Origin of the sequence: Ralstonia sp. AU12-08 (assembly GCF_000442475.1) — a bacterium.
In the GTDB taxonomy this organism is placed as follows: domain Bacteria; phylum Pseudomonadota; class Gammaproteobacteria; order Burkholderiales; family Burkholderiaceae; genus Ralstonia; species Ralstonia insidiosa.
This window is the reverse complement of the sequence record NZ_ASZV01000056.1, coordinates 1-55,529: the sequence shown is the minus strand read 5'-3', so window position 1 is coordinate 55,529 and position 55,529 is coordinate 1. Positions and strand designations below refer to the sequence as shown.

Annotated in this window: 59 protein-coding genes and 2 pseudogenes; 29 read left to right on the top strand and 32 right to left on the bottom strand. The window is 63.7% G+C overall.

Annotated elements, in window-relative coordinates; translation table 11 throughout:
* The first annotated feature begins 12 nt into the window (after positions 1-12).
* From C404_RS57320 to C404_RS59720, 7 genes are all read left to right on the top strand, one after another.
* Positions 13-1,089 carry a Rieske 2Fe-2S domain-containing protein gene (locus tag C404_RS57320; RefSeq protein WP_021197678.1) on the top strand — a complete coding sequence of 359 codons (1,077 nt, stop codon included), beginning with the start codon at positions 13-15 and terminating at the stop codon, positions 1,087-1,089.
* 30 nt (positions 1,090-1,119) lie between these two features.
* Positions 1,120-1,986, top strand: coding sequence for an SDR family NAD(P)-dependent oxidoreductase (locus tag C404_RS57315; RefSeq protein ID WP_021197677.1), 867 nt, complete (start codon positions 1,120-1,122; stop codon positions 1,984-1,986).
* 30 nt (positions 1,987-2,016) lie between these two features.
* Positions 2,017-3,498 carry an FAD-dependent oxidoreductase gene (locus C404_RS57310; protein WP_021197676.1) on the top strand — a complete coding sequence of 494 codons (1,482 nt, stop codon included), beginning with the start codon at positions 2,017-2,019 and terminating at the stop codon, positions 3,496-3,498.
* A gap of 61 nt (positions 3,499-3,559) precedes the next feature.
* Entirely contained in the window at positions 3,560-4,318 is a 759-nt protein-coding gene (locus C404_RS57305; protein WP_021197675.1) for an SDR family NAD(P)-dependent oxidoreductase, read from the top strand.
* Positions 4,319-4,512: 194 nt separating this feature from the next.
* Positions 4,513-5,268: an SDR family NAD(P)-dependent oxidoreductase gene (locus C404_RS57300; protein ID WP_031330250.1), complete on the top strand. Its 756-nt coding sequence runs from the start codon at positions 4,513-4,515 to the stop codon at positions 5,266-5,268.
* 72 nt (positions 5,269-5,340) lie between these two features.
* The gene (locus C404_RS57295) at positions 5,341-6,117 is read left to right on the top strand and encodes a glucose 1-dehydrogenase (protein WP_021197673.1); all 777 of its coding nucleotides are present in this window, start codon (positions 5,341-5,343) and stop codon (positions 6,115-6,117) included.
* 37 nt (positions 6,118-6,154) lie between these two features.
* On the top strand, positions 6,155-6,382 hold the full coding sequence (locus C404_RS59720) for a hypothetical protein (protein WP_064807154.1): 228 nt from the start codon (positions 6,155-6,157) through the stop codon (positions 6,380-6,382).
* Between the two features lie 100 nt (positions 6,383-6,482).
* On the opposite strand, the gene C404_RS57290 is transcribed toward C404_RS59720, so the two are convergent.
* The 9 genes from C404_RS57290 to C404_RS57250 all read right to left on the bottom strand — a co-directional run bounded on the left by C404_RS57290 (position 6,483) and on the right by C404_RS57250 (position 18,082).
* Positions 6,483-7,982 carry a flavin-containing monooxygenase gene (locus tag C404_RS57290; protein WP_021197672.1) on the bottom strand — a complete coding sequence of 500 codons (1,500 nt, stop codon included), beginning with the start codon at positions 7,980-7,982 and terminating at the stop codon, positions 6,483-6,485.
* Between the two features lie 366 nt (positions 7,983-8,348).
* A complete protein-coding gene (locus C404_RS57285) occupies positions 8,349-9,980 on the bottom strand; it encodes a DHA2 family efflux MFS transporter permease subunit (protein WP_081659380.1) in 1,632 nt (543 codons plus the stop codon).
* Positions 9,916-11,052: an HlyD family secretion protein gene (locus C404_RS57280; RefSeq protein ID WP_021197670.1), complete on the bottom strand. Its 1,137-nt coding sequence runs from the start codon at positions 11,050-11,052 to the stop codon at positions 9,916-9,918. Before C404_RS57280 ends, C404_RS57285 begins: the two co-directional genes overlap by 65 nt.
* 86 nt (positions 11,053-11,138) lie before the next feature.
* Positions 11,139-12,161, bottom strand: a complete 1,023-nt coding sequence (gene dmpG, locus C404_RS57275; protein WP_021197669.1) for a 4-hydroxy-2-oxovalerate aldolase — start codon at positions 12,159-12,161, stop codon at positions 11,139-11,141.
* Between the two features lie 23 nt (positions 12,162-12,184).
* The gene (locus C404_RS57270; protein ID WP_021197668.1) at positions 12,185-13,099 is read right to left on the bottom strand and encodes an acetaldehyde dehydrogenase (acetylating); all 915 of its coding nucleotides are present in this window, start codon (positions 13,097-13,099) and stop codon (positions 12,185-12,187) included.
* A gap of 64 nt (positions 13,100-13,163) precedes the next feature.
* A complete protein-coding gene (dmpE, locus tag C404_RS57265; RefSeq protein WP_021197667.1) occupies positions 13,164-13,946 on the bottom strand; it encodes a 2-oxopent-4-enoate hydratase in 783 nt (260 codons plus the stop codon).
* 76 nt (positions 13,947-14,022) lie between these two features.
* The gene (locus C404_RS57260; protein WP_031330245.1) at positions 14,023-15,405 is read right to left on the bottom strand and encodes a DUF1329 domain-containing protein; all 1,383 of its coding nucleotides are present in this window, start codon (positions 15,403-15,405) and stop codon (positions 14,023-14,025) included.
* A 70-nt stretch (positions 15,406-15,475) separates the two neighbouring features.
* The gene (locus C404_RS57255) at positions 15,476-17,044 is read right to left on the bottom strand and encodes a DUF1302 domain-containing protein (protein ID WP_021197665.1); all 1,569 of its coding nucleotides are present in this window, start codon (positions 17,042-17,044) and stop codon (positions 15,476-15,478) included.
* Positions 17,045-17,287: 243 nt separating this feature from the next.
* Positions 17,288-18,082 (bottom strand): SDR family oxidoreductase, encoded by a 795-nt coding sequence (locus C404_RS57250; protein ID WP_021197664.1) that lies wholly within the window; start codon positions 18,080-18,082, stop codon positions 17,288-17,290.
* A 168-nt stretch (positions 18,083-18,250) separates the two neighbouring features.
* Here C404_RS57250 and C404_RS57245 point away from each other — a divergent pair, with 168 nt between their 5' ends.
* Positions 18,251-19,099 carry an alpha/beta fold hydrolase gene (locus C404_RS57245; protein ID WP_021197663.1) on the top strand — a complete coding sequence of 283 codons (849 nt, stop codon included), beginning with the start codon at positions 18,251-18,253 and terminating at the stop codon, positions 19,097-19,099.
* A 200-nt stretch (positions 19,100-19,299) separates the two neighbouring features.
* Positions 19,300-19,551: a hypothetical protein gene (locus tag C404_RS57240; protein ID WP_021197662.1), complete on the top strand. Its 252-nt coding sequence runs from the start codon at positions 19,300-19,302 to the stop codon at positions 19,549-19,551.
* A 95-nt stretch (positions 19,552-19,646) separates the two neighbouring features.
* On the opposite strand, the gene C404_RS57235 is transcribed toward C404_RS57240, so the two are convergent.
* The 4 genes from C404_RS57235 to cysD all read right to left on the bottom strand — a co-directional run bounded on the left by C404_RS57235 (position 19,647) and on the right by cysD (position 24,311).
* Positions 19,647-20,144 carry an SRPBCC domain-containing protein gene (locus C404_RS57235; RefSeq protein WP_021197661.1) on the bottom strand — a complete coding sequence of 166 codons (498 nt, stop codon included), beginning with the start codon at positions 20,142-20,144 and terminating at the stop codon, positions 19,647-19,649.
* Between the two features lie 78 nt (positions 20,145-20,222).
* The gene (locus tag C404_RS57230) at positions 20,223-21,365 is read right to left on the bottom strand and encodes a helix-turn-helix transcriptional regulator (RefSeq protein WP_021197660.1); all 1,143 of its coding nucleotides are present in this window, start codon (positions 21,363-21,365) and stop codon (positions 20,223-20,225) included.
* A 103-nt stretch (positions 21,366-21,468) separates the two neighbouring features.
* Entirely contained in the window at positions 21,469-23,415 is a 1,947-nt protein-coding gene (gene cysN / locus C404_RS57225; RefSeq protein WP_021197659.1) for a sulfate adenylyltransferase subunit CysN, read from the bottom strand.
* Positions 23,415-24,311 carry a sulfate adenylyltransferase subunit CysD gene (gene cysD / locus C404_RS57220; RefSeq protein ID WP_021197658.1) on the bottom strand — a complete coding sequence of 299 codons (897 nt, stop codon included), beginning with the start codon at positions 24,309-24,311 and terminating at the stop codon, positions 23,415-23,417. Before cysD ends, cysN begins: the two co-directional genes overlap by 1 nt.
* Before the next feature lie 241 nt (positions 24,312-24,552).
* On the opposite strand from cysD, the gene C404_RS57215 reads away from it, so the two are divergent.
* The 6 genes from C404_RS57215 (at position 24,553) to C404_RS57190 (ending at position 31,400) form a co-directional block, all read left to right on the top strand.
* Entirely contained in the window at positions 24,553-25,686 is a 1,134-nt protein-coding gene (locus tag C404_RS57215; protein ID WP_021197657.1) for a DUF1214 domain-containing protein, read from the top strand.
* Positions 25,683-26,870: a sulfotransferase family protein gene (locus C404_RS57210; protein WP_021197656.1), complete on the top strand. Its 1,188-nt coding sequence runs from the start codon at positions 25,683-25,685 to the stop codon at positions 26,868-26,870. Before C404_RS57215 ends, C404_RS57210 begins: the two co-directional genes overlap by 4 nt.
* Positions 26,871-26,929: 59 nt before the next feature.
* Positions 26,930-27,721 carry an SDR family oxidoreductase gene (locus tag C404_RS57205; RefSeq protein ID WP_021197655.1) on the top strand — a complete coding sequence of 264 codons (792 nt, stop codon included), beginning with the start codon at positions 26,930-26,932 and terminating at the stop codon, positions 27,719-27,721.
* Between the two features lie 22 nt (positions 27,722-27,743).
* Positions 27,744-28,706, top strand: a complete 963-nt coding sequence (locus C404_RS57200; RefSeq protein ID WP_021197654.1) for a hypothetical protein — start codon at positions 27,744-27,746, stop codon at positions 28,704-28,706.
* A 178-nt stretch (positions 28,707-28,884) separates the two neighbouring features.
* The gene (locus C404_RS57195) at positions 28,885-30,186 is read left to right on the top strand and encodes an alkaline phosphatase family protein (protein ID WP_021197653.1); all 1,302 of its coding nucleotides are present in this window, start codon (positions 28,885-28,887) and stop codon (positions 30,184-30,186) included.
* A 59-nt stretch (positions 30,187-30,245) separates the two neighbouring features.
* Positions 30,246-31,400 (top strand): cytochrome c peroxidase, encoded by a 1,155-nt coding sequence (locus tag C404_RS57190; protein WP_235180694.1) that lies wholly within the window; start codon positions 30,246-30,248, stop codon positions 31,398-31,400.
* A 17-nt stretch (positions 31,401-31,417) separates the two neighbouring features.
* On the opposite strand, the gene C404_RS57185 is transcribed toward C404_RS57190, so the two are convergent.
* Positions 31,418-31,870, bottom strand: a complete 453-nt coding sequence (locus tag C404_RS57185; protein ID WP_031330243.1) for a nuclear transport factor 2 family protein — start codon at positions 31,868-31,870, stop codon at positions 31,418-31,420.
* 234 nt (positions 31,871-32,104) lie between these two features.
* Here C404_RS57185 and C404_RS57180 point away from each other — a divergent pair, with 234 nt between their 5' ends.
* A complete protein-coding gene (locus tag C404_RS57180; RefSeq protein WP_021197650.1) occupies positions 32,105-32,860 on the top strand; it encodes a glucose 1-dehydrogenase in 756 nt (251 codons plus the stop codon).
* Between the two features lie 108 nt (positions 32,861-32,968).
* On the opposite strand, the gene C404_RS57175 is transcribed toward C404_RS57180, so the two are convergent.
* The 6 genes from C404_RS57175 to C404_RS57150 all read right to left on the bottom strand — a co-directional run bounded on the left by C404_RS57175 (position 32,969) and on the right by C404_RS57150 (position 37,375).
* On the bottom strand, positions 32,969-33,727 hold the full coding sequence (locus C404_RS57175; protein WP_021197649.1) for an SDR family oxidoreductase: 759 nt from the start codon (positions 33,725-33,727) through the stop codon (positions 32,969-32,971).
* Positions 33,728-33,798: 71 nt separating this feature from the next.
* Positions 33,799-34,656: an SDR family NAD(P)-dependent oxidoreductase gene (locus C404_RS57170; RefSeq protein WP_021197648.1), complete on the bottom strand. Its 858-nt coding sequence runs from the start codon at positions 34,654-34,656 to the stop codon at positions 33,799-33,801.
* Positions 34,657-34,659: 3 nt separating this feature from the next.
* Positions 34,660-35,076, bottom strand: a complete 417-nt coding sequence (locus C404_RS57165) for a nuclear transport factor 2 family protein (protein WP_021197647.1) — start codon at positions 35,074-35,076, stop codon at positions 34,660-34,662.
* 40 nt (positions 35,077-35,116) lie between these two features.
* Positions 35,117-36,037, bottom strand: coding sequence for an NAD-dependent epimerase/dehydratase family protein (locus tag C404_RS57160; RefSeq protein ID WP_021197646.1), 921 nt, complete (start codon positions 36,035-36,037; stop codon positions 35,117-35,119).
* 40 nt (positions 36,038-36,077) lie between these two features.
* Positions 36,078-36,803, bottom strand: a complete 726-nt coding sequence (locus tag C404_RS57155; RefSeq protein WP_021197645.1) for an EthD domain-containing protein — start codon at positions 36,801-36,803, stop codon at positions 36,078-36,080.
* A gap of 92 nt (positions 36,804-36,895) precedes the next feature.
* Positions 36,896-37,375 (bottom strand): nuclear transport factor 2 family protein, encoded by a 480-nt coding sequence (locus C404_RS57150; RefSeq protein ID WP_021197644.1) that lies wholly within the window; start codon positions 37,373-37,375, stop codon positions 36,896-36,898.
* Positions 37,376-37,618: 243 nt separating this feature from the next.
* Here C404_RS57150 and C404_RS57145 point away from each other — a divergent pair, with 243 nt between their 5' ends.
* Positions 37,619-38,116, top strand: a complete 498-nt coding sequence (locus tag C404_RS57145; RefSeq protein ID WP_021197643.1) for a nuclear transport factor 2 family protein — start codon at positions 37,619-37,621, stop codon at positions 38,114-38,116.
* Between the two features lie 62 nt (positions 38,117-38,178).
* Complete coding sequence (locus C404_RS57140) at positions 38,179-38,826, top strand: hypothetical protein (protein ID WP_021197642.1); 648 nt, start codon at positions 38,179-38,181, stop codon at positions 38,824-38,826.
* Positions 38,827-38,876: 50 nt separating this feature from the next.
* On the opposite strand, the gene C404_RS57135 is transcribed toward C404_RS57140, so the two are convergent.
* Together C404_RS57135 and C404_RS57130 are read right to left on the bottom strand one after the other, a co-directional pair.
* A complete protein-coding gene (locus C404_RS57135; protein WP_257784477.1) occupies positions 38,877-39,782 on the bottom strand; it encodes an amino acid aminotransferase in 906 nt (301 codons plus the stop codon).
* 112 nt (positions 39,783-39,894) lie between these two features.
* Positions 39,895-40,152, bottom strand: a complete 258-nt coding sequence (locus C404_RS57130) for a hypothetical protein (RefSeq protein ID WP_021197640.1) — start codon at positions 40,150-40,152, stop codon at positions 39,895-39,897.
* An 88-nt stretch (positions 40,153-40,240) separates the two neighbouring features.
* Here C404_RS57130 and C404_RS57125 point away from each other — a divergent pair, with 88 nt between their 5' ends.
* Positions 40,241-41,944, top strand: a complete 1,704-nt coding sequence (locus C404_RS57125) for a phage integrase family protein (protein WP_021197639.1) — start codon at positions 40,241-40,243, stop codon at positions 41,942-41,944.
* A gap of 93 nt (positions 41,945-42,037) precedes the next feature.
* Positions 42,038-42,547, top strand: coding sequence for a hypothetical protein (locus tag C404_RS0130580; RefSeq protein WP_031330239.1), 510 nt, complete (start codon positions 42,038-42,040; stop codon positions 42,545-42,547).
* A gap of 25 nt (positions 42,548-42,572) precedes the next feature.
* Here C404_RS0130580 and C404_RS60350 read toward each other — a convergent pair whose 3' ends face one another.
* A complete protein-coding gene (locus C404_RS60350) occupies positions 42,573-42,722 on the bottom strand; it encodes a hypothetical protein (protein WP_021197637.1) in 150 nt (49 codons plus the stop codon).
* A gap of 519 nt (positions 42,723-43,241) precedes the next feature.
* Positions 43,242-43,631: a hypothetical protein gene (locus tag C404_RS57120; protein WP_021197636.1), complete on the bottom strand. Its 390-nt coding sequence runs from the start codon at positions 43,629-43,631 to the stop codon at positions 43,242-43,244.
* Between the two features lie 115 nt (positions 43,632-43,746).
* Here C404_RS57120 and C404_RS60505 point away from each other — a divergent pair, with 115 nt between their 5' ends.
* Positions 43,747-43,905, top strand: coding sequence for a hypothetical protein (locus C404_RS60505; protein ID WP_021197635.1), 159 nt, complete (start codon positions 43,747-43,749; stop codon positions 43,903-43,905).
* 55 nt (positions 43,906-43,960) lie between these two features.
* Here C404_RS60505 and C404_RS57115 read toward each other — a convergent pair whose 3' ends face one another.
* Both C404_RS57115 and C404_RS60770 read right to left on the bottom strand, forming a co-directional pair.
* Positions 43,961-44,605: a response regulator transcription factor gene (locus C404_RS57115; protein ID WP_235180692.1), complete on the bottom strand. Its 645-nt coding sequence runs from the start codon at positions 44,603-44,605 to the stop codon at positions 43,961-43,963.
* A gap of 418 nt (positions 44,606-45,023) precedes the next feature.
* Entirely contained in the window at positions 45,024-45,266 is a 243-nt protein-coding gene (locus tag C404_RS60770; RefSeq protein WP_021197633.1) for an H-NS family nucleoid-associated regulatory protein, read from the bottom strand.
* Positions 45,267-46,386: 1,120 nt separating this feature from the next.
* Between C404_RS60770 and C404_RS57105 the strand changes: the two are divergent.
* Positions 46,387-46,620, top strand: a pseudogene (locus tag C404_RS57105) (AI-2E family transporter); the annotation flags it as partial.
* Between the two features lie 79 nt (positions 46,621-46,699).
* On the top strand, positions 46,700-47,419 hold the full coding sequence (locus C404_RS57100; RefSeq protein ID WP_021197631.1) for a Crp/Fnr family transcriptional regulator: 720 nt from the start codon (positions 46,700-46,702) through the stop codon (positions 47,417-47,419).
* Positions 47,420-47,439: 20 nt separating this feature from the next.
* Here the strand turns inward: C404_RS57100 and C404_RS57095 are convergent, their stop codons facing one another.
* Positions 47,440-47,901 carry a PRC-barrel domain-containing protein gene (locus C404_RS57095; protein WP_021197630.1) on the bottom strand — a complete coding sequence of 154 codons (462 nt, stop codon included), beginning with the start codon at positions 47,899-47,901 and terminating at the stop codon, positions 47,440-47,442.
* A 394-nt stretch (positions 47,902-48,295) separates the two neighbouring features.
* Positions 48,296-48,478, bottom strand: coding sequence for a CsbD family protein (locus C404_RS57085; RefSeq protein ID WP_021197628.1), 183 nt, complete (start codon positions 48,476-48,478; stop codon positions 48,296-48,298).
* A 379-nt stretch (positions 48,479-48,857) separates the two neighbouring features.
* Between C404_RS57085 and C404_RS57080 the strand changes: the two genes are divergently transcribed.
* From C404_RS57080 to C404_RS57060, 5 genes are all read left to right on the top strand, one after another.
* Positions 48,858-49,448: a BPSL1445 family SYLF domain-containing lipoprotein gene (locus C404_RS57080; RefSeq protein ID WP_031330235.1), complete on the top strand. Its 591-nt coding sequence runs from the start codon at positions 48,858-48,860 to the stop codon at positions 49,446-49,448.
* 21 nt (positions 49,449-49,469) lie between these two features.
* Positions 49,470-49,661, top strand: coding sequence for a hypothetical protein (locus C404_RS57075; RefSeq protein ID WP_021197626.1), 192 nt, complete (start codon positions 49,470-49,472; stop codon positions 49,659-49,661).
* A 271-nt stretch (positions 49,662-49,932) separates the two neighbouring features.
* Positions 49,933-50,091, top strand: coding sequence for a DUF3309 family protein (locus C404_RS57070; protein WP_037012796.1), 159 nt, complete (start codon positions 49,933-49,935; stop codon positions 50,089-50,091).
* A 73-nt stretch (positions 50,092-50,164) separates the two neighbouring features.
* Positions 50,165-50,422, top strand: coding sequence for a hypothetical protein (locus C404_RS57065; protein ID WP_021197624.1), 258 nt, complete (start codon positions 50,165-50,167; stop codon positions 50,420-50,422).
* Between the two features lie 88 nt (positions 50,423-50,510).
* Positions 50,511-51,398, top strand: coding sequence for a slipin family protein (locus C404_RS57060; protein WP_021197623.1), 888 nt, complete (start codon positions 50,511-50,513; stop codon positions 51,396-51,398).
* Between the two features lie 88 nt (positions 51,399-51,486).
* Here C404_RS57060 and C404_RS59715 read toward each other — a convergent pair whose 3' ends face one another.
* Both C404_RS59715 and C404_RS57055 read right to left on the bottom strand, forming a co-directional pair.
* Positions 51,487-51,627, bottom strand: coding sequence for a glycine zipper 2TM domain-containing protein (locus C404_RS59715; protein WP_180815261.1), 141 nt, complete (start codon positions 51,625-51,627; stop codon positions 51,487-51,489).
* Positions 51,628-52,343: 716 nt separating this feature from the next.
* A complete protein-coding gene (locus tag C404_RS57055) occupies positions 52,344-53,651 on the bottom strand; it encodes an NRAMP family divalent metal transporter (protein WP_021197622.1) in 1,308 nt (435 codons plus the stop codon).
* 268 nt (positions 53,652-53,919) lie between these two features.
* Here C404_RS57055 and C404_RS57050 point away from each other — a divergent pair, with 268 nt between their 5' ends.
* Positions 53,920-54,384: a hypothetical protein gene (locus tag C404_RS57050; protein ID WP_021197621.1), complete on the top strand. Its 465-nt coding sequence runs from the start codon at positions 53,920-53,922 to the stop codon at positions 54,382-54,384.
* 126 nt (positions 54,385-54,510) lie between these two features.
* Here C404_RS57050 and C404_RS60185 read toward each other — a convergent pair whose 3' ends face one another.
* Positions 54,511-54,726, bottom strand: a complete 216-nt coding sequence (locus C404_RS60185) for a hypothetical protein (RefSeq protein ID WP_152524503.1) — start codon at positions 54,724-54,726, stop codon at positions 54,511-54,513.
* Between the two features lie 535 nt (positions 54,727-55,261).
* Positions 55,262-55,529 (bottom strand): annotated as a pseudogene (locus tag C404_RS57045) (amylo-alpha-1,6-glucosidase); the annotation flags it as partial.

The following is a 55,529-nucleotide window of genomic DNA, read 5'->3' as shown; positions in this document are numbered from 1 at the left end:
TCAGGAGACGACATGTCCACAACAGGCTATAGGATCGAAGCCAAGCCGCTCGGCGATCGCTTTGCACGCGGTTGGCATTGTCTGGGCCTGGCAGCCGACTATCGCGATGGCAAGCCGCACACGCTCAATATTTTCGGTCGCCGTCTGGCGGCCTTCGCAGATTCCACGGGCCAGATCCGCGTCGTGGATTCGTTCTGCCCGCATATGGGTGGCGACCTCAGCACGGGCACCGTGCAAGGCGACGAACTGGTCTGCCCGTTCCACGGCTGGAAATGGGGCGGCGATGGTGCCTGCAAGGAGATTCCCTACTGCAAGCGCGTGCCGCTGAAGGCCCGCATCGGCAGCTGGACGACCAGCGAGCAGAACCACCTGCTGTTCATCTGGCATGACCCGGAAGGCAAGGCGCCGCCGCCCGAGGTAGCCATTCCGCGCATCGATGCGTGCTACTCCGACGAGTGGCACGACTGGGCGATCGACAAGATGGTGATCAACACCAACTGCCGTGAGTTGGTGGACAACATCTCGGATATGGCCCACTTCGACACGGTGCACGGCACCAAGTTGGATTACTTCGCCAACCTGTTCGAAGGGCACAAGGCCACCCAGTTGATGATCGGCTGCAGCAAGCGGCTGTCGGGCGAAGACCGCCTGACTGCGCTGTCCACCTATTTCGGGCCGGCCTATCACATCACCCAGATGACCGGCAGCGCGGGTGGCCAGCCGATCAATTCGATTCTGCTGAACTGCCACGTGCCGATCGACCAGAACAGCTTCGAGCTGCGCTACGGCGTGCTGGTCAAGCGCATTCCCAGCCTGCCGGAAGAGCAGAGCCAAGCCATTGCGCAGGCCTACGTGCAGCAGGCGCGCGAGGCCTTCTACGAAGACGTGTCGATCTGGGCCAGCAAGGCCCGCATCGACAATCCGGTCATGTGCGAGGCGGACGGCCCGATCTATCAGGCGCGCGAGTGGTACGGCCAGTTCTACGTGGATGCGGATGCCGTGACGCCCAACAGCGTGGCGCGCCGCGTGGTCGAGCTCAATCCGGGCGGTATCGAGCCGAGCGCGCTGCATCACGTGTTTGAAGCCTAACCTGCCAGACCAGTCACCGAGGGGAACGTCGTGTCTTCCACCAACCAGCCGCTCGTAGCGGTTGTCACAGGCGCCTCGCGTGGCGCTGGCAAGGGCATTGCCCTCGCGCTCGGCGCCGCTGGCGCCACCGTGTATGTCACCGGCCGTTCGCAGCAGGAAGGCGATGCCGCGCTGCCCGGCACCATCTGGGCAACCGCTGAGGAAATCGACAAGGCGGGCGGCAAGGGCATCGCCGTGCCGTGCGACCACAGCAACGATCGTGACGTCCAGACGCTGTTCGAGCGCGTGTCGCGCGAGCACGGCCGGTTGGACATCCTGGTCAACAACGCCACCTTCCTGCATGACGAACTGACCGTGCGCGGCGGGTTCTGGCAGAAGCCGCTCGAGATGGTCGACATCCTCAATGTCGGCCTGCGCTCGGGTTACGTGGCCAGCTGGTTTGCCGCGCCGTTGATGGTCAAGCAACGCCGTGGGCTGATCGCCTTCACCTCGTCGTTCGGTTCGAGCTGCTACATGCACGGGCCGGCATACGGCGCACAGAAGGTGGGCGTCGACAAGTTCGCCAAGGACATGGCCGTGGACCTGCGCGCCCACAACGTCGCAGCCGTGTCGATCTGGATGGGCATGCTCAAGACCGAGCGCAGCGCGCGTTCACTGGCAGCCGCCCCGGATCAGTACGCCGCATTTGCCGCGATGGCGGAGACGCCGGAGTTCACTGGCAAGGTCATTCACGCGCTGTATCGCGATCCGAAGCTCATGGACAAGTCGGGCCAGGTGCTGATCGGCGCAGAAGTCGCTCAGGAATACGGTATCCAGGATGCCGACGGCAAACAGCCGCCGTCCCACCGCGAGATGCTGGGCAGCCCGGCCCAGGCGCATCCGGCCATCGTTGATTGATCGACACCTCTTTGCTTGCGAGCGCGCTTCATGTCTGCTGAATTTTCTGTCACGCGTCCACACCGCTTGTCGGACGTTGCACGTTGGGACCTCGAAACGGATGTCATCGTGGTCGGCTTTGGGGCCGCGGGTGCCTGCGCCGCCATTGAGGCCGCACAGGCCGGCGCTGCCGTCACGCTGTTTGAGGTGGCTTCCGGCAGCGGCGGCACCAGCGCCTTGTCGGGCGGCGAAATCTACATGGGTGGCAGCGGCGGCACGCCTGCCCAGCGGCAAGCCGGCTTTACCGATGACACGGAAGACCTGTACCGCTATCTGCTGATGGCGGGCGGGCCCGATGCGGACGAGGCCAAGGTCCGTCTCTATGCCGACAACAGCCGTGCCCACTACGATTGGCTGGTCGAGCAGGGCGTGGTCTACAAGAACACCTTTGTGCCCGAGCGGATCATGGAGCCCGAGACGGACGACTGTCTGATCTGGTCGGGCAGCGAAGAGGCGTGGCCGTTTGTCGAAAGCGCAAAGCCGGCTCCCCGCGGTCACACGCCGCAATTCGTCGGCTGGGGCGGCGGGCGCATGCTGATGGACGTGCTGGCCGCGCGTGTCGACAAGCTGGGCGTGCACGTGCGCTACGACAGCCGCGTGCTGGCCCTAATTGCCGATGATGCCGGCGCTGTGCACGGCGTGGTCGTCCGCACCGATGGCCGCGTGCAGTACGCGCGTGCGCGCCGGGGTGTCGTGCTCTGCGCCGGCGGGTTCGCGATGAACCGCGACATGGTGCGGCGCCATGCCCCCAAGCTGCTGCGCGCCAGCGAGCCGATTGGCAGCCCAGGCGATGACGGCTCGGGCATCCTGATGGGCATGAGCGTGGGCGGCGCCGCGATCCACATGGACGAGGGGTTCACCACCCTGCCGTTCTACGCGCCCGAGTCGCTCATCAAAGGCATTTTCATCAATGAACGCGGCCAGCGTTTCATCAATGAGGACTGCTACCATGGCCGTACCGCGCACCACATCCTGCAGCAAGCCGGCGACCGCATCTACCTGTTGGTCGATAACGCGACTTACCAGCCGCCTCCCGAGTTCGCACGCATCGGCATTGCCGCAGCGGGTGAGACGTGGGAGGAAGTCGAGCATGACCTGGGCATGACGCCAGGCACGCTCACTGCCACGGTGGCGGTCTATAACCGTCATGCGAGCGAAGGTACCGATCCACTGTTCCATAAGGGGGCCAAGTGGCTCCAGCCGCTGATCGAACCCCCGTTCGTTGCACTGGATTGCCGCATCGACTACGCGTTCTATTCGTACTTCACGATGGGCGGGCTCGATACGTTGCCCACGGGGCAGGTGGTGACGGAAAAGCGCGTGCCCATTCCCGGCTTGTATGCCGCTGGGCGCACCGCGTGCGGGCTGCCGCGCTGGGGCGGTGGATACAGCTCGGGCATGTCCCTGGCGGATTCCACCTTCTTCGGTCGGCAAGCGGGGCGGCACGTTGCCGGTTCGCGTTCCAACTCCTAATCTTTGATTCGACGCCTCTGCGCGAAGGCCCAAGAGGACAACAGGACAAGAGGAAATCACGATGAAAGAATTCAACGACAAGGTAGTGCTCATCACGGGCGGGTCGACCGGCATCGGCCGCGCGGCTGCGACGGCTTTCGCCCGCGACGGCGCCAAGCTAGTGCTGGCCGATGTGAATGCCGAAGTGGGGGAAGCCTTTGCCGCCGAACTGCGCAAGGCCGGCAGCGATGCCCTGTTCGTGCGCACCGATGTGTCGCGCGCGGAAGACTGCGAGGCCATGGTGGCCCGCGCCCTGGAAACGTTCGGGCGGCTGGATGTGGCGTTCAACAACGCGGGCATTTCGGATGCACCGCAAACGGCCACGCCCGAGTATTCGCTCGATCTGTGGGAGAAGATCATCGGCATCAACCTGTCGGGCGTCTTCTACTGCATGCGCTACGAAATTCCGGCTCTGCTCAAGTCGGGCGGCGGCGCGATCATCAACACGTCGTCGGTGGCGGGGCAGATCGCATTCCCCGGCACGGCGGGCTACACGGCCAGCAAGCACGGTGTGGTGGGCCTGACCAAGGTGGTGGCCGCGGAATACGGCGCACGCGGCATCCGCTGCAACGCGCTGGCGCCGGGCATGATCGAAACGCCCATGACCAAAGCCGCGCTGGACTCCGACATGGCCCGCGCCGCGATGCTCCAGGGCATCCCGGCCAAGCGCTTCGGCAAGGCCGAGGAAATGGCCGACGTGGTCGTCTGGCTGGGCTCGTCGCGTGCCAGCTATGTCAACGGTGCCTATATCGCGGCCGACGGCGGTTACCTGATCCAGTAGGTTCGCGCCCGTCGCGGCGCATTCATTCAAGTTGTGTCTTCAAGCATTGGCCCCGTGTATGCGGGGCCTTTTTTCATGCCGCCGTCGGGCAACACCGCCTCGTAGTCTGTAAAGACGATTCGTCGCGCACGCGCAGAACGTAGCGTAGCGAAAACGCTGGTTGGTGATGACCAGCAAACAGGAGACGGATGAACATGACCCGGCTGAAAGGGAAAGTAGCATTGATTACCGGCGCCGGCCAAGGCGTGGGCCAAGGCATTGCCTATGCCCTGGCCGCCGAGGGCGCGCGCATTGCCGTGGTGGGGCGTACGGCAGGCAAGCTCGACGAGACGTGTGCCGAGATTCGTCGCCGTGGCGGCGAAGCGCAGCCCTTCGTGGCTGACGTGATGGTGAAAGACGACATCGAGCGCTGCGTCGCGCAGGTGGCGGAGCACTTCGGCGGCATCAACGTGCTCGTCAACAACGCGCAGGTGGTGCCGCTCGGGCGCCTGCTCGATGTGACGGACGAGGCGTTCATGCAGGGCATCGACTCGGGGCCGCTTGCCACGATGCGTTTGATGCGCGCGTGCTATCCGCACCTGCGCGGCGATGGTGCGGTGGTGAACTGTGTCTCGTCCGCAGCCGTGCGTTGGGACGCCTCGGGCTATGGCCACTACGCGGCGGTCAAGGAGGCGATCCGTTCGCTCACGCGCGCTGCAGCGTGCGAGTGGGGTGTGGATGGCATCCGCGTCAACGCCATTGCACCGCACGCCATGTCGCCAGGCATGGCCGGGTGGGTTGCCGAGCGGCCGGATGAGGCGGCCGCCTTCTTCAAGACCATTCCGCTGCAGCGCGTGGGCGACTGCGAGAAAGACATCGGCCGCGCCGTCGCCATGATTGTCAGCGCCGACGCGGGCTACCTGACCGGCGCGACGATCCCGCTCGATGGCGGCCAGGCGTATTGGGGATAAGCGGGGCTAAGCGCCTGCCATGGCGTGACGCTTCACGAAACGAATCACGAAACCAAATCAGAGGATAGAAACATGAATCGATTGCTCAACAAGGTCGCGATCGTGACCGGCGGCGCCCGCGGCATGGGCGCGCAGACGTGCCGGCTGTTCGTGCAGGAAGGTGCGCGCGTCGTCATCACGGATGTGCTGGAAGCCGAAGGCGAAGCGCTGGCGCGTGAGCTTGGGGATGCCGCGCGCTTTCGCAAGCTGGATGTGAGTGATGAATCCCAATGGGCCAGCCTGGTGGCGGAAACCGTGGAGGACTTCGGCCGCGTCGACGTGCTGGTGAACAACGCTGCGGTGCTGGCGTTCGGCAGCATCACCGAACTGTCGAAAGCCGCGTTCGAGCGTGTGGTCGCCATCAACTTGGTCGGCACGTTCCTCGGTATCCGCGCGGTGGCGCCGTTCATGAAGCAGCAGGGGGCCGGCTCCATCGTCGACATTTCGTCGGTGGACGGCTTGCGTGGCGTCAATGCGTTGGCCGCCTATGTGTCGAGCAAGTGGGGCGTGCGCGGGCTGACCAAGGCGGCGGCGCTGGAGCTGGGCCATCACGGTGTGCGGGTCAACTCGATTCACCCGGGTGGCGTGAATACGGTGATGTCCAACCCGACCGGCGCGCCGCTGGAGGAAGTCAACCAGGGCTACCGCCATGTGCCGGCGCAACGTGTCGGCGATCCTGACGAAGTCGCGCGTGCGACGCTGTTCCTCGCCAGCGACGAGGCCTCGTACTGTCACGGCAGCGAGCTGGCTGTGGATGGCGGCATGGCTGCAGGCAGCTACTACCCGGGCTTGCCCGGTTCGCCAATCTGAACGATCGGCAACGGCAGCGGAAGCTGCCTTCTGCACTGTGACGGGAGCAGCGGCCCAAGCAAACCCGGCCTCTCCGGGCGCCTGGTACGACCGCAACGGGCAGGAGAACGGTGACAAATGCGCCTGGACGTTCGGCGCGCCGCTGGTGATGTTCCGCAACGGCGTGCAGTGGAAGATCCAGGGCGAATGGTCGAATGCGGCGTACACCGCGGGCACCGGCTATCCGAGCGCGTCCGGACAGAGAGGGTGCCTGTCGGGTCTCTGATCTGCGACGCGCAGAACAGCGCCGGCCTGACGCCAAGTCTGGCCGGCGTTGTCATGTTCTCGCAGGCGGGCAGCTGATCTGCAGCTGCCGTGCCTCGACATCAACCAGCCACTGCCTGTTCGGCACCACTGACAATCTGCTCGAACGCGGAAAGATCCGGCGCAGCCATCACATCCCGAAAGCGCGCGTAGTTCCACGGCCAGCTGGCCGGCACGCCTTCGCCGTCGAGGTACCAGCTGTTGCAACCCGATGCGAAGATGGTGTTTTTGGCCGCTGCCAGGCGTGAGGCCTCGTAGGCATCGAGCGCTTCCTGCGTGGCGGCAATTTCCGAGCACTCACCGCTGCGCAGCAGATCCAGCAATTGCGCGATGTAGCCCCATTGCTTCTCGGCCACGTCGATCAGCGAGAAGTTGCCGACCGGGCTCGTCGGGCCGTTGAGCATGAAGAAGTTCGGGAACTCGGGCACGGAGATGGCCAGGTAGGCGTGCGGCCGCTTGGCCCACACGTCGTCCAGGCGGCGGCCGTCGCGGCCGACGATCTGCGTCGGGCGCATGAAGCGGTCCGCGTGGAAGCCGGTGGCCGTGACCAGCACATCGAGCTCGTGCAGCGTGCCGTCGCGCGTGAGGACGCCGTTGGCGGTGACGGTTTCGATGTCGTCGGTCACCAGCTCTGCGTTCGGGTGCTGAATCGCCTGGTAGTAGTCGGGCGAGAAGATCAGGCGCTTGCAGGCGGCGCGGTAGTTGGGGCGTAGCTTTTCGCGCAGCACGGGGTCTGGCACGCTGCGTTCGAGGTTGTCCAGCACGATCGCTTCGATCATGGCGATCTCAGGCGAGGATGCGTCCGCCACGGCCGTGGTGAAGCGCTCCACGTTTGCCACGTAGGTCTCGTCGTTCTGCATGCGCTTGAGCAGCGCCGGATCGTCGCGGAACGCTTGCTTCTGCTCTTCGGTGAACGTGGGGTTCTCCACCGGCATAATCCATTGCGCGGTGCGCTGGAAATGCTTGAGCTTGCCGGCACGGCCAGCCAGTGCCGACACCAGCTGCACGCCGGTCGAACCGTTGCCGATGATGCCGATGCGCTTGCCGTCCAGCGGCACGGCGTGGTCCCACCGTGCGCTGTGCAGCAGGTCGCCGGTGAAGTCTTTCAGGCCAGGAATGTTGGGCGTGCGGGGGTGGTGCAGCACGCCGGTGGCCGCGATCACCACGTCGGCTGTGTCGCGCAGGCCACTGGCCGTTTCAAGATGCCAGCGCCCGCCCTTGAACTCGCAGCGCTTAACTTCCTGATTGAAGCGGATCAGTTCGTCGATCTTGTACTTGCGGGTCGTCTGTTCGAAATAGCCTTGCACCTCTGCGCCCGGGGGCAGCTGGCGAGTCCATTCGGCATTCGGCTCGAACGAGTACGTATACGCGTGCGAGGGCACGTCGCAGGTCAGGCCTGGATACGTGTTCTCGCGCCACGTGCCACCCACGCGGGAGGCCTTTTCGTAGATGGTCACGTTCTTGTAGCCGGCTTCGAGCAGCTTGATGCCGCTCAAGATGCCCGACATGCCTGCGCCGAGTACGACGACCCGCAGGTCTTGATTGAGGTTGGGTTGCGTCATGATGGGTTGCATCCTTGTGGAGAGGGGCTCGGATCGCGATGGGGTCGAAGAGAGCCGGAGCTCGACGGTGCCAAATATGGCCGTCGGTGCAGTTGTGATGTCCGGAGCAGGCTACAAGGGGGTCATCCGTCATCGGAGGTGGCCCCAGCATGCCAGCGCGCGGCGGGGCCAACATCGCACGAATGCACTATGCGGATGTTCGGCACGCGTACAACGCTGGCTTTAACGATGCCTTCCACATGCATGTCATCGCAAGTGAGTGTCATCCCCGCGAAGGCGGGGACCCAATTGCGTCAACAGCGCTGGATTTTTTTCCTGCGCTGGACCGGCGGCAGTGTGCCGGCGGTGTCATGAAATGGAAGCGGCTCAATGGCCCGCAGACACTGCGCCGCCTGGCGCCGGACGCTTGAGCAGACACGCCAGCGGAATGCACAGCAGCAGCGCGACCGCCAGCAGATGGAATGCTTCGGAATACGTCATGACCATCGCCTCGCGCTGGATCTGCGCGGCCAACTGGCCCAGCGCCTGGAGCTGGGCATGGACAGCATCGCCGTGTTGCTCCACCAGGCCTTGTGCCGTGGCGGCCAGGTAGGCCTGACCGGTGGGTGAATTCCAGCTCAACGATTCACGAATCACGGCGTCGTGAAAGGCGTAGCGCCGGTCGATCAGCACCCCGAGCAGCGCCAGCCCGACCGAGCCGCCCAGATTGCGCGCCATGTTGTACAGCCCAACGGCATCACCGGCGTCTTCCTTGGCCGCGGCGCCCAGCGAGGCCTGGTTGAGCGGCATCATCGCCATCATCTGGCCGACGCCGCGCAGCAATTGGGAATCGATGAAATCCCCGCCGACCGACTGCGCCGTCAGCGCGACATCGAGCAGGCAACTGGCGCCAAAGCAGAGCAGCCCCGCAATCACCATGACACGCATGTCGATGCGGCCGAGCAGTTGCGGCAGGATCGGCGCCATCAGGAAGGCCGGAACGCCGTAGACGAGCATGATCGACCCCGACTGCTGGGCGTTGTACCCCGCAATGCCGGCAAGGAATTGCGGCAGCAGGTACGACATGCAGTACATGCCCGCGCCGATCGTGAAGACGATCACGATCACGCTGGCGTAGCGCGCGTTGCCCAGCAGGCGCAGCTTGACGATGGGCTTGCTGGCACGGAACTGGCCGGCCACCAGCAGGCCGATGCCCACGACGGCAATCACCCCGAGCCAGACGATCATCGGCGATTCGAACCACTGTTCGCGCTGGCCTTCTTCCAGCAGCACGGTCAGCGAGCTGAGCCCGATCGAGAGGCCGCTGATACCGAGCCAATCGGCACGGAAGAAGCCAGACCAATCCGTGCGCTCGTTCGGCAGGCCCACGCGCAACAGCACCATCAGCGCGATCGACACCGGCAAGTTGAGGAAGAAGCACCAGCTCCAGTCGAGGTTCTCCGTCAGCCAGCCGCCGACCGTTGGGCCCAGCATGGGCCCCAGCAGGACCGTGAGCCCGAAGATGGTCATGCCGATCGGCATCTGCCGCCGCGGCATGCGCGTGGCGACGATGGTCTGTGCGGTGGGGATCATGGCGCCGCCGGCGAAGCCCTGGCCGATGCGGCCGATGACCATCTGCGCGAGGCTGTGCGAGACGCCGCAGAGGATCGAGAACGCGATGAACAGCACGGCATTGCCGAGCAGAAACCGGCGCAGGCCGAAGACCCGCGTCAACCAGGCGGCGAGCGGAATCATGACGATTTCCGACATCAGGTAGCCGGTCGAGATCCAGGTGCCCTCGGTGCCAGTGGCCCCGATCTTGCCCTGGATCTGTGGCAGTGCCGAATTGGTGATCGAGATGTCGAGGCTCGCCATCAGCGCGCCAAGGGCGCCAGCTGCCACGGCAATCCAGTCGACCGCGCGAGCGCGCGGCTCCAACCCCTGCGGGTCAGACTTACCCACGCGAGGCTTCCTGGTCGATGCGCTCCCGCGCCGCCTGCGCGCCGCGCGTATCGACATGCACCGTGACCGACAGGCCGGGAACGAGCACGCTGCGCGCCTCCTTGCCGGCCTCCACGCGGATGCGCACCGGCACACGCTGAACGATCTTGGTGAAGTTGCCCGTGGCGTTCTGTGGCGGCAGCAGCGCGAACTGTGCGCCGGTGCCGGGCGACAGGCTCTGCACGGTGCCGTGCAGTTCCGTACCGCCGAGTGTGTCGACCAGAATACGTGCCGGCTGGCCGGGGCGCATCATGCCGATCTGCGTTTCCTTGAAATTGGCTTCGAGATAAAGGTCCTGCACCGGCACGAGCGTCAGCAGGCGCGAGCCGGGCTGCACGTACTGGCCGACGCGCACGGCGCGGTCGCCCACGCGGCCGGCGCTGGCGCTGCGGATGACGGTGTCGTGGATGTCGAACTGGGCTTGGCGCGCACTGGCTTGCGCCACTGCAAGCTGCGCCTTGGCCTGCTCAATCTGGGCCTGCGTGGCGACCACCTGGCGCTGCGTAGCCAGCAGGGCCGCGCGGTTGGATTCCACGTCGGCCGCGGCCTGCTTGCGACCGGAGCGCAGCTCGGCCATGCGTTCGCCGCTTTCTGCGCCAATGGCCACCAGCGGGGCATGGCGCTGCGTTTGTTCAACCACAAAGGCTTCGTGGGCGCGGGCGCCGTCGAGTGTTGCGCGGGCCCGATCCACCTCGGCCTGACGCTGCAGCAGCTCGGCCTCGCCACGGGTGATGTCGGCGCGGCGTGCGGCGATGGTTGCAGTGGCCTGCTCGAGGGCGGCCCGGTATTGGCGGTCATCCAGCCGCACCAGCGGCTGCCCGGCCATCACGGTCTGGTTGTCTGTGACGAGCACTTCGGCCACGTAGCCCGTGACCTTCGGCGCGATGATCACGTTGTCGGCGCGCAGGTAGGCATCGTCGGTGGTTTCAATGAAGCGCCCGACCATCCACCAGCGCAAGGCCCAGACGCAGGCCAGCACCAGCAGGCCGCTACCCAGCAGCACAAGCAGGAGAACCCGCCGGCGGGGGAGTTGCCCGCCTGCGGCGATGTCGGGTCCGATGGCCTCGCCGGCCGGTGCGGTCATGGACATGGAGGATCCCAATCGGAGGACGGTGGCAGGTCGGGCGCCCCGCCATGCGGTTGGCGCCGTCCCCGCCGGGTCAAAGCATCAAGCCATCAGGCCATCAAGCCACGTTCGCGCGCCAGGGTCATGGCGGTGTCTTCGATCATGTCTTCCTGACCACCCACCAAGCGTTGGCGGCCCAGTTCGACCAGAATCTCGCGCGCCGGAATCTTGTACTTGGCTTCGGCGCGCTTGGCGAACAGCAGGAACGAGGAGTACACGCCCGCATAGCCCAGCGTCAGCGCATCGCGGTCGATGCGGATCGGGTGGTCCATGATCGGCACGACCAGGTCTTCCGCCACATCGGCGATGCGGAACACGTCGACGCCGGTCTCGATGCCCATGCGTGCACACACGGCCACGAAGACTTCCATCGGCGTGTTGCCGGCGCCGGCGCCGAGGCCCGCTGCGGCCGCGTCGATGCGGTTGGCGCCGCAGGCCACGGCGGCCAGCGAGTTGGCGACGCCCATGGCCATGTTGTGGTGGCCGTGGAAGCCGAGTTCCGTTTCGGGGCGCAGCGCCTGGCGCACGGCGGTCAGCTTCTCGGTCACGTCGTGCGGCAGCATGTGGCCGGCCGAATCGGTGATGTACAGGCAGTTGGCGCCATACGATTCCATCAGCAGCGCCTGCTTGACGAGCTGCTCGGCCGGCGCCATGTGCGCCATCATCAGGAAGCCCACCGTATCCATGCCCAGCTTGCGCGCCATGCCGATGTGCTGTTCGGACACATCGGCCTCCGTGCAGTGCGTGGCCACGCGGATGGTGTGCACGCCCAGGTCATGCGCCATGTGCAGGTGCTCGACGGTACCGATGCCCGGCAGCAGCAGTGCCGACACCTTGGCCTGCTTCAGTTCGCCGAGCACGGCGCGCAGGTAGTCCTCATCGCTGTGCGCGGGGAATCCGTAGTTGACCGAAGCGCCGCCCAGGCCGTCGCCGTGCGTGACTTCAATCAGCGGCACGCCAGCGGCGTCCAGCCCGCGCGCAATGCTCTTCATCTGCTCCAGAGAGATCTGGTGGCGCTTCGGGTGCATGCCGTCGCGCAGCGTCATGTCATGCAGGGTAATGCGTTGTGTCATGTCGATTGTCCTCGGGCTCAGGCTCAGGCGAGTGCCGGTTCGGCTGCGGGCAGCGAACCATCCAGCAGTGCGGTGGCAATGCGTTCCGCGGTGCGTGCGGCAGCGGCGGTCATGATGTCCAGGTTGCCGGCATAGCGGGGCAGGTAGTCACCCAGGCCTTCGACTTCCATGTAGATGGACACGCGCTTGCCGTCGAACACCGGGCCGTTCTTCAGGGTGTAGCCGGGCACGTACTGCTGCACGTCGGCAATCATGGCGTGGACGGACTTGGTGATCGCTTCCACATCCGGCTCGTCTTCCGTCAGGCAATGCACGGTGTCGCGCATGATCAGCGGCGGCTCGGCCGGGTTGATGATGATGATGGCCTTGCCTTCGCGTGCGCCGCCCACCTTCTCAATGGCGCCCGATGTGGTGCGCGTGAATTCGTCGATGTTCTTGCGGGTGCCCGGGCCGACGGAGCGCGACGACACCGTCGCCACGATCTCGCCATAGGCCACCGGCTGCACGCGCGACACTGCATAGACGAGCGGAATGGTCGCCTGCCCGCCGCAGGTGACCATGTTGACGTTCATGGCGTTCGAGCCCAGGTGCGCGTCGAGGTTGACCGGCGGCACGCAGAACGGCCCGATGGCCGCGGGCGTGAGGTCGATCATGCGCACGCCGCGTGCGGTGAGCTTGTCGGAGTGCTCGCGGTGGACGTAGGCGGAGGTCGCGTCGAAGGCGATGCGGATGCCGTCGGCCTCCAGGTGGGGCAGCAGACCGTCAACGCCCTGGTCGGTGGTCTTCAGGCCCATTTCACGGGCGCGTGCCAGGCCTTCCGAGGCGGGGTCGACGCCGACCATCCAGACCGGCTCCAGTACCGTGCTGCGACGCAGCTTGTAAAGCAGATCGGTGCCGATGTTGCCGGGGCCGATCAGGGCGCATTTGATTTTTTCCATGGGGCTTCCTTCGGATGATGGGCGCGCAAGGGCACGCACAACGTGCCCTTGCGCGGGAGCAGCGTCAGACAAAGTCCGCCGTGCAACTGCCAATGCCGCTGATGTGCATGCGCAGGCGGTCTCCGGCCTTCACCGGGATCAGCGCGGCGAGCGAGCCGGAGAGGATGGTCTCGCCGGCTTCCAGCGCAACGCCAAGTTCGCCCAGCGTATTGGCGAGCCATGCGACGGCGGCGGCCGGATGGCCTTGCACGGCATCACCGCGGCCGGTGGCGACGCATTCGCCGTTCTTCTCCAGCGTCATGGTGCAGGCGGCCAGGTCCAGCCCTTCGGGGCTGACACGCGTCTGGCCGAGCACGTAGACGCCGCACGAGGCGTTGTCCGCCACGGTGTCTTCAATGCGGATGCGCCAATCCTCGATGCGCGAATCGACGATCTCGAAACAGGCGCAGACGGATTCGGTGGCGGCCAGCACGTCTTCAGGCGTGATGCCGGGCCCGCGCAGGCTGTGCTTGAGCGTGAAGGCGATCTCGCCTTCGGCGCGCGGCGCGATGAGGGTGCCGGCGGGAATCGCCTGACCTTCCGCGTAATGCATGCTGGCCAGCAGCATGCCGAAATCGGGTTGGTGCACGTCCAGCATCTGCTGGACGGGTTTGCTGGTCACGCCGATCTTCTTGCCGACGATGCGGTCACCGGCTGCCAGACGATGGGCAAGGAACCGCTGCTGGATGCGGTAGGCGTGTTCGATCGTGAGACCGTGGCCGCGGCTGCTCAACGGCGCGACCGGCGCGCGCGCGACGAGGGCGCGATGGAGTTCTTCGCCGAGGCTGGCGATCAGATCTTGTTGCATGGTGGAGTGGGGAAGCAGTGTGCCGGCGGGTGCCCGCTGGTATTGAGATCCATGCGGGCGCCCGTCACATCACAGGTCAGGTGCCAGAGCTGCGGGCGGCATCCGGCGAGAAGTAGCCGGGGTTGAACTGCGGGCTGTTGTTCAGCACAGGCATCACGTTCTCATTGGACAACCGGTCGGCCAGGTATGCGCCCGAGGCCAGGTCGTGGTAGAAGGTGACCCCCGTGTAGAAGGTGTGTGCATCGTAGGCATACAGCGTGGTTGCCATGTTGGTGCGCCACAGATTGCCTTGCGCGTCGAAGTTGTCGGCGAGCACGGCAATCCAGCTGTCCTCGTCCAGATAGAGGCGGCGCTTGGAGTACTGGTGGCGGTAGCCCGACTTGAGGGTCGCTTCCAGCACCCACACGCGGTGCAGCTCATAGCGCATGAAGTCCGGGTTGGCGTGGCCCTTGCCGAGCATGTCCTTGTACTTGATCGACGCGCTCATCAGCTTGTAGTTGTCATACGGCACATAGACTTCCTTCTTGCCGACGATCTTCCAGTCGTAACGCACGCCCGTGCCGTTGTAGAGGCGGTCGTCATCCACGGTGCGGAAGCCGCCTGTGCCATTGGGCTGGTCGAAGCCATACTCGGGCGCCTGACGCACGCGGCGGGTGCCGGGGTTGTACATCCAGGTCCGGTTGCCGTTGTCGCTGTTGTCATCCCACAGCGAGTAGCCGACCAGGACCGTGCCGCGGTCGCGCAGCGGCAGCAGTGTGGTCTGGCGGAAGAACGTTCGGTCATACAGTTCGTTCTTCGAGTCGACGGTGCCCGTGTTGCGCATGGAGAAAATGTCGTAGCGCACGCGCCCCCACGCGATATTGCCTTCCGGATAAACCACGGCCTGGTCGTAGGTGGCGGCCTCGGCGCCAATGCCGGACGACAGCCGCAGGTTCCACATCAGTTCCACGCCGTTCTTGGGAATGGGGAAGGGAACGATCGGCGGCGCGTTCTTGATGCCGTTGGCGGCTTCGGCGGTCATGGTCGACGTCGGCGCCAGGGTGCGGATTTCCTTATAGACCGCGTCGGTGAAGCGGAAGTCGCGGTGCGACGGATAGACCGGGATCTTGAACGTCTCGGGGTAGCGCTTGAGCAGCGCCTTTTGCCCGTCGGTCAGGTGATTCTCGTACTGCGCCATGTTCTGCGCGGTGATGACCACCACCGGCTTCTCGTTGGCGTACGGGTCGGGATACCGCTCACCGGCCTGCCATTTCACGCCCGGCGGCGTGCCGAGCCACTTGCCGTTCCAGGCGGGGATCTCGCCGTCCTTGCTGCCGGCGCGCTCGGCACCGACGGGGGTCAGTTTGCTGTCGAGCTGTTTGAGTTCGTCCGCGCTGTTCGCCGCGAAAGCGGCGGTGGCGAGCGCCATGCCGCTTGCCAGCAGCATGGCGGGAATGCGCAGTCGGGGTGTGGGTCGCATTGCTGTGTCTCCTTGGGATGATGCCGGCCACCCGGAGGCGGCCAGTGTGCCTGTATGCCGGTGTGCCGGTTTAGAACGAATACTTCGCGTTGAACGCTACGTAGCTGCGGTCAGCCAGCGGACGATCGTTGAGGTCGGCCCCGCCCATGAACTTGGCATACGTCAGGTTCAATTCCAGGTTGTTGAGGTACTTCATCGTGACGCCGATGCTGGCGCGGCGGTCGCCTGCGCCATACAGGGAGCCGAATGCGCCCGGCACCGAGCTATGCCCGCTGATCGCCTGGGCATAGTTAAGCGGCACGGTCATGTCCCAACCGTCGAACACGTTGTTGTAGGTGAGGGACCAGCCGATCTGCGCCGCCACCGCATCACGCGAGTTCGTGAGCACGCTCTGGCCGTAGACCGGATCGACGCTGAGCACGTGGATGTACCCGATTTCTGCCACCAGGCTTTGCGAGTTGGCCAGCTTGTTCGGGCCGATCGAGTAGATGGCCGACAACTGGCCCTGCACGACCTTGCCGCGCGTTGCAGTCGGCGAGCCTTGCACATTGACCAGCATCGGCTGGCCGTCCTTATAGCTCACTTCGCCGGCCACGTTGGCCCCGAACACCTGCGTCGAGAAGCTGGCGCCGGTCAGGTTGATACCGCTGAAGTACTTCTGCTGGTACTGCAGCGTCGGGAACATCGAGATCAGAACGCTCGGGTTCTTGTCGCTGTACCGCAACTGGTACAGGCCGATCTCGGTGTCTTCGGCCACGCGGAAGCGCGTGCCGATACCCCACTGGCCGGCGTTGGTCGGCTTGATGTCGGGCCCGCGCGGAATGTTGAAGCCGGGGCCGGCGATCAGGTATTCCGAGCCTGGGCCGACGATGTCGCTGGTGCTGAAGAAGCTGCCCGGCGGAAACAGTTGGTTCTCCTTGTAGACGAACTGGTAGTAACCCATCACGCTGAGCGACGGGTTGATCTGCCATTGCAGCGAGGCCTGCGGCACGGGCAGCAGAATGTCCTTCACTTCCGCGCCGGGCACGAACGACTTGGTGGCATCCACCGGGCCTTGCGCGCCGGCGATGTTCGGGAAGTACAGGCTCTCGCCCCAAGCCACGACCTGGTTACCGATCTTGCCGCTCAGGCGCGTGTCGCCGATGCCGACTGCGCCATAGGCGTAGGCATCCAGCAACTGTGCGCGCTGGCCCTGGAAATTGCGCGCATACGTGGTGAACTCGTTGAAGGCGCCGCTATGGTTGACGGTGCCGGGCGCATTGTTGGCGTTAGTGCCTTGGTATGCCGTGTCATAGAAGGCGCTGCCGCGCACGAACAGACCATAGTCGCCGTGCTGCAGATTGCCTTCGCCCAACAGCGATGCGCGATTGGTGATCAGGCTGCCGCGATGGAAGTTGCGGTTGCCGTCGTCGCCGTTGATGTTGGCCGGCGACAGAAGCGTGTCGCTTGGCTTGCCCGTACGCATCGCCACGCCGTAGTTGGCCGTGAACGAGTAGCTCAGCGAAGTGTCGTTGCCGAGATCGACGGAGTTGTCCGCCCATGCTGCAGGTGCGAACAGCGTAGCAAGTGCCGCGGCGATGGCCGAGGGGCGCAGCGTACGCTGCAGCCGGGTCGGTTGATTTACGGGTTTGTCCTGCATCAGTCTCCTCCTGGGTGTGGTCAGCGCTGGGCCTGCAGCACATGCCTGGCCTCTTTTCTTGTGGCAAGCCTAAGGAGCGAGGTATGCGCTGAAATCGTCAGAACGGACTAGTCCAGCGAAATTCGACGAATGGCGTCGCACGGCCCTCGCTGCAGATGCCCGCGTGGGGCCGGGACAGGGCAAGAACGCGGTCACCGTCTTGTATCGGCTTCAGGGAAATCCCCCAGAGATTGGCCACTGCGATCAGCGGCCCGCAGGCGTTGGAGCTGCAGCCGTAAGGAAGGCGGGACGTTCGCCGCCGCCATCGATCACGAGGTTGGCGCCCGACACATAAGCCGCCTGCGGCGAGGCCAGGAACAGGCACGCGTTGGCGATGTCGGCCGGGTCTGCCAGCCGCTCGAGCGGCACGGTGGCGCAGACGCGTTGCAGCGCATCTGCGTCGCCGTAGTGCCCTTGCTGTGCGGTTTCGGTCAGCACCAGGCCGGGGCTCACCGCGGCAACGCGCACACGTGGCGCCCACTCCACGGCAAGCGTGCGCACTGCGTTCAGGATGCCGGCCTTGGCGGCGCCATATGCCGCCGTGCCCGGCGAAGGGCGCAGTGCACTGACGCTGCCGATGAACAGCTGCACGCCACCGCTGGTCTGCTTGTGCATCACAGCGTTGGCACGCTGCGCCAGTTGCAGGGGCGCCACCAGGTTCAGGCGGATGACGGACTCCATCAAGCGCGGCGAGGCGTCTGCGGCCAATGCGAAAGGCGAGCCCCCCGCGTTGTGGATCACGATGTCCAGCGTGCCGCTCTTGCTCACGATGGTGGAGAGCAGTGCGTCCATCTGTTCGCCGTCACGGATGTCGGCGGTGATGAATTCTGCGCGGCGCTGCGTGCCGAGCGAAAGCGTTTGCGAGTCATCGGGCGGGGTGCGTCCGCACGTGTAGACCGTGGCCCCTGCATCGAGAAAGGCCTCTGCAATGGCGGCGCCGATGCCGCGCGCGCCGCCGGTGACGAGCACGGTCTTGTCTTTGAAATCGAATCCCATCATGGCGTGTTTGGCCTGGTTGGCCTGCGTTCTGTGGTGAGGTGGTGAGCGAAGAAGTCAGCGCCGATGGTAGGGAAAACCGCGCCTGCGCTCGTAGTCCGAAGAGACGATGCTGGTGGCTGGGGTGGGGAAGATGATCGTCGCCAGACAACCAGACACGGAGCCTCACCAATGTCAGCTTCACAATCGTCGATCACGCTGCCCGTCGGCCGCTACGTAACCACGGCCACCGGGCTACGCCTGCATAGCACCGAGGCCGGCAGCGGCGAGCCGGTGGTGTTCATCCACGGCAGCGGGCCGGGGGCGAGCGGCCACAGCAACTTCAAGTACAACGCGCCGGCCTTTGCGGCAGCGGGCTATCGCACCGTGGTGGTGGATCTGCCGGGTTACGGGCTGTCGTCCAAGCCCGACGACGTGGAATACACGCTGGACTTTTTCGTGGCGGCGCTGCGCGAGCAACTGCAGGCGCTGGAAGTGGGACGCTGCGTGCTGGTGGGCAATTCTCTGGGTGGCGCGATCGCGCTGAAATACGCCCTGGACTACCCCGCGGACGTGAGCCGCCTGGTGATGATGGCGCCCGGCGGCGTGGAAGAGCGCGAGACCTACTTCCAGATGGAAGGCATCCAGAAGATGGTGTCGCTCTTCACCGGCGGCCACATGAACCCGGACACCATGCGCCAGCTGCTGCAACTGCTGGTCTATGACACCAGCATGGTGACCGATGCGCTGGTGGAAGAGCGCATGAACGTGTGCCGCCACCAGCCGCGCGAGGTGCTGGCCACGATGCGCGTGCCGAACCTGTCTGACCGCCTGGGTGAGGTCGCTTGCCCGGTACTCGGCTTCTGGGGCACGGAAGATCGTTTCAACCCCGTGGGCGGCGCCATGAAATTCCTGGAAAGCTGCAAGGATGCGCGCTGCGTGCTGATCAACCGCTGCGGCCATTGGGTGATGGTCGAACATCGCGATTACTTCAACCGTGAGTGCCTGGGTTTCCTGGCGGACACGGCGAACGATAAGTGATCGCTTGTTGGCTTGGTATCGACAGTCGTAACGCCAGGGTGCCAGTCCCAACCGTTTGCGCAGGCAGACGGGCTGAAAACCTAGTCTGGTTAGACGATGTGGACGGGCGCTCCAATCTCTAACGTGAATCCATCAGACCGGCAAAAGCCGGCGATCGCCAGACGAACCAACGGATTGGCGTTTTGTGGAAGGAGACAGCAATGAAAGCCGGACTGTATGCAAGCTTTCTCGTAGGGTTGGGCGCAACGTTGGCGCTGGGGCTGGGCACGGGTGTCGAGCCATCATCGGCGCCGCTGGCCGTCAGCCAGCTTGGCGATGCGTTGCAGCACCTCATGAATATCGACGACGCTTCAGCGGCCCCGGTCGCGGCATCCCTGCGATGCGACGATGCGTGCCACCAGAAATATGACGTGACGGTGGTCGACGTCCTGAACCATCTCCCCCGCCAGTAAGAGACGGGCGTTCCGCGCGCCAGTCGTGCGGCCGTGAATGCCGCTCTGCCTCAGACCGGGCCAGCTCCATGATGGACGTGGCCCGGCGTCTGCCTTTAGCTCGCCTGCACCGCGGCGCCAGCGTTGCTGCGACGGGCGGTGTGGAGCGCCTCCGCACGTTGCTTCACGTCGCGGGCCACCTGATCGAACCCCGCCTTCACCCACGCACCGTGCTCGCGCATGATGGTCTCTGCATTGAGCCCGAGGAACAGGTCTGTCGTGAAGTAGCGTGAGCGCTGCGGGCCGACGGCTTCGATGTACTGGTCGCGCCGCGCGGCGTCCTTGTTGTCGTCGGTGGGGCGCTGTTCCCATGACAGCAGCCGCTCCGGCTCCCACGCCACCAGATATTCATTGACGGGAATGGTCTGGTCCGTGCCGGGGATGCGCACCTGCATGTGCACCATGTCGCCCAACCGGCCGGTGGTCTTCAAACCTGGGCAGAAGGTGTTCCATTCTGCGTAGTGCTCGAAGTCGGTCAGCACCTCCCACACCAGCGATGCCGGCGCGTTGATGTCCACCTGGATCGATGTGACGAGATTCTCTGCTTTTGCCATGGGCTCCTCCGTGAAACGGTGTCGTTGGAAATCAGGAAATAAGAAAGGGCGCTCAAGACGCCCCGTTTTTGCTTGCTGTTAGCCCATCACCACCACGCTCGATAGCAGCAGCTTCACGAGCACGGCCTGCCGCGTGGCACCCGTCTTGGAGAAGATGCCCCGCAGGTGGGCGCGCGCGGTGTTCTTCTTGATGCCGAGCCGGGTGGCGGCTTCGTCCAGCGTCAAGCCGTCCACCATCAGCAGGGCGAGTTCGATTTCGGTGGGCGTGAGGTGGAACAGCTTGCGCAGGTTGGCGTGCGTGTTGCGCGGCGAGCCCGCCGGGTCGCGAATGAACACGGCCACGGCGGGCCGGTGCGCCTTGTCTTCCGCGCGATAACTGAGCGGGATGGGGCGCACCAGCACGCTGAGCGGCGTGGGCACTTCGGGCCGCGTCAGCGTGGTGACTTCACTGCGCATGTTGGCGGTGGCCTGGGCTTCGACCGCGCCTTCCAGGATCTTGCGGAACTTGCGGTTCTCCACCGGGCAGTGCGCCTGCAGCATGCCGTCGGCGACATGGAGGCCATCGCGCGCGCGCAGCAGGCGGTTGGCCATGTCGTTGGTCTTCATCACCTTGCCGCGCTCGTCCAGGATCACGGTGCCGACCAGCAGGCGATCGACGGCGCCCTCATACAGGGTGCGCTCCGACTCCAGCACGTCGAGCCGCGCGTGCAGATCGACGGCGCGCTTCAGGTGGGGCAGCAGCCCGCCCAGCAAGGTCTTGTCGGCATCGTCAAAGTCCTGCCCGTCGTGGTTGCGGCTCACGAACAGCGCGCATTCCACCCCATTGGGGGTGACGAGGTTGACTGCGAGGATGTAGCGCAGGTCGAGCGGTTGCAGGTATTGCACATAGAACGGGTGGGCCAGCCAGCCGGTCTGTCCGAACAGTTCATCGGCGCTGAACAGCCGATCCGGGTGCAGGTCCAGAAAGGGGCACAGGGCGTAGTACTGCTCGCTGTACGAGGGCTCGCCCGGTAGCAGCGGGCCGTAGTGCGACGCGTTGACGATCAGCCCGGGCCGGCAGGTGGCGGGGTGCCGTAGCACCAGCGTCACGAAGGCCGCACCCAGCCGCAGGCGCACGCTTTCGAGAAAGCCGGCCCAGGGCACTGCCTCGGTCGGCCCCTGGTAGAGCAGGTCGAGCAGGGCGCTCAGTTCGCTGGCCGGCAGCGGGTCGGGCAACTTCATCGTGATTCCTCGCGTCGCGACAACGGAAAAAGGCGGCGCGGGCCGCCTTTCCCATCGTACGGATCGAGGCGCTGGCCTCATCGTCCGTTTGCAGTAGACGCCATCAAGCCTGGCCCACCGTGCCCGACTCCCGCAGCCACGCGACGATGCGCTCGGCCGCCTGCTCCGCCGTGTCGACGGTGGTGTCGATGCGGATCTCCGGTTGCTCGGGCGGTTCGTACGGCGAGTCGATGCCGGTGAAGTTCTTCAGCTCACCGCGGCGCGCCTTGCGATAGAGCCCTTTGGGGTCACGTTCTTCTGCCACCGCCAGCGGGGTATCGACGAAGACTTCGATGAACTCGCCCTCGGCCACCAGTGCCCGTGCCATCTCGCGCTCGGAGCGGAACGGCGAGATGAACGACACCAGCACGATCAGCCCGGCATCCAGCATCAGGCGCGACACTTCGGCCACGCGGCGGATGTTCTCCACGCGGTCGGCCTCGGAGAAACCCAGGTCCTTGTTCAGGCCGTGCCGCACGTTGTCGCCGTCCAGCAGATAGGTGTGGTGGCCGAGTGCATGCAGGCGCTTTTCCACCAGGTTGGCAACGGTGGATTTGCCCGCGCCCGACAGCCCGGTGAACCACACGATGCGCGGCGTCTGGTGCTTGAGCGCGGCGTGCGCGTGGCGGTCCACATCGATGGCCTGCCAGTGCACGTTCTGCGCGCGGCGCAGGGCAAAGTGCAGCATGCCGGCGCCCACCGTGTTGTTGGTGAGGCGGTCGATCATGATGAAGCCGCCCAGGTCACGGTTGCGCGCATACGCTTCGAACACCACCGGCTGATCCAGGTGCAGGTTGCACACGCCAATCTCGTTCAACTCCAGCGTGCGCGCGGCCAGATGTTCCAGCGTGTTGACGTTGACCTTGTACTTGGGCTGCGCCACCGTCACGCCCACCGTGCGCGTGCCGAGCTTGAGCAGGTAGGGGCGGCCGGGCAGCATGGCCTCTTCGTTCATCCACACCAGCGTGGCCTCGAACTGGTCGGCCACGGCGGGTTGGTCTTCGGCACAGGCCAGCACGTCGCCCCGGCTGACATCGATCTCGTCTTCCAGCGTGAGCGTCACCGCCTGGCCGCGTACCGCCTGCGGGCAGGCACCGTTCGCACCGATGATGCTGGCCACGCGGCTCTCGCGGCCCGACGGCAGCGAACGCAGTCGATCGCCCACGCGCACTTCGCCGGCGCTGATGGTGCCGGTAAAGCCGCGGAAGTCCAGGTTGGGGCGGTTGACCCACTGCACGGGCAGGCGGAACGATTCGTCCTGCGTGGGTGCGTTGTCGATCGGCACGTTCTCCAGGTGCGCCATCAGCGTGGGGCCCTGATACCACGGCGTATTGGCGCTGTGCGCCGTGATGTTGTCGCCGCGCAGGGCCGACATCGGAATGCAGACGATGTCCGTCAGGCCGATCTGCTGCGCGAAATCGCGGTATTCGCGTTCGATGGCGTCGTACACATCGCGCGAGTAGTCCACCATGTCCAGCTTGTTGACGGCCACCACCACGCGGCGGATGCCGAGCGTGGACACCAGATAGCTGTGGCGGCGAGTCTGCGTCTGCACGCCGCGGCGGGCGTCCACCAGCAGCACGGCCAGGTCGGCGGTCGAGGCGCCGGTCACCATGTTGCGGGTGTATTGCTCGTGCCCGGGGGTGTCCGCCACGATGAACTTGCGCTTGTCGGTGGCAAAGAAGCGGTAGGCCACGTCGATGGTGATGCCCTGTTCGCGCTCCGCGGCCAGGCCATCCACCAGCAGCGCGAAGTCGAGCTGGTCACCCTGCGTGCCCATCTTTTTCGAATCGGCTTCGAGCTGGGCGAGCTGGTCTTCGAACAGCATCTTCGACTCGTACAGCAGGCGGCCGATCAACGTGCTCTTGCCGTCGTCGACGCTGCCGCAGGTGATGAAGCGCAGCAGCCCCTTGTTCTTCTGGGCGTGCAGGTAGTGCGCGACGTCGTTCTGCGCGTCATTGGGTTGCACCGATTGCGCCATGGCGGGCGCGGCTTCCAGTAGCGTTTCCATCAGAAATAGCCCTCCTGCTTCTTCTTCTCCATCGACCCGGCCGAATCGCTGTCGATCAGCCGGCCCTGCCGTTCGGACGTGGTGGCCAGCAGCATCTCGCGGATGATCCCGTCCAGCGTGTCGGCTTCGCTCTCGATCGCACCGGTCAGCGGGTAGCAGCCCAGCGTGCGGAAGCGCACGCGGCGCATGGTCGGCTTTTCGCCGGGGCGCAAGGGCAGGCGGTCGTCATCGACCATGATCAACGTGCCGTCGCGCTCCACCACGGGACGTTCCTTGGCGAAGTAGAGCGGCACGATGGGGATGTTGTTCAGATAGATGTATTGCCAGATGTCGAGCTCCGTCCAGTTCGACAGCGGGAACACGCGCAGGCTTTCGCCCTTGCGCTTGCGTGCGTTGTACTGGCGCCAGAGTTCGGGGCGCTGCATCTTCGGGTCCCAGCGGTGCTGCGCGGTGCGCACCGAGAACACGCGCTCCTTGGCACGCGATTTCTCTTCGTCGCGCCGGGCGCCACCAAAGGCTGCGTCGAAGCCGTAGTGGTCCAGCGCCTGCTTGAGCCCTTGGGTTTTCCAGACGTCGGTGTGCACGGCCGAGCCATGCTCGTGCGGGCTGATGTTGCCCGCGATCCCATCCGGGTTGATGTGCACACGCAGGTCCAGCCCTAGCCGTTCGACGGTCTGGTCGCGGAAGGCGATCATCTCGCGGAACTTCCACGTGGTATCGACGTGCAGCAGCGGAAACGGCGGCTTGGCCGGGTGGAAGGCCTTCATGGCCAGGTGCAGCATCACGGCGCTGTCCTTGCCGATGGAATAGAGCATGACGGGGTTTTCGCACTCCGCCACCACTTCCCGCATGATGTGGATGCTCTCCGCCTCCAGTTGCTCCAGGTGGGTCAACATCGTTGTCTCCTCTTCACTTGCCGGCCCCGTTCACGAATGTCGCGGGGTGCCTGGCATGGTGAAAAGGTAGCGATCCGGGGGGCTGCCCAACTTCGTCCGGGCGGACTAAAAAATGGCGGGCCGCGCCGCACGTTTTCTAGTCCAGGTGGAGGAGGTAACCGCAGGGATGCGCTTGGTACCGTTGCTTCGACGCGCTGACAGGGCCTGCCTGTTGCGCATACGGACAACGGGAGCGAAGCACATGGCGATTTCTGCCGAAGAGCAGTTGTTGAGTGGCCAGACCTGGGCCGAATTTTGCGACGTCCTCAAGCGCAGCGGGCAGCAGATCCTGCGCACGGAGGCGCCGACCGATGCATTGACGCGCGCCGAGGGCTATCGCTACCTCAGCCGGCTGCTGCGCATTGCGCTGGAAATGCACGTGGAGTTTGCCGATCCGGCGTTCCCCGGCTTCTTCTCGCCCTCGCACGAAACCGCGAAGATCGGCGCGGACAACCCCGACAACCTCTACCGCTACGCGCGCCTGGACGGCACCGCCGCGTATCGCATTCGCGGCCGGCGCGGCACGGTGGCGTACCTCAGCTTTGGCACGCAAAAGGGCGGGTACGAAACCGACGGCCGCATGATCCAGACCGGCTTCATCGACAGCAACAAGCTGGCGGTGGCGCCGGATGGGAGCTTCGAACTCATCCTCAGCGCGCAGCCGCACGACGGCAACTGGGTGCGCATGGAACCGGCCACCAATGCGCTGGTGGTGCGCCAGACCTTCCTCGATCGCAAGGCGGAGACGCCGGCCGAGTTGCAGATCGAGCGTATTCAGGAGTCGGGCGCGGAAGACAAGCCCACCCCCTTGAGCGCCGAACGCCTGCACGGCGGCCTGCTGCGCGCGGCCGGATTTGTGGAGAACACGGCGCGCATCTTTGCCGACTGGGCGCAGGGCTACGGCACCCACGTCAACGGACTGCCGCCGGCAGACCAGGCGGTGTGCCAGGCCGCGGGCGGCGATCCGAACATCTTCTACTACCACTCGCAGTGGGCCTTGGAAGACGACGAAGCGCTGGTGGTGGAAGTGGACCGCGTGCCCGAGTGCGAATTCTGGAACTTCCAGATCAACAACTACTGGATGGAGTCGCTCGACTACCGCTATCACGACATTTGTCTGAACAAGCACAGCGCACAGCTGGATGCCAAGGGCGGCGTCACCGTCATCCTCAGCGCGCGCGACCCTGGCCTGCCCAACTGGCTGGAGACCGCCGGCCACCGCAACGGCACCATGTGCTGGCGCTGGGTGGGGGCGGGGGAACCGACGAACGCGGCGCATCCGCGTACGCGCGTGGTCAAGGTGGAGACGTTGAAAGCGCTGAAGGAGGTCGCATGAATACCCTGGCTGACCGCATGCTCGTGCTCGACGTGGACCGCCTTCTGGCGCAGGCCACCGAGCAGACGGGCGGGCTGACGGATTTCGGCCCCGGCAACTACCGCGAAGCGCTGGGCGTGCTGTTCGATTCGCTGGCGCGCGAGGCCAACCTGTCGCCGCAGGGCGTGCATCTGCTGCACAGCAAGCTGCTGGCGCAATTGGTGAACCGGCTCGTCATCCAGGAGTACTGCCGCCACCATCCGGAAATTCTGCAGGAGCGCATTGAAGACCCGCTGGTGATCATCGGCTTGCCGCGCACCGGCACCACGCTGCTGCAGCGCATGCTGGCCACCGATGCGCGCTTCCATTCGGCGGCATGGTGGGAAACGCGCTACCCGGCGCCATTGCCCGGGGAAGGCGTGCGCGATGCGGGCTCACGTATCGCCCGTGCCAAAGAGGAAGTCGCGCAGATGGTGCACTTCATCCCTGACATCCTGGCCATCCACCCGCTCGACGCCATGCAGGCCGACGAGGAATTCATGCTGATGGAGCACGCCTTCCTGTGCGCCATGGATTCGTACGTGAACGTGCCGACCTACAGCGCGTGGCGTGAGCGGCAGGATCAGACGCCCGTCTACACGTACCTCAAGACGATGCTGCAGTTCCTGCAGTGGCAGAAGCGCCAGCGTGGTGAGCCAGCGGCGCAGCGCTGGGTGCTGAAGACGCCCCAGCACCTGCACGCGGTCGACGTCCTGTCCCAGGTCTTTCCCGGCGCGCAGGTGGTGCTGACCCATCGGGACCCGGCCCAGACCATTCCGTCGATGGCCAGCATGGCGCACACGCTGTGGAAGATGTATGCCGACGCGCCGGACGCCACGGCGGTCGGCCAGCAGTGGAGCGCGCAGCTGCGGCGCGCAACCGAACACGCCATGGCCGTGCGCGACCGCATGCCGGCCGACCGCTTCCTCGATGTCCGCTTTGAAGACACGGTGCGTGATCCGTTTGGCGTGGTGGAGTCGGTGTACCGCTTTGCCGGCATGCCGCTGACCGACGCCGCCCGCGCCGGCATGCAGGCGTGGATGGACAGCAACCCGCGCAGCCAGCGTGCCGCGCATGCCTATACGCTGGAGCAGTTCGGCCTGAGCCAGGCGCAGATCGAACGCGACTTTGCCGGCTACCGCGCACGGCACGTACTGGGGAACTAAAGAGCAACTAAAGAGCAACCCAACCTAGACCAGCGCACCGCGCACAACGGAGACAACACATGCTGTTGAAAGACAAGATCGTCATCGTATCGGGCATCGGGCCCGGCCTGGGCGTGAAGCTGGCGGTGGAGGCGGCCCGCGAAGGCGCCCGCGCCGTGGCCATCGCCGCCCGCACGCAAGCCAAGCTGGACGACGCGCAAGCCCGTATTGCTGCATTGGGGGTGGACTGCGAAGTCCTGAGCGTGCCGACCGACATTACGGATCGCGCGCAGTGCCGGGCATTGGCGGCGGAGGTCATGCGCAAGTACGGCCGCATCGATGCGCTTGTCAACAGCGCCTACCAGCACGGCAACTTTCCCGAGGCGGTGGAAGCCGCTGACCTGGATGTCTGGCGTGATGTGTTCGAGACCAACGTGTTCGGCACCATGACGCTGACGCAGGAAGTGGCTGCCCTGATGAAGCCGCAGGGCCACGGCGCCATCGTGATGATCAACACACAGGCCACGCGCAAGCCGATGCCGGGCGAATCGGGCTATGCCGCATCCAAGGGCGCGCTGACGGTGGCGGTCAAGTACCTCGCGCGCGAGCTGGGCAAGTACGGCATTCGTGCCAACAGCATCTTCATGGGCTGGATGTGGGGCGCGCCGGTGCAGGGCTACGTGCAGTGGGCCGCCGCAGAGCAGGGCGTGAGCGAAGCGCAGATCGTCGCACCGATTGCCTCGCAGATTGCGCTGGGCAAGATGCCGACCGATGACGACTGTGCTCGCGCCGCGCTGTTCCTGGTGTCGGACTACGCACGTGCCATCAGCGGAGCCTCGCTCGACGCCAATGGCGGCGACTTCATGGCCTGAACGCGGCGACTGGAGCCCCGCAATGACCCGCTACTTTGCCTTCAATGGCGATGCCGATGGCCTGTGCGCGCTGCAGCAGCTTCGCCTGGCGCAGCCGTGCGAAGCCACACTCGTCACCGGCATCAAGCGCGATATCCGTCTGCTGGAGCGCATCGACGCACAAGCCGGCGATGTCGTGACCGCGCTGGACATTTCGCTCGACCAGAACCGCGGCGGGTTGTTGCGTTTGCTGCAAGCCGGTGCGTGGGTGGACTACTTCGACCATCACCATGCCGGCGAGCTGCCCGATCATGCCGGACTGCGCACCTATATCGACGAGGCCCCCACCGTCTGCACCAGCATCCTGGTGGACCGGCATCTGGAAGGGCGCTATCGCCGTTGGGCCATCACGGCTGCATTCGGCGACAACCTGACCCCTGTGGCCCATGCAATGGCGGAACAGGCGGGCCTGAGCGCGCAGGACACCGCAACGCTGGAGCAGCTCGGCACGTGCCTCAACTACAACGCCTACGGCGAGTGCGTGGCCGACCTGCATTTCGACCCCGCAGCGCTGGCGCAAACCATGCTGCCCTTCGAAGACCCGCTGGCGTTTGCGGCACAGAGCGCCGCCTACCACGTCCTGCGTGCCGGTTATGAAGACGACATGGCTTGCGCCCGAGCCATCGGGCCGGTGCACGAGTGCTCGGGTGCTGCCGTGCTGGTTCTTCCGGATGCGCCGTGGGCACGCCGCGCGATCGGCGTGCTGGGCAATGAACTCGCACGCACGCGCCCAGGGGATGCCATTGGCCTGTTGTCCCCAAAAAGCTCGGGCGGCTATGCCGTCAGCGTGCGCGTGCCGGCCACGAGCCCGACCGGTGCCGCCGACTTCTGCCGCGGCTTCGAAACCGGCGGTGGGCGTCGCCTGGCGGGCGGCATCAACCACCTGCCGGATGCGGATATGGAACGCTTCATCGGCAGCTTTTCTGCCCGCTTCGGCAAGTCGTAGACAAGTTGGGGACGCCCCGTCGGCTGCAGACAAGTCGCGCGAAGACACCCACACAAACGTAGTCTGGTTGGACGAAGACGAGATGCGGCGAGCCCGCTACCGTGACTGCTCTGCTGGGCAGAGCGGGCCCATACCCACCGAGTCTGGCCGATATCAAAAATCAAAAGGGGGGGAGTCTATGCACGTCACTGGTCAAGGGTTGCTGCGCGCGCTGCGCAGGGCAGCCGGTACGCTGGTCTGTAGCGCTGTGCTGACCGGCATGCTGAGCGGCTGCAATATGGACAACGATCCGCCGACCCAGCAGTCGATCCGGCACGTGTTCGTGCTGACGATGGAGAACAAGAATTACAACGACACCTTCGGCACCAGCACACAGAATCCCGACCTGCAAGCGATGGCGAAACAGGGCGCGCTGCTGACCCAGTACTTCGGCACCGGCCACGTGAGCCTGGACAACTACATCGCGATGATGAGCGGCCAGCCCTCCACCAAGGAAACCGAGAGCGACTGCAACCTGGGCTTCAACGACGTGGTGGCCGACGGCTGGGATGCCGGCAACCCCAAGGTGCTCAAGGCCAAGGACGGCAAGGGTTGCGTGTATCCGAACACCGTGAAGACTTTCGTCAACCAGCTGGATGAACTCAATCTGACCTGGAAGGGCTACATGGGCGACATGGGCAACGACCCGACCCGTGAGTCCGCCACCTGCGGTCATCCGAAGATTGGCGCGATGGACAACACGCAGGCCGCCCAAGCACCCACGGCCGACGTGCCGAAGGGCGATCAATATGCGACCCGCCACAACCCGTTCGTCTACTTCCATTCCATCATCGACGACCAGGCCTACTGCGACAGCCACGTGGTGAACCTCGACGCCAATCTGCAAAAGGATCTGCAGTCGATCAGCACCACGCCCAACTTCGTATTCATCACGCCCAACCTGTGCGACGACGGCCATGACGGCGATGGCACCGGCGCCAAGCCCTGCGTGAACGGCGACAAGGGCGGCCTGACCTCGATCAACGATTTCGTGAAGAAGTGGGTGCCGATCATCCAGGCGTCACCCGCGTACAAGCAGGACGGGCTGATCATCATCAACTTCGATGAGTCGGCCGACATGGTGCCGGCGGGCAAGACCACCGTGAACGGTGTGACGACCATCACGGTGAACCTGCCCGGCGATGCGTGCTGCGGCCAGCAGGCCGGGCCGAACGTGACGCGCCCGGACGACGTGATTCTGCAGGTCTCTCCGACACTGCAATACAAGCTGCATTACGTGGGCGTGGGCGGTGACCGCACCGGCGCAGTCATGCTGTCGCGCTTCATCAAGCCTGGCACGGTCAGCAATACGCCGTACAACCACTACTCGATGCTCAGGAGCCTGGAAGACATCTTCCAGACCCACGGATACCTGGGTTACGCCGACGACAAGAATCTGGTGACGTTCGGCAACGACATCTTCACCAACCTGCAGTGGTAACCAGCGGTTGGCGCCAGGCAAGAAGGGCTGTCGCCAGTGCGGTGGCGCTTCTTTGCCTGGTGGCTTGTGCTCGGCAGGCGGAGCCCACGGCTGCCAAGCCATCCAACCAGGCGCAGGCCGAGATCGGCCGGCTGGCGTTTTTCGATGCGTCGCTGTCAGCGTCGGGGCGCATGTCGTGTGCGACCTGCCATAGCCCCGACCATGCTTACGGCCCGCCGAATGCGCTGGCCGTGCAACTGGGCGGCCCAGAACTCAAGGACCACGGTACCCGCGCGGTACCGTCGCTACGCTACCTGCGGCGCACGCCGATCTGGTTCAAGACCTTTACGTCCAACGCGCGCGAGCGGCTGACCGAGACCGACAACGTGCCGGTGGGTGGCTTCACCTGGGACGGCCGCTTCAACACCCTGGCGGAGCAGGCAACCGCGCCGCTGCTGGCCGCCAATGAAATGGCCAACCCCAGTGTGCGCGCCGTGGTGGAGCGTCTTGCCAGGAGCGCCTACGCCGCGCGCTTTCGAGAGGTCTTCGGGCAAGACATCTTTTCCCGCCCCGAGGCCGCCTTCGCAGCGCTGGGGCAAGCGTTGCAGCGCTTCCAGCTCGACGACGCGAGCTTCCAGCCCTACAGCAGCAAGTTCGATCAATACCTGGACGGCAGGGCGCAGTTAAGCGCGCAGGAGCAGCGCGGCCTCAAGCTGTTCAAGGATCGCGACGGTGGCAACTGCGCGGCTTGTCATACCGTTGAGCCCGGCGCCAACGGTGCGCACCCGCTCCTGACCGATTTCAGCTTCGCGGCCGTCGGGGTGCCGCGCAATCCGGACATTCCGGCCAACGCCGATCCCAACTACTACGACATGGGCCTGTGCGGCCCGGTACGATCAGACCAGCAGGCAGAGCGCGCCTACTGCGGCCTGTTCAAGACGCCCACGCTGCGCAATGTGGCCACGCGCGGCGCGTTCTTTCACAACGGACGCTTTCATACGCTGGAAGAGGCGCTGCGCTTCTACGTGGAGCGGGATACCGCACCGCAGAAGTGGTATCTGCATGCGGGCAGCCGCCGGCAGTTCGATGATCTGCCCGAGGCGTTGCAGGACAACGTCGACCACATCAACGCGCCCTTCACGCGCCACAAGGGTGACAGGCCCGTGTGGTCGCAGGCGGATATCCGTGATGTGATGGCCTTCCTCAAGACGTTGAACGACGGTGATATTCCATAGAGCGTGGTGGTGCGGCTTCAACCGGTCGCGCCTGACAGTGCCGCCGGCACGTTGTGGCCATAGCAACGCTCCTCGACGCGTTCGATCATGCGCCAGCCGCGCGCCGTACGCGTGAAGCGGTCGATGTACCACAGGCCGAGGAACATCACCTGGGTGCCGCCATCCGGCAGCGCGACTTCCATCGGGTTGAAGCACATCGTGCGCGACCGGGCGGCGTCGCCATCGAGCCGCACCGACACGTTGCCGACCATGTGCTGATAGTTCGGAAACGCCGGCAGTACCGAGCGCAACCACGCCTTCACTTCCGGGTAGCGGCCATCGATGCCGCCCATGGCGCGGTAGTCGATGTAGGCATCGGGCGTGAAGATCGCGTCGAGCGCGTCGAAGTCTTTGGCATCGATGGCCGTTGCGTAGTCGACGATGAGTTCGCGGATCTCGTGGTGATCCGACAGTGTCTGCAGAGTGTGCATGGCGGGTTGCGTCATGTGGGTCGAACGATGGAAGGCGGCTGTGTAGAGCGTAAACCCGCTTGGCGAGCGGGGATACGGCGGATCGGACTAAGGTGTTTCCCCGGACGCGCGCTCACCAACGGCAACGCTATAGTGGCCCGGCCCACGCACACGGAGACCTGCAGATGCGCAACGATGCCGTTGAAACATGACACGTGCGGCACCGCTTTTCTTTCAACCAGGAGCAGACACACGATGAAACGCCTCGAAGGCAAGGTCGCATTGATTACCGGCGGTGCACGCGGGCAGGGCGCAGCGGAGGCGCACAGGTTTGTCGAGGAGGGCGCGCGGGTCGTCATCGCCGATGTGCTCGATGCGGACGGCGAACGCGCGGCTGCCGAGCTTGGCGACGCTGCGATGTTCCAGCATCTGGACGTGACGCAACCCGACGCGTGGACTGCTGCCGTGCGTGCCGCGCAGGCGCGCTTCGGCAAGCTGGATGTGCTCGTCAACAACGCGGGCATCCTGAAGCTCGCGCCGCTGGAGTCGTGCTCGCTTGATGACTATCGCAAGGTCATCGACGTGAACCAGATCGGCTGCTGGCTCGGCATGAAATCCGTGCTGCCCGCGATGAAAGAGGCGGGTGGTGGCGCAATCGTGAACGTGTCGTCAACGGCGGGCATGGAAGGGGTCGCGACGGGCACCGCCTACGTGTCGAGCAAGTTCGCGGTGCGAGGCATGACGAAGGCAGCCGCGCTTGAACTGGGCCGCTACGGAATCCGCGTCAATTCGGTCCATCCGGGCGGCATCGACACGGTCATGGCCCGCCCGCCGGAGTTTGCGGACATCGACGCTTCCGGCGTCTATCGCGGCCTGCCCATCCCGCGCATTGGCCGCCCGGAAGAAGTGGCGAATCTGGTGCTGTTTCTCGCGTCGGACGAATCGAGCTACTGCACGGGCTCAGAATTCATCGTCGACGGCGGGATGCTCGCGGGCGCCACGTTCAACTGATCGCCGAGCGGGGTGAACTCACCCCGTGCTGTTCGTGCCCGCGTTGGCGAATCTTCCAACCATCGCGGGCACGGGGCTCACAGTCCTCACGAGGAGGACTGGTGTGCGTCAGAGCGAGCTGATCAATTGCGCATTGTCGATGCGCAGCTCTGCGCCGTTGATGAAACGCGATTCCTCCGAGGCGAGGAAAAGCACCAGGTTGGCCACATCCTTGGCGTCGCACATGCGGGCCATGGGGTTGTGCTCGATGCCCAGCGCTGCAGGGTCCAGGTCCGGCACGATTGCCTGCGTCATCGGCGTCCAGATGCCGTCCGGATGGATCGAGTTGCAACGGATGCGATAGCCGGCCTTCTTGCAGTGCGCGGCAACGCTGCGCGTGAGCGCGGTGACAGCACCCTTGGAGCCGGTGTACGCGGCCATCATCGGCAGACCGCCGAGCGCCGCCACGGAAGACATGTTGATGATGCTGCCACCGCTGGGCCGGGTCTTCATGGCCGCCACGGCAAACTTGCAGCCGAGGAAGTAGCCGTCGCCGTTGGTCTGCATGACCTTGCGCCAGGTGTCCAGGGTGGTGTCTTCGATGGAGCCGAGCGGGCAGATGGCGGCATTGTTGACCAGCACATCCAGGCCGCCAAACATTTCCGTTGCGGTGGAGATGACGCGTTGCCAATCGTCCTGGCTGGCAATGTCGTGCCGGACAAAGCACGCCGCGTCGCCAATCTCGCGGGCCACGGCCTGACCGGCCTCTTCATTGATGTCCGTCAGTACCACGCGCGCGCCTTCGGCGGCGAGCAGCAGCGCATCCGCCTTGCCGACGCCGCTGGCAGCGCCGGTGATGACGACGATCTTGTCTTTCACGCGATCCATACTTGTATTTCCTTATCAGGTTGAGAGGCCGCGCCGGTGCGGACAGCAAGCGCCGGCAGCGCGGCACGATGTCAAACGGTGGCGGGTACCCGGCCAGCGCGTACGGCTTGCCACGCAGCCTCGCCGTAGAGGTGACGGACGGCACCGTCGAGTTCCGGGTTCTTGCGCAGTTCATTGCCGCCATCCACGGCAAAGCTCTGACCTGTCACCCATGCCGATTCCGGGCCCGCCAGATAGCGCACCGCCGCGGCGATGTCTTCGGGTTTGCCGAGGCGGCCAAGCAGCATCTGCTCCAGAAACGCATTTCGCATGGCCGGATCGTCGAACATGGGCATGGTGGCGTCGGTTTGTGTGAGCCCCGGACGCACGGCGTTGACGCGGATGCCCGCGGACGACAGCTCTTCCGCGGCCGCACGCACCAGCCCTTCAAGACCGGCCTTGGATGTGCAATAGGCCGACAGCCACTTGAAGTTGCGCTGGGCCGCAGTGGACGAGATGCAGACGATCGAGCCGCCGCCGTTCCTGGCCATGAGTGGGGTCGCGTGGCGGATGGCCGTGAACGCGCTGACGATGTTCAGTTCGAGTTCGGCACGGAAGCTCTCTTCGTCATGCATCAGGAACGGACGGAAACCGCCACCGCCCACCGTCGGCACGACGATGTCCAGGCGATTGCGCAGCGACCAAGCCAGCTTCAGCGCGGCCTGCACGTCGCCGGAGCGGCCCGCATCGCCCGCGAAGAGGTGGACGTCCGCATCGGGAGTCTGTGCGCGCAGTTGCTGGCAGGCCTGCTCCAGCGCGTCGCGCCGGCGACCCATCAGCAGGACGGTCGCCCCGTCACGCAGCAGCGCGGCAGCACTGGCGGCCCCGATGCCCCCAGCGCCACCGGTGATCAGCGCCGTTTTGCCTTCGAGTGAACGCTTCGCGTGCATGGCTTACCCCTTGAGCGGCAGATCCTGGGTCCAGTCGAGCAGAAGCTTCCTGCGTGCGAAGAGCCACTTGCCCTCCTGGAAGACGAGGTTGTCCTGGTAGCGGACGCCCCAGTCCAGCTTGCGATCGGTGCCGTCGAGCGTGTAGATGTGGTTGGCGATGCAGTACGTTTCCGCAGTCGCTGTGGCGCCATCGACGTCCACCAACTGGTTGTGCACGTGATGCTGCGTGGTGCGGTACTGCTCGATATGCTTCATGCCGGCCAAGATGGCCTCGAGGCCGGGCATCGTGAAGCCGGGCCCTTCGATAACGGCGTCTTTGGTAAAGAGGCCGGCGAGCTGGGCCCAGTCGCGGCGGTCCACCGACTGTGCGTACCGGCAGGCCAGGGCACGAATTTCTTGCTGCGGGCTTGATGCGGACATGGCATTCCTTGGTTTTTGACGTGTCAACGCGGGTATGCGCTCACGCCGCTGCCGGGTACTGGCTGACGATTTCGTTCACGGTGCGCTGGATGTCGCCGCGCCGATAGCCGAGTCGGGCGGTTTCTGCGGCGTCCGGTTCATAGGCCACCGTATTGCCGCGCCCGGTGTAGATGGCCAGGTCCGGCAGCAGCGGATGCTCCTGATCGAGCGACGGCACGTCGCGATCATTGCCGACGGCGCGGAAGAACGCGCGGAAATATTCGGCAAAGCTCAGGTTCTCGTCGCCGACCAGATAGGCCTTGCCGGACTCGCCGCCCAGCAGCGCACCCGAGATGGCTTCGGACAGCGATTGCGTGGAGATGAAGTTGCTGCCACCGGCCGGACCGAACACCGGAATCGGGCCCAGCATGCCCTGCGCGTAGCGCGTGTAGGCCTCGAACATCGGCACCGCCAGGCCGGGCACACTGCCCACCACGAAGGGCGCGTTGACGCTGCACACATGGAAGTCGGGCGTCGCGAGCGCACGCACGCGCTCGTCAGCCAGGTGGCGCGAGCGAACGTACGGACTGGTCTCGATCAGCTCGGGTGCGACCTGGCTGTAGAAGCTGCCGACCAGCACGGCCCGGCGCACGCCTGCGTCACGCGCGAGGGCGAAGAACTTGGGCACGGCTTCACTGTTGGCGCGTTCCCAGTGGGCGGCCTGCGCAGCGGCATCGGCCCCGGGCGGCACGTGGCGGATGTCGTTGCCTGCAGCGAAGACCAGGGCGTCGAATCGCGCCAGATCGTCTTTGGTGAACGTCCCTGCGATGTAGTCGCCTTGAACGAATTCGAGATCAGCGAGTGCGCTGCCGGGCGACGGCGCCTTGCGCCCTGCAATGGCGACCGTGTGACCTTGCGAGCGCAGCAAAAGGGCGGCGTGCCCGCCGATGAGGCCGGTGCCACCGACGACGAGAATCTTCATGTTGTCTCCTGTTTACTTATTGGTCTTGGCCGGTGCGCGTTCAGGCGCGGGGTGCCTTGATGACGTATTGGCTGGTGGGCACGACGTCGATCTTGTCGAAGTCGATGAAGCGGTTGCAGCTGTCCATCATGCTGGCCAGGTTCTGCTGGAACTTCGTCTCGTCGCCCACAGCATCAAAGAAGGCGTACGGGTCAGTCATGGCCGCGGCGGGGAAGCATTCCTCGACGATGGCGTCGATGAGGGGGGAGCCCAGCGTCAGCGGGCGCACCACCACGTTTTGCACGTAGAGGAAGTTGTCTTGCGTGTCGATGGCCACTCGGGTGTGGTAGTTGTGCCAGACATCGAGCCAGGCTTCCGGTGTGAGCCGGGGCGGCCGGCGCAGAAACGCCAGCTGCGAGAAACCGGTCGTGCGCTGGCCCGGTTCCGCCGGGAAGCGGGTGTTGCGGATGGGCTGCGACTCGGTCACCAGATAGGCCGCCATGCGCTCCACGGCAGACTCGATCAGGTCATCGAATGGCTGACGGAACATCTTGTTGGCGCTGTCCATCCAGACGCTGATCACACCGTCCATCTGCGGGCGTGTATTGGCCTGGCGCAGGCCATCGGCGGGTTGCACGGCGGCATCGGCCAGATTGACCTGAACGCCGCGCGCGCCCAGCGCCAGCAGTTTGTCGGCGATCTCGCCGCGCAGGCGACGATCGAGAGCTTCGGCGTCGGCGCTGTTGCCGGTCTTGCCGCGCCAGATCACGTACAGGACTTTTTCCATGGTGTATGTGGGAATCGGGTGGTGAGGGGAGGGGGAGGCGGGGTGCCAGAAACGGCGCTGGCTTGCGCCGGTGCGGTGTGCGCTGTTGTCCGTTAGCGGGCCGCAGTGAAGCGGTTGGCCGTCACACGAAAATCTGCCGGGATCGGCGAGGTGACCGCCTCGAACACGCGGTCGTATCCGGTGGAGTGGATCTGCCACTTGCCGTCGCGTTTGACGTATTCGTCGCGGTAGTAGGCGGTGCCGCGCAGGAGCCAGTTCTGCTCTTGCGAGATCACGTAGTCCTCCAGGTACCAGAGGCCACGGGCCTTGTCTGGGCCCACCAGTTCGATCTCGGGGTGGTGGCCTTGGTGAAGGGTGAGCAGCGGCGGATCATCGAGGAGCTTGCGCAACTCCGCGACAAATTCGTCGCGGCCGTTGAAGCGGTATTTGCCGCTGTCGAGCCACGTTGTGCAGTCTTCGGCAAGGCAGCTCGCGAGCAGCGGCCAATCGTGGCAGTCGACTGCGCGAAAGTACCGGTACTTCAACTGTCGTATGGCTTCGATTTCAAGCAGGTCTTGTAGGGCGTTGTCCATCGGGTCTCCTGGAAAGCGTGGCCTTGTGTCATAGGCTCTGCAGGCATCTTGCGGGCAGGCGGATGCGTGTTCATCGTCCACACGGACTATCGGCAATGCGTGCGCCCGAACTCCCACGCGGCGCCTTTTAGTCTGTTCAGACGATGGATGGCGCGGCCCGCTTGGCTAGCCTGTGCACGCTGTCGATGCAATTGCCCCAAGTGATGGGTGCGACGACTCAGCGGACCATTGGAGGCCAAGGCAATGCAAGAAAACGGTTTGGAGGCGCGGCTGCGCAAGCTGGAAGATCTCGAGTCGATCCGCCAGCTCAAGGCGCGCTATCTCGCCTGCTGCGACGCGAAGGATGTCGAGGGCATGCGTGACTGTTTCATCCCCGGCAAGGTCGCGATCGACTACGGCGCGATCGGCGTGTTTGACGATCGGGACCAGCTCATCGATGTGTTTCAGAAGCTCGGCGGCCACGACCATATCGTCGACATGCACCACGGTGTGAATCCGGAAATTGCCGTGCTGGATGACCGCACAGCGCGCGGCACCTGGGGCTTGTATTTCCACCAGATCAACACGAAAGACAACACGCTGACGCAGCTCGGTGCGACCTATGAAGACGAATATCTGCGCACGGACGGCGGCTGGAAGATCAGCAAGACGCGCTGCGTGATCACGTCGACGCAGGTGATGCGCTTTACCGAAGGGGCGCCGCAGGTGATGTTTGCCGGACGCGGCATGACCGCTCCGTGAGGGGAAGGCTGCGCTGCGCGTCAACGCCCCGTTGGGCACGCAGTCACGCTTCCTGATCTGCCATGCACGTTCACCTGCAGAGTCACTTTCCCGTCTGGCTGCATCGGCTGTTACCCGCCTTTCCGTGGCTGGTCACGCAGACGAGCGGCAGGGCCATCATCCGGCGGCGTGGCTTCGAGCGCCTGCTGGTGCCCGGCCAGCAACTGATCCTCAAACCGTTTGAACCCGTTGAGGTGCTGCTCGATGGCGACTACGTGCAGCCATCCGTGTGCACGTTTGAGGTGCAGGGCGATGGGCTGGTTGATCTGCGGGAGGCGTCGCTCTATCAGCGCATCTCGCAGCGCATCTTTCTTCAGCCGCAGCACACGTGGGATGCCACCCATGTGTCTGAACTGATGGACATGCCTGCCCTGAAGGTTCGGGCCAAGCTGTTTTCCCAAGGGTATGCGCTGACGGATATTTGCCGAACGCAGCGGCTCATGCGCGCGCTGTTCGAGGCCAATCAGGGCGGCAGCGCCGTTGCGGCGCTCAAGCGGCGGATCGGATGGCCAATGCACGGCGATCTGGAGACCGCCTTTCATGATCGGCTCGGGGTGTCTCTGGTGACCGCAAGGCGCTTGTCTGCAAGCCCGTCTCGGCGCCAGAGCGAAATGCTTTCCGCTTTTTACCCGCCGGACCGGGTCTTGCAACAGCTGGTTGCTTGCGATTGAGGCGCGCCTTCAGCGGTTGTGCCTCAATCGCGTCAACTGCATCAATCGCCTTAAGCGTTGCTCGCCAGCACCTTGGCCACGGCTTCGGCCACGGGGCCGACGTTCCGCTCATTCAGGCCGGCCACGCACATGCGGCCCGAGCGCAGGATGTAGACGCCATACTGCTCGCGTAGCCGGTCGACCTGATCGGCGCTCAATCCGGTGTACGTGAGCATGCCGCGCTGCTTGATATAGCGCGACAGGGCCTCGCCGCTCAGGTGCTGGCTCAAGCGGTCGTGAATGGCCGTGCGCATGCCGGCAATGCGTTGGCACATGGCCGACAGTTCGTTGCGCCAGGACTGATCCAGCGCGGGTGTCGTCAGGATCTTGGTGACGATCTTGGCGCCGTGGGTCGGCGGGTTGCTGTAGTTCGAACGCACGGCGCTGGTCAATTGGCCCAGCACCCGATCCGCCTCGGCTGCGCTTTCGCAGATCAGGCTGAGCCCGCCGCAGCGCTCGCCATACAGCGAGAAATTCTTCGAGAACGAGTTCGCCACCAGCGCCGGCACGCCACGGCGCGCGATTTCACGCACCGCAAACGCGTCGGCGTCCAGGCCCGCGCCAAAGCCCTGGTAGGCCATGTCGACGAACGGCAGCAGCTCGCGCTTTTGCAGCACGCCGATCAACTGCTCCCACTGCGCGTTGTCCAGATCCACGCCGGTCGGGTTGTGGCAGCACGCATGCAGCACGACGATGCTGTGCTTGGGCAGCGCATCGATTGCCGCCAGCATGGCGTCGAACTTGAGGCCACCGGTCGCTTCGTCGTAGTACGGGTAGGTGTTCACCGTGAACCCCGCACGCTCGAAGATGAAGCGATGGTTTTCCCACGTCGGGTCGCTCACCCAGACCTGGGCTTGCGGGAAATAGCGCTTGAGGAAAGCCGCTCTCTCGAGTTCATGCGAGAAGGCCGGCACTATGAGGGCAACTCCATCCGGGTTTCTGACGTTGCGATTTTCAACAGTTGACACGTCGGATTGCGGTCAATGACGCGGGTCTCAGTTGGCCTTCGTTCTCGATCTCGCATCCCGCCTAGCGAGCGGAAGGAACGCGGCGGGTCTTCATGAAGTCTTCGAAGCTCTCGCCGCGCATCATTGCGTAGACCTGCAGGTTGGTCTTGCGCACCACACGCGCGAACTTCTCCATCACGGAGAAGTTCGCGCCATAGCGGACCATCCCGATCCAGTCTTCACTTCGGACGAGCGACTGTTCTTCGTCGCTCAGGCCCGTAGCAGAAATCGCCGCATCCGGGTCAGCCAGATAGCCCTCGCGATACGGTGCGTGGATCATGTTCCAGAAAAATCCCTACCGATTTAACTTACTATTGCGATAACTATTCTTATCGCAATAGCTTCATAACGACGCTAAACTGCCTTCCATGAAAACGCGTCTGCTTCCCGTCGATCCCACCGTCAGCACTCCGCCTGACTTCCCCGATGCCGCCGAACTGGCGGCACTGCGTGCCTGGCATGCCGGCTTGTCGACCCGCGAGGCCGTTGAGCGCTACCTGGGCGAGCGCCTGACGCCAGGGCAGTCCTCGCGCGGCGTGCTCGGGCGCATCCGGCGCCAGCTCGCCGCGTTTGCACGCCGGCGTCAACGTGACGACTTGGCGGCGCTGTTCGAGATGCAAGCCGCCGAACGTGCCAAACAGGGGAGGGCGGCCGACCAGGCGATCGAGCTGCTCCTCACGCTGCCGCTGCCAACCCCGCTTATCAGCGATGACGTCGGATTGTGGCTGGGTGCCCGCGCCGTCGCTGCGCTACGGGCCGCTGGCATTGGCACTCTGGCCGACCTGACCGTTCGCGTGCCGCGTCGGCGCCGTTGGTGGGGCGTCATTCCCGGACTAGGACAGGTCAGCGCGCGGCGTATCGAGGCGTTCTTTGCCGAGCACCCGCGCTTGACGGAGCGTGCCCGTGCGCTTATCGCCGAACAGGTTCGGGGCGTGGTGGTGCCGTGGGAGCAATTGCGCCTGCCGTACGAGGTCGACGGCTCGCAGGGGCAATTCCGTGCGCCGCGTGAGACCTGCGCGCTCACTGCCGATAACGACTACGAAGCCGTCCAAGCCTGGTTGTCCCTGCACGAATCGCCGGCCACCCAGCGGGCGTACCGCAAAGAGGCGGAGCGCCTGATCTTGTGGGCGATCATCGAACGGGGCAGGCCGCTGTCGTCGCTGACCACCGAGGACGCGATTGCCTACCGGAGCTTTCTGCGCCGACCGACACCGCGGGAGCGTTGGGTCGGGCCGGCGTGCCCGCGTACGTCCGTCGAGTGGCGTCCGTTCACCGATGGGCTGTCGGCGCGCTCGATTGCGTATTCGCTGTCGGTGCTTGGCGCCATGTTCCGCTGGCTGATCCAGCAGCGCTATATGCTGGCCAACCCGTTCGCGGGCATCAAGGTGCGTGGCGGTGGGCGAACGACTGCGCTGAATGCCTCGCACGCTTTCAGCGAGGGGGAATGGGCGCTGGTCCGCACCATCGCCGATGGACTGGAATGGTCGTATGGCTGGGAGGCACCCGCCGCGCAGCGGCTGCGCTTTGTATTGGATTTCGGCTATGCGACTGGCCTGCGCGCCGGCGAACTCGTTTCTTCTAAGCTCGGCGATATCGAAGCCGATCGGCAAGGCGATCGCTGGCTCAATTTGATAGGGAAGGGCAGTCGTGCTGGAAAGGTTGCATTGCCACCGCTGGCACGTACGGCGCTCGACCGCCACCTGGTGGAACGTGGGTTGCCGGTCACGCGGGCGCGCTGGAATCCAAAGACACCGCTGATTGGTGGCCTGGGATTGGGTCCTGACGGCGGGATTACGGGAGCGCGGCTGTGGAGTGTGGTTAGAAGGTTTTTTGAGACGGCGGCCGACACCATAAAAAACGATCATGCGCTGCTAGCGGAGAAGCTGCGCAAGGCCAGTCCGCATTGGATGCGCCATACACATGCCACCCACGCGCTCACGCGCGGCGCGGAACTGACCACCGTGCGCGACAATCTGCGCCACGCTTCGGTCTCGACCACCTCGATCTACCTGCACAGCGATGAGACCAAGCGCGCGCGGCAGCTTGGGGAAGCCTTTGGTGCCCCAAAATGAACGCCTGCATTACAGTATGCGAGCTGCCGGCGCCCCAAGGTTAGAGCTCGGTCCATTTAACCGAAGACACTGAAGCGACAAAGAGGCCTGCCCATGAATCGGTACACGTACCGTGCTTTCTATGACGACACGCCCACAGTAAGCGACCCGCTTCGCGCAGCGAAAAACGATGACGAAATTCGGGTTTTGTTGGACAGCTTGCCATCGCGGCTGACAGATCACTGTCGAGGTGCAAGAATCGACGCTGGCGAAATCGTGGTGTGTGAGGTGCAGGGTGTTCCCAGGTTGTCGAGACAGGTTCTGCTCACGACGGACGCGAACGAGAAGGTTGCAAAGGACCTGATCGCGCGCGCTTTCATCGATCTGGATCTTTCGGCGAACAGGTCCGATAAGCCATCAGGGAAACGGGAAAAAGTAAGCCAAATGGAACCGGACGAATCACGCCAAGGCACCGAGCAAAGTTACTTCGATGAAGTTCGACGTCGGGTTGCCGCGCAAACACCCGATATTGCCGTGGTACTCAAGGCCGTACGTGCTGCATACAATCTTGCCAGCGAAGCAAAGACCCTCGGTAATCCCTTCGAGGATGTGTCCGGCAACTGACCGTTGTTGAGCGACGTCGACACCCTCAACGTCCACGACCTTCGCGCCGGTCAATGAACGATGCGATCTTCGCGGCAATCAAGTTTGCCGTGTAGTCCGGTGAGCCTTTCACAGTGGTGCCGGCACCCGTGTCGCTGCCAAAGGTAGCAGGCCTGTTGATCAAACGATCGCTCATTCCGGAATGCGCTGCGAGTTCCTCATCTCCGAAGCTAGGTGCCACGTCGCTGCCGGTCTAGAGATTCCACAATGTTGAGCTGAGTGACTCGGTCAGTACCTAGATGGAGAGCAAGTTCTCAGGTGCCTGCCAAGCGCATAAGAGCTCACTTTACGTTGGAGCAGTCGCGCTTCTGAGCGTTTTGTACCATTGATCATCCCAAATGTTGCGCCAAATCGGGACAACCGAGCCCGAACCATGCAACACCTGTAAACATACCCATTGTCCGCATAATGTATCTTATGTTAAATACTATGGGCGACGGTGGCCAAGCCATGGTGGCGAACGGAAGCAAATCCATTCACTTTCTGGCGGACGGAAGCAAATTTGTTCACTTTCACGAGGCAAGCCCGTTCCCCTGTCCACCACATCCGAAGTGGGGGGAACAACTGCTCGACTTTGCTTCACTCTGGCCGACAGTTGATCGGCGTTCCTTCTTCGTCCTCCGTGCGCTGGTGCTGCACCAAGCGAGGTCATGGGCTAGATCCGTCGCAGACGCAGGGTGTCTGGTTCAATCCGTTCGATGGACAACTCGTCCCCGCTCTGCCATCCCAGTTGTTCGGATAGTTCTGTCGGTAGCGGGACAATGAAATCGCCAGTGCCGTCCTCGGCGTCGGCGCCGGTGACACGCCACACAACACGCGATCTGCCTATTGCCACGTACTTGATCAGAAGTTTGCGTAGGGCCTCATCACTTTCGGGAAGCCCCAGCCAATCCGCATGGTTCGCGTCAGAGTATTCCGCCCACGCTTGGACAACCTCGTCATCTGTGATTGCAACGCCAGTTCTCTTCAAGCAAAGCAGCATCCTGTCAACATCGTTCGTGAACAGCTTTTTGAGTTCTTGACGTTCCTGAAGAGTCGGTTTCATGGCGGTTGTACGAGGAATGCAGGGCATGGTGAGACGCAGGCCCGAATATCCCCCGCCACTCGCCGCCGGCACCTATCGAGCCACTTGCCGTGAAGTGGAAATGGTCCATGCCGCAATGAACGAACACAGCCGTGCTTTCACTGAAGCACTCTGCGTGAGCGACGGTCGATGGTGCATCTTCTACCGCGACGGCACCGAGGTGTGGAGTTGTAATGCGAGCTACGCGGCAGCGCATTTCGACATGGAGCCCGTGTCCAGTAGCAAGGACACCTAACTCGCGCACGCGTCTGTCAGGAACGCCAAGATGCCTGGCGCGCCGGCGATCGGCGTCAAGCCGCCAGCATGAGTTGCGGGGCGGCACTGCGCGATTGCTCGCTCATCTGCTGGACAGTCAACTGATAGCCGCGCGAGTAGACCGTCTTGAGCTCCACTCCGGTCGCCTCTCCGAAGCCCAGCTTCTTGCGCAGCTTGTAGATGTGCTGCTCGATCGAGCGTTCGGCAACACTGGCCTCCGTTCCCCAGACTGCAGAAGCGATCTGCTGGCGTGACAGAAACGCCCCAGGGGACGAGAACAAAAGCCAGGCCGTGGCAAATTCGCGGGCGGTCAAGCGGATGGGCGTGCCGCGTAACGTCACCGTCCGAGTGAGCCGGCACAGACTGTTCGGCCCGACCACGGTACGGGTAGCGGACTCGGTCTGCTGCGTCCCGCGTTCCGCGCTGCGCTGAACGCGCTGAACGCGGGCATTCAACTCCTCTGCGGTGAAGTGGCCGGTGATCACGTCTTCGACAGCGCTGTCAAAAACACGCAGCATTTCCGCGCGTTCGGTGAAGATGCCGAACACCAGCGTTGGCCAGCGCAAGTCGGCATTGCAGTCACGCCAGGACAGAACCAGCTGGCCGGCCGTGCTGAACAGCTGTGCATCGATCATCAGCAAGTCGAAGGCCTCGGTGCGCCGGGCGCGCAACAGCGCCAAATCGTCGTCCAATCGCACGCACGTCACGTACGCTGGCAGGCAAGCCGCCACGTACGCAAAGCTCGAAGGATTGCTGGTGAGGATGGCGAATTTCATAACGAACCCGATTGATGCGGCGCCCATCAACACGTAGACCCCGCTTGTTGTCTTTTACCCCAACATAACTTTCACAAATCCTTCATACATCACTAGAAAGAGTGATCTTTGGCCTAGACAGTGCTTAATCCGAAAATCGCCGCAGTTGTCATCAAAATGACATCAAATTGAAATAGTTCGATGCAGATCCCGCACAACAGGAGGACGGCGAGAGAGCTGCCCACGTCAACGCGCGATGACCACAAAGAAAAAGGCGCCGGCTTGAACACGTCTGCACCTTTGGTAAGACGGTTCAAGCCGGCGCCCTGCACCCGGCAATGACTCAGGTATCGGCCCGGAAATGCTCCGCACTTTGGCCGGCATTGACGGCCCGCTTGAGCCAGTCGGGCATCTCGCCCTCCCCGTCCCAGGTCTGGCCATCCGCGGTGCGATAGCGCACCTTCAGCTGGTTTCGCTGCCGCGATGGGAACGCGCCTGCCGCCGCCAGGTCGGCATACGTCAGCCCGTAGCGCGCGATCTGCAGCCGAACCCACGTAATCGCCTCGGCGCGGCGGCGCAGCGTCACGGTGGAACTGGGCTCGCTGAGGGAGGGGCGACGCGATTCGGCATGGGAGATGACGCTCGGAGAGGATTGCCCCGAATCATAGCTGTGCAAGGTCCGTGCGGACCCGCAGAGATTGCCATGGCGCGAGCACTCGCAGGTGGGGTTCGAAATAGGGTTAAAAATATCAAACATTGCTCGTGACGTGGGCTCGCACACCGGTGCTGCTGTGGGCAAGTGTGGGTAGCCTCGTGGGCAACCTGTGGGCAGGCGCAGCCTGTCCATCGGGTTGTCCATCAGGCTATCCACATGGGCCGCGCCAGCGGATGTCCACAGCCTGGTGGACCACCACGGGACCGGCATCGCCTCCGCGCAAAACAACCGCAACGCGGACAAGCTGGCCGCGCATCTGCACGCCAACGACGTTTGCCGCCCGCATTGCTTGCGGGCATTTCATCGTAGGCGATCCGGCGCCCGTCTGAGGTATATCTGGCAGGATAAACGACACCTCGGACGAATGACCGAAGGCACGCTTCATTGCTCTACATTATCGTCCGTTTCTGCCCTCAAGAACGCGCCTGTTATCGCATGGTGGATTGGTCCGTAGACACAAATACGCTTGGATTAGGCCATTGATTAGGGAACGTACTGTCACGTACCGCCGAATATTTCAATAGCGATTTTGGGCGTGGGTTGAATATACCTTCCCTGAGAACCAAAGGGCGAGGAAGCTAACAAACGAGCAACTCCCCGCAAAGGATTTCCATCACATTGCTTCAGGCGAAGCGTTTGCTAACATTATTCGACTGGAGGTACCCGCGATGCCACCGATCCCTATCCAGTCCGGCGAGATACTCATTGCCGTACCCGAACTAAGCCGTGTGATTGGCGTACTGCAGTGTAGCTATGAGGTCGACATCTAGCCCTCCCCAGAGGGCGGCTTGACCATACACTTCACCATCAAAGATAAGCGGTATACCCTTGCAACCGTGCGAGGCGGCATCCGGCGTTCGCGGCAGCTCGAAGTGGCCCTGCTGTTTCTGCAAATGCAGTGCCATCGATGGCGAAGGGCGCGACCCCATACTGATTTATGGACGCTTTCGTCTGATGAGCAATCGCTGGAAAGGCCCCAGCGCCTTGATTCTGGCTGATCGGGTTCATCGTGGTCTACCGTCTGTTCCAGGACTACGTGCTGAATCCCTACCTGATGAGCGAAGGGGTCAAGGTCAGTCCGCTCCTCGTCATCGTGGGGTTGCTTGCAGGCGAGCAGTTGGGCGGCGTCGCAGGCATTTTCCTGTCGGTGCCCGTCATCGCCGCGCTCAAGATTGTGCTGTCGCGCGCCTGGGCAGCGCAGGGCCTGGGCCACGAGATACGCTGATGCACGGACGCCGCCATGCCCAGCAGCGCCGCGGGAATGACGACTGGGATACCACACCACCACTAGAAGGGAGGCGACCATGACGGCTCCACCGAATCCGAAGCTGAACCATCTGCTGTCCGTGCTGCCGCCAGCGGAATGGGAGAGCATCGCGCCGCAGCTTGTCTGGGTCGACATGCCGCTCGGGCACGTCGTTTATGAATCGGGCGACCGCCCCGAATTCGTCTACTTTCCCGTCACGTCCATCGTCTCCCTGCTCTATGTCATGGAAGACGGCTCTTCGGGCGAGATCGCGATCGTCGGCAACGAGGGCTTGGTCGGCATCGCCATCTTCATGGGCGGGGAAACCACCCCCAGCCGTGCCGTGGTTCAGAGTGCGGGCGGCGCTTACCGCCTCAGTGCCCGCATTCTCAAGCAAGAGTTCGCCCGCGCCGGGGCCATGCAGCGTCTGTTGTTGCGCTACACCCAGGCGCTCATTACCCAGATGGCCCAGACCGCCGTCTGCAACCGGCACCACTCGATCGACCAGCAGTTGTGTCGCTGGCTCCTCCTGAGCCTGGACCGCCTGCCCTCCAACGAGCTGCGCATGACCCAGGAGCTGATTGCCAACATGCTGGGGGTGCGCAGGTCCGGTGTCACCGAAGCCGCGTTGAAGCTGCAGACCGCCGGATTGATCCGTTACAGCCACGGAACCATCGAAGTCCTCGACCGCCCCGGCCTCGAGCGTCGCGTCTGCGAATGCTATGCCGTGGTCAAGCGCGAGTTCGATCGCCTGCTTCCAGACCTCGAAGCGCTCTAACCAGGCATACGCCTACCCCATCAGGAATCCAGTTTGGCCTCTTTCCGGCTCCCCTCCCAGTACGGGGGCGTGCCATAGTACTGATGGATGCTGGTGGCCCATTGCGTATCCGCCATGCTAGGCCAGTGATTCTGATCAAAGCCCGGCGCGGCTTCCAGCTGCTTCTTGTCGATGCCCAGCACGAAGCTCTTGCGTACAGTGTCGAGCGTCAGAGCAGACCATGGCACGGCGAACAGCTTCGTGCCGACACCTAGAAAACCGCCGAATGACAGCACCGCATAGGCGATTTGCCCGCGGGGAACATCCAGCATGATGTGATCGATCTTGCCGAGCTTCTCACCGCTCGGGCCAAGAACCGGATCGCCGTTGAGTGTGTCGGCAGCCATGATGACGGGGCCGGGGCCGGCGCCCTTCAGCTGACCGTTGCCGACGATGGCAGCGCGCGGTCCGCTGCTTTGGTGGTCCAATTCGTTGATGTTCATGGTGTGACTCCAGATAAGGTGATTAGCCATTGAACCGGCGACTGCGCCGGCGGGGGGATACGTCAATGCGCACGGCTTTTGCCCTTGTGCCGTAGAGTGGGCTCGACGCGGGAAGCCTGCCTCTTGCTACCGACAGCCAGGCTCCAATCTGTCTTGTCGAGCGAGGTACTGAGCTGACGCTCCGCATACATGGCCGCACCCGGCGAGATTGGGTCGCTCGCCGGAAAGGTCATCTCAAGCGATGCGTCCACAGCGGATTGATAGGTGTGCCCTTCATCCGCGGCAGGTATGCATCCGCAAGCAGCAGGCTCCGACTTTCTGTGCTGTGCGGTGGTAGTGACTTTGTGCATGATCGCTCCTGTGTTGCATTGACGCGCTGCGCAGGTCGCGGGCATCAAGGCTTCGGCTGCTTCTTGAGCGCATCCTTAGCGTCGCCATACGCGGCCTGCGCCTTACCGGCAATCTGTTCGACCTTTCCTTTCGCTGCCGTGGCGTCCTTTCCGGTGACCTTGCCAACGGCTTCAGTCAACTTGCCCTTCGCTTCCTCAAGACGGCCCTTCACTTGATCCTTGTTCATGGCAATGCTCCTGCGCTTTCGGCGCTCAGTTGGTCGTGGGGGATGCCGTGCCTTGACGCGCCGCGCTCGGACCACTTCCACTTCATTACCCGGCGATGCGCATACCAAAACAAGACCTTGCCCAACGAAACCGCATGATGTCTCCGCAGACGCAGTGCCGTCTGTACGGTAGTGGACTAACTCGAGAGGGGCGGCGCAATCACCCACGCAAATTGGCTGAACCGCGTCGCAAGCTGCGATGGACCGGATTCCGCCCGCGCGCAGCGAATCGCCATCCCTGGCTCTTTTCACCAGGCCCTGCATCTTCGTACGCTGTCGTACCGTAACGCACTCCGCATTGACATACGCTCAAGATGGCTCTTCCACGATGGAGGCAAAGATGCGAGAAAAACGTTTCCTAACAATGACGGCGATGGCTCTTGCCGCAGTCGTCGGACTCATGACTCCCGGCTGCACAACGACTGGAACGTCTGACTCGGCCGCCCATCAAGTCGACAAGCGACACGCGATTGATACAGCCGCCGACTCGACGCTTGCGCGTCTCTATACTGCCGCCAGCGGGTCGCGCGAACTGGTCGGCAAGGCCCGTGGTGTACTGGTGTTCCCATCGGTCATTGCCGCCGGATTCGGCATAGGCGGCCAATATGGTGAGGGGGTATTGCGCGTGGGCGGTGGGACGACCGGGTACTACAGCACGACAACGGCATCGATTGGGTTGCAGATTGGCGCCCAATCGAAAGCAATCATCTTCCTCTTCATGACACAGGAGGCGCTGGACCGATTTCGCAATAGCGAGGGGTGGTCTGTAGGCGGTGACGCATCGGTTGCCGTCCTGAAAGTGGGTGCCAACGGCAACATCGACAGTTCGACCGCGACGGGTCCGATCGAGGCATTCGTTCTCACTAACAGTGGGTTGATGGCAGGCGTGACGCTCGAGGGCACGAAAGTCACCAAACTCAAATCTCTTTAGTGCAGTCGCGAGGAGGCCGCCATGCGCGCCCTTATCTATACGGTCCTGGGGATATGGATGGCCTCGCTGGCCGGTTGCCTGTGGGTTCCTGACGACGGCTACAACGATGGCCGGCAAGGTGGGTATGAACGTGATCATCGTGGCGGTTACGAAGGTCATCGCCAGGGCGGCTACGAGAGCGACCACGGTGATAGAGACCGTGAGCACCGCTAACGAAGCCGTTATTGGCAGGCCCCGCTCACGAGGGGCGATCGCCGCTTTGCGCCCCGCACGAGACACGCATTCCACATGCTGGTGCGTACGCTACCGAACCGTTTTCAGGCCCGCAGTACTCTATTCTTCAAGACAATGAGGAACGCTCAAATCGCTCGGACTATGCCCGGGAAACCTTGAGCGTCACCCTCATGATGAAACAACCGTGGAGCGCTTTTTGCCTGGCTCGGGCACACGGAGTGGGGGGAATCTACAAAACAAGGAGGACATCATGTCTCTCGGACTCGTACTTCTCATTGTCTTAGCCGTTTTACTGGTTGGGGCATTCCCAAGGTGGTCCTACAGCAACGGGTGGGGCTACGCGCCAAGCGGTGCGCTCGGCGTGGGTCTGCTCATCGTTCTCGTGCTCTTGTTCATGGGGCGACTCTAAAGCCGACGATCCGTTACGCCCCACGGCACCTCATGCACAGGCGGCGGCGCACTACGAGAAAGAGGCCAACGTGATGCTCGATCAAACCATTCTCCAGTTCCCAGACATGGAGCGCGACGCGTTTCGCGAGGTGTGCCTGCGCCACGGCCTCGCGCCCGACGGCTTTGAGGTGTCCTCCACCGAACACTTTTCGAGCGACGCCCCCTCCGAGGCGCTGGACCGTAGCGTCATCGTCCGGATGGGCAAGACCATGCGGGAATACGACGGTGCTCATGGCCCGGACTGGACAGTCGATTTTGAACACGACATCCGGTCACACGTCTTCGGGTAAGGACACCACAGACATTGCGAGCGACCGTCTCCAGAACCCTGGCCCCGTTTCTCATGGTTTGCAGTAACACTTGCTGGCGAGGCGCCATATGAATCCCATCACCGCATTCATCGTTGTCCTTCTCTTGGCTGTGGGGGCCGCCGCCGGTATGTTCGGCTCGGTTCTGCTGGCACCCGTGTTCTGGATTGCGGCAATCCTCGTCGCGTCGACACTCAAGATGGCAAACGCCTGGCAGAAGTTCGTTATCCTGCGCGCAGGCAAGCTGCAAAGCGTGAAAGGGCCCGGGTTGTTCATGATCCTGCCGATCGTCGACAGCGTTACCGCTGTGATTGACGAGCGCATTCAAACGACCGGATTCAATGCCGAGCAGGCATTGACGAAAGACACGGTGCCGGTCAATGTCGACGCGATCATCTTCTGGCACGTTCATGATGCGCAGAAGGCTGCGCTGGCCATTACCGACTACCGTCAGGCCATCGATCGCGTCGCCCAGACGTCTTTGCGTGAAATGATCGGCGCCTCCATGCTCTCGGCACTGCTATCAGACCGGAAGGCGGCAGACGAGCAGCTGCGCGCGGAGATCGGCGAGAAGACTGCAGCATGGGGCGTGACCGTATCGTCAGTCGAAGTGCGCGACGTGGCCATTCCCGTGGCGCTGCAGGACGCGATGTCCCGGCAGGCGCAGGCCGAACGCGAGAAACAGGCGCGCGTCATCCTGGGTTCTGCAGAAGCTGCCATCGCCGCCAAGTTCGTCGAGGCTGCGGGCATGTATGAAGGCCATCCGCAAGCGCTGCAACTGCGTGCCATGAACATCATCTACGAGACCACCAAAGAGCGTGGCGCCACGATCCTGATGCCGACCTCCATGGTCGACAGCATGAATCCCGTTGCGGTTGCCTTTGGGGTTTCCGGCAGCTCGGAGCAAACCAGCGCTGTCTTGCCGCTCAAGTCGGCTGCGGCTGCGGCCGCCGCTTAAGCCAACCACCTTTGATTCGTGAGAACGGGTTGGAAAGCGGCATGCCACCACTAGTGTGGGCATGCCGCTTCGACTTCCTGGGCTGCAATCATTTGCCGACCTGATTGCCGACGACACCACCGACGACTGCACCGCCCACTGTCCCTACCGCGCTACCGCCTGTCAGGACGGCGCCTGCCACACCACCGACACCGGCGCCGATTGCAGTGTCCGTACCTCGCCGGGACATCCCGGCACACCCGCCCGCAAGCGTCACGACCACCAGCATCGCGCCGCACAGTTGTGCTATCCGATTGCCACGCATTTTGTGCACCTCCGCCCCGATCGCAGGCCACCGCGTGCTATTGCGGAGAACGCAAAACCAGGACTCGAATTTTCTGTACGGACCACAAGCGGCGTACAGCCAATCAGGGCATTCCTGCGTCAGCACGTGAGCGTGAGTGTCGCGCGGACGTCCCGACAAAGAGGATCCTCGCTCGCGTGAAGTGTGTCGGTACGGTGGCAGACGCAGGCGTCACCTGCCCAGGTGTGCAACCGCTGAGGGCAACCGGCGAACCGACTGCGTGATTCACGGTCAATACGGACCGGGTTCTGTACGGTACCGAGCCGACGACGTTTCGCCCCGGCCTTACGCTGCAGTCTCAAATAACAGTGAATCGGCACTTCCCGACATACCGAGGCAACCGCAACAAGGACATCTATGATCAGTTCGCTTGACCTCCCCAACGGAACGCTTGAAATCCGCACACTGCAGCGTAGTGACCGGCGATGGTTTTCCGAATATCGCTTCACGCCCAGTGATGGAGGCGGCACCGGCTGGGAAGCAGCTGCAATCCCCGAGGGATTCGTTTCTTCCGGATTGGCATTCAGCGCCGGGATACTCCTGGGGCAACAATGCGCGGAACTCACCCGGTAAGGGAGAAGAGGCAGCGCCACCCGAGGGAGCTACGCCGCCAACACGTTGCATGACGTCAACATCGGCATGGCCGCAACCCCCATGATCGCCGTGGCCGCCCAACCCAGGACGATCAATGGCCGGCTTGCGGTATAGGGGCCCATCACTGCGGGCTTCGACACGAGCAGGATGATGACCGCCATCAGCGGAACCGCCACCACACCATTGATGACCGCGCTCCAGAAAAGCGCCTTCATCGGACGGATCGGCGAGTACTGGATTGCCAGCCCTGCGAGTACGCTCAAGGCGATGATGCTGTAGAACCCACGGGCATCGCTCACCTTGCGCTCCAGACCCTCCTTCCAGCCCATGGCTTCGGAGAGGGCATAGGCGCCTGAGCCTGCCAGCACTGGCACGCCGATCAGCCCCACCCCAAGGATCCCGACGGTGAACAGCACGTACGCAAAGTCTCCAGCAAGCGGCCGCAAGGCACTGGCCGCCTGGGCCGCGGTCGTGATGTCGGTCACGCCAGAAACATGCAAAGTCACCCCCGTGGCGAGGATGATGAAGTAGGCGGTCACGTTGGAGTAGAGCATGCCGCTCCACGTGTCCCAGCGAATGCGCCGCAGCTCGGTGCGGGCCTTGGCTCCATCGGCTTTCAACGAGGGGTGCGCCCGCATGTCCTCGACCTCTTCGGAAGCCTGCCAAAAGAAGAGGTAGGGGCTGATGGTGGTACCGAACACGGCAACCACCATCGATGCGGCACTGGCATCGAGTCTCACACTGGGCCACACCGTGTGCAGCGCCACGCGGCTCCACGGCACGTGCACGGTAAACAAGACTGCGGCATACGCCAGCAGAGACGCCGTCAGCCACTTCAGAAAGAAAACGTATCGGTGGTAAGGAACGAATATCTGCAGTGCCAGGGTGCCGAACACCACCAACGCCGTCATGACATGCCGGTCGATGCCGGAAACGAGTTCCGCGACCTCGCCCATCGCCGCAACGTCAGCGGCAATATTCAACGTATTTGCGATCAGCAACAGCAACACGACGGTACGCAACACAATCGGCGGGAAGACGTCCTTGATGTTGGCCGCAAGTCCCTTGCCCGTGACGCGTCCCATGTTTGCGCACATCGACTGCATGGCCGCCATCAACGGAAACGTAAGCGGCATCGTCCGTAGCATCTCCAGGCCAAACTGCGCCCCAGCCTGCGAATAGGTCGCGATCCCGCTCGGGTCGTCGTCGGCGACGCCCGTGATCAGCCCGGGCCCGACATGCGACAACGGATGCGCGTTCAAGCGCGCGCGCAGAACGCGATACAAATTGGGCCGGGCCTCTCCGCTGCCGTCCATGTTTGCTTCCTCGTCTACCAGCGCTTGGCTGGAGTTGATCGACGCGATGTTCTAGTACCGGATCTTAGAGCGGCTCGCGTCTTGCTCGTGTATCAGCGTATGGGGGTTTCCCCAGACAAGCGGGGGTGATGCACAGCATCGCTGGACTGTCGTCTTGCTTCCAATATTTTCTGCGATATGGTGCTTGGAACGCGCATCTATTCCCACTATTCTTTACTAGGAACGGGCGCGCATTCTGGACGCCACCGCTTCTCTATCGAGAGACAACATGGGCGCTTACGACAAGCTTGATGCCGCACTGAATGCGTTCGAAAAGCGCAAGGCCGAGGAGAAGGAAGAGGCTACGGACAAGCAGAGTGCAGCGGAAACTTTCCGGGCCGAGTTTGCAGCGTTCCGGACGAAGACAGTGCATCCTGTGTTTGAGGATATCGGCGCACACCTGCAAAAGCGCGGCCACGGCTTCAAGGTCGAGATGACCGCCCTCAGCGCGACGCTCCATGTGTTTCCCGACGCCAAAGAACAGCCGTCATCTCTTTCGGAGCGCGCCGCCCAATACCCCAAGATCACCCTGATCGGCGACGCACTGGACCAGAAGATTCACGTGCACATGGTCGTTTCCAACCATAACGGTATGGCGTCCACCTCCGAAATAACCTTTGATCTGCGAGAGCTTACCGCGAACACTCTGCGTGACCTAGTCGTGGAATGCCTTGCCAAGTCCTTTGCAGGGTGAATGGGATCGACCATTCTCGCCGTCGAATTGCGAACATCATGTGCGCAACCCTTCAGCCAGGTGCACGTCGCCCCAAGCCTGTCGCAAAGGGGCCACGACGTGCCTCTCCTAAAGGCACTGCCTGCTTCAGCGTGCAAGCTCGGCGCACTGTTGCCCCAGCAGTATCCCGACGCTGAATGCGAGGCCAGAAGAAATGAAGCCTTCTGGGATGGTGGCCTCTGCCCATGCTGTGGCATGTCCATCATTGGGCGTGAAACGATATTCGGAAAACCATCGTCGATCGCTGCGTTGTTTTGTGCGTATTTCAAGCGTTCCGTTTGGCAAGTCAAGCGAATTGATCATAGAGATCCTCGTTGCGGTGCCCTCGGTATGCCGGACTGTGCCGGTTCACTGTTATTTGGGATTCCAGAATAGTCTTCGGGTAGGGCTCTGTCAGATGAGTACCGTATGGAAGCAGGTCAAATAGTGTCCTAGGTCAATGCTGTTACGCCGTCGCCACTATGCGGGAAGACAGCGGAGTGTCGGGCCACGTGATCCGCACGTCTGTCACTGCCCGGGCACTTTCACAGCTCCTCTCGCATTTCTGCCTACAGCGACAAAGCAGATCCATACCAGCGCGATGACATCGATTGGAAGCTTGAGTCCGACAGCGCAACGCACGCCATTCACGCCGTGCACGCAGCCCGACCGCCATGGAGAAAAGGAGCGCGGGCAGTTGCGGCGTGACGGAGGATGAGCTCCATGCTCGTCACCTGCATGGCAAGCACCGCAGGCCACACCGCTTTACGCACACTCGTCGCGAGCCAAGTCGGCCGAAACATCGGTCCAAAGAAAGAAGCTCGGGGTCCGTCATTCGCGAATGACCGTCACCCCTCGGCTAGCTTCGAGTGATTGTTCTGATTGGCCCCTGCCGGTTCAGCACATCGACCACCACACGCTCGCCGGAGCGACGCACCGCCACATCCGCACTGCCTTCACCGACTGCTAGGTTGCGGAAGACCACTTCGTCAAGGAAGGGCGGCAGCGACGGAGACTCGAAGGTGATTGCCGGCTCGAGCGTGTCGAAGTCGAGCCCCAGGCAGGCCTGCAAAAGCAGCAGCGGAGCGGCCGCCGCCCAGGCCTGCGGTGAGCACGCCTGTTGATTT

Bases quoted from the DNA above. Each gene is read 5' to 3' on its own strand.
- C404_RS57320 (WP_021197678.1), top strand. From the start codon at position 13: ATGTCCACAACAGGCTATAGGATCGAAGCCAAGCCGCTCGGCGATCGC.
- C404_RS57310 (WP_021197676.1), top strand. From the start codon at position 2,017: ATGTCTGCTGAATTTTCTGTCACGCGTCCACACCGCTTGTCGGACGTT.
- C404_RS57305 (WP_021197675.1), top strand. From the start codon at position 3,560: ATGAAAGAATTCAACGACAAGGTAGTGCTCATCACGGGCGGGTCGACC.
- C404_RS57300 (WP_031330250.1), top strand. From the start codon at position 4,513: ATGACCCGGCTGAAAGGGAAAGTAGCATTGATTACCGGCGCCGGCCAA.
- C404_RS57295 (WP_021197673.1), top strand. From the start codon at position 5,341: ATGAATCGATTGCTCAACAAGGTCGCGATCGTGACCGGCGGCGCCCGC.
- C404_RS57290 (WP_021197672.1), bottom strand. From the start codon at position 7,982: ATGACGCAACCCAACCTCAATCAAGACCTGCGGGTCGTCGTACTCGGC.
- C404_RS57285 (WP_081659380.1), bottom strand. From the start codon at position 9,980: ATGTCGATACGCGCGGCGCGCAGGCGGCGCGGGAGCGCATCGACCAGG.
- C404_RS57280 (WP_021197670.1), bottom strand. From the start codon at position 11,052: ATGTCCATGACCGCACCGGCCGGCGAGGCCATCGGACCCGACATCGCC.
- dmpG (WP_021197669.1), bottom strand. From the start codon at position 12,161: ATGACACAACGCATTACCCTGCATGACATGACGCTGCGCGACGGCATG.
- C404_RS57270 (WP_021197668.1), bottom strand. From the start codon at position 13,099: ATGGAAAAAATCAAATGCGCCCTGATCGGCCCCGGCAACATCGGCACC.
- dmpE (WP_021197667.1), bottom strand. From the start codon at position 13,946: ATGCAACAAGATCTGATCGCCAGCCTCGGCGAAGAACTCCATCGCGCC.
- C404_RS57260 (WP_031330245.1), bottom strand. From the start codon at position 15,405: ATGCGACCCACACCCCGACTGCGCATTCCCGCCATGCTGCTGGCAAGC.
- C404_RS57255 (WP_021197665.1), bottom strand. From the start codon at position 17,044: ATGCAGGACAAACCCGTAAATCAACCGACCCGGCTGCAGCGTACGCTG.
- C404_RS57250 (WP_021197664.1), bottom strand. From the start codon at position 18,082: ATGATGGGATTCGATTTCAAAGACAAGACCGTGCTCGTCACCGGCGGC.
- C404_RS57245 (WP_021197663.1), top strand. From the start codon at position 18,251: ATGTCAGCTTCACAATCGTCGATCACGCTGCCCGTCGGCCGCTACGTA.
- C404_RS57240 (WP_021197662.1), top strand. From the start codon at position 19,300: ATGAAAGCCGGACTGTATGCAAGCTTTCTCGTAGGGTTGGGCGCAACG.
- C404_RS57235 (WP_021197661.1), bottom strand. From the start codon at position 20,144: ATGGCAAAAGCAGAGAATCTCGTCACATCGATCCAGGTGGACATCAAC.
- C404_RS57230 (WP_021197660.1), bottom strand. From the start codon at position 21,365: ATGAAGTTGCCCGACCCGCTGCCGGCCAGCGAACTGAGCGCCCTGCTC.
- cysN (WP_021197659.1), bottom strand. From the start codon at position 23,415: ATGGAAACGCTACTGGAAGCCGCGCCCGCCATGGCGCAATCGGTGCAA.
- cysD (WP_021197658.1), bottom strand. From the start codon at position 24,311: ATGTTGACCCACCTGGAGCAACTGGAGGCGGAGAGCATCCACATCATG.
- C404_RS57215 (WP_021197657.1), top strand. From the start codon at position 24,553: ATGGCGATTTCTGCCGAAGAGCAGTTGTTGAGTGGCCAGACCTGGGCC.
- C404_RS57210 (WP_021197656.1), top strand. From the start codon at position 25,683: ATGAATACCCTGGCTGACCGCATGCTCGTGCTCGACGTGGACCGCCTT.
- C404_RS57205 (WP_021197655.1), top strand. From the start codon at position 26,930: ATGCTGTTGAAAGACAAGATCGTCATCGTATCGGGCATCGGGCCCGGC.
- C404_RS57200 (WP_021197654.1), top strand. From the start codon at position 27,744: ATGACCCGCTACTTTGCCTTCAATGGCGATGCCGATGGCCTGTGCGCG.
- C404_RS57195 (WP_021197653.1), top strand. From the start codon at position 28,885: ATGCACGTCACTGGTCAAGGGTTGCTGCGCGCGCTGCGCAGGGCAGCC.
- C404_RS57185 (WP_031330243.1), bottom strand. From the start codon at position 31,870: ATGCACACTCTGCAGACACTGTCGGATCACCACGAGATCCGCGAACTC.
- C404_RS57180 (WP_021197650.1), top strand. From the start codon at position 32,105: ATGAAACGCCTCGAAGGCAAGGTCGCATTGATTACCGGCGGTGCACGC.
- C404_RS57175 (WP_021197649.1), bottom strand. From the start codon at position 33,727: ATGGATCGCGTGAAAGACAAGATCGTCGTCATCACCGGCGCTGCCAGC.
- C404_RS57170 (WP_021197648.1), bottom strand. From the start codon at position 34,656: ATGCACGCGAAGCGTTCACTCGAAGGCAAAACGGCGCTGATCACCGGT.
- C404_RS57165 (WP_021197647.1), bottom strand. From the start codon at position 35,076: ATGTCCGCATCAAGCCCGCAGCAAGAAATTCGTGCCCTGGCCTGCCGG.
- C404_RS57160 (WP_021197646.1), bottom strand. From the start codon at position 36,037: ATGAAGATTCTCGTCGTCGGTGGCACCGGCCTCATCGGCGGGCACGCC.
- C404_RS57155 (WP_021197645.1), bottom strand. From the start codon at position 36,803: ATGGAAAAAGTCCTGTACGTGATCTGGCGCGGCAAGACCGGCAACAGC.
- C404_RS57150 (WP_021197644.1), bottom strand. From the start codon at position 37,375: ATGGACAACGCCCTACAAGACCTGCTTGAAATCGAAGCCATACGACAG.
- C404_RS57145 (WP_021197643.1), top strand. From the start codon at position 37,619: ATGCAAGAAAACGGTTTGGAGGCGCGGCTGCGCAAGCTGGAAGATCTC.
- C404_RS57140 (WP_021197642.1), top strand. From the start codon at position 38,179: ATGCACGTTCACCTGCAGAGTCACTTTCCCGTCTGGCTGCATCGGCTG.
- C404_RS57130 (WP_021197640.1), bottom strand. From the start codon at position 40,152: ATGATCCACGCACCGTATCGCGAGGGCTATCTGGCTGACCCGGATGCG.
- C404_RS57125 (WP_021197639.1), top strand. From the start codon at position 40,241: ATGAAAACGCGTCTGCTTCCCGTCGATCCCACCGTCAGCACTCCGCCT.
- C404_RS0130580 (WP_031330239.1), top strand. From the start codon at position 42,038: ATGAATCGGTACACGTACCGTGCTTTCTATGACGACACGCCCACAGTA.
- C404_RS60350 (WP_021197637.1), bottom strand. From the start codon at position 42,722: ATGAGCGATCGTTTGATCAACAGGCCTGCTACCTTTGGCAGCGACACG.
- C404_RS57120 (WP_021197636.1), bottom strand. From the start codon at position 43,631: ATGAAACCGACTCTTCAGGAACGTCAAGAACTCAAAAAGCTGTTCACG.
- C404_RS60505 (WP_021197635.1), top strand. From the start codon at position 43,747: ATGAACGAACACAGCCGTGCTTTCACTGAAGCACTCTGCGTGAGCGAC.
- C404_RS57100 (WP_021197631.1), top strand. From the start codon at position 46,700: ATGACGGCTCCACCGAATCCGAAGCTGAACCATCTGCTGTCCGTGCTG.
- C404_RS57095 (WP_021197630.1), bottom strand. From the start codon at position 47,901: ATGAACATCAACGAATTGGACCACCAAAGCAGCGGACCGCGCGCTGCC.
- C404_RS57085 (WP_021197628.1), bottom strand. From the start codon at position 48,478: ATGAACAAGGATCAAGTGAAGGGCCGTCTTGAGGAAGCGAAGGGCAAG.
- C404_RS57080 (WP_031330235.1), top strand. From the start codon at position 48,858: ATGCGAGAAAAACGTTTCCTAACAATGACGGCGATGGCTCTTGCCGCA.
- C404_RS57075 (WP_021197626.1), top strand. From the start codon at position 49,470: ATGCGCGCCCTTATCTATACGGTCCTGGGGATATGGATGGCCTCGCTG.
- C404_RS57070 (WP_037012796.1), top strand. From the start codon at position 49,933: ATGTCTCTCGGACTCGTACTTCTCATTGTCTTAGCCGTTTTACTGGTT.
- C404_RS57065 (WP_021197624.1), top strand. From the start codon at position 50,165: ATGCTCGATCAAACCATTCTCCAGTTCCCAGACATGGAGCGCGACGCG.
- C404_RS57060 (WP_021197623.1), top strand. From the start codon at position 50,511: ATGAATCCCATCACCGCATTCATCGTTGTCCTTCTCTTGGCTGTGGGG.
- C404_RS59715 (WP_180815261.1), bottom strand. From the start codon at position 51,627: ATGTCCCGGCGAGGTACGGACACTGCAATCGGCGCCGGTGTCGGTGGT.
- C404_RS57055 (WP_021197622.1), bottom strand. From the start codon at position 53,651: ATGGACGGCAGCGGAGAGGCCCGGCCCAATTTGTATCGCGTTCTGCGC.
- C404_RS57050 (WP_021197621.1), top strand. From the start codon at position 53,920: ATGGGCGCTTACGACAAGCTTGATGCCGCACTGAATGCGTTCGAAAAG.
- C404_RS60185 (WP_152524503.1), bottom strand. From the start codon at position 54,726: ATGATCAATTCGCTTGACTTGCCAAACGGAACGCTTGAAATACGCACA.